This window comes from Jeotgalicoccus halotolerans (assembly GCF_003387165.1).
GTDB classification, from domain to species: domain Bacteria; phylum Bacillota; class Bacilli; order Staphylococcales; family Salinicoccaceae; genus Jeotgalicoccus; species Jeotgalicoccus halotolerans.
This window is the reverse complement of sequence record NZ_QUMW01000016.1, coordinates 57672-102970: the sequence shown is the minus strand read 5'-3', so window position 1 is coordinate 102970 and position 45299 is coordinate 57672. Positions and strand designations below refer to the sequence as shown.

Genomic DNA, 45299 nt, shown 5'->3' with positions numbered 1-45299 from the left:
GTTCATTCGTTGAATACCTTATGTTTGATTTCAAGAGAAAACTCCCCCTAAAGTAGTTTACTTTTTTAAGTGTCTACTTTAGGGGGAGCATATCAGGTTTACCCGCCTTTGGGGTTTTTTGATGTTACATATTTTATTTTCTTCTATAATGGTGGTAAAATGTAATGATGTATAAACAGGTAATTTTTCATGAGGGAGAGAAAATCCATGGGTGTTTTGGATAAATTATTCGACGGCAACAAAAGAGAGTTAAAAACGTTGCGTAAACAGGCACAAAAGGTGCTTGAACTGGCACCGGAAACAGAAAAATTAAGCGATGATGATATTAAAAATAAAACAGCGGAATTTCAAGAAAAGCTAAAGTCTGCTGAGGGTGATAGAAAACAGGAAGAAAAAATACTGGACGACATACTGCCGGAAGCATTTGCGATAGTAAGAGAAGCGGCCAAACGAACGCTTGGCATGGAACCGTTCGAAGTTCAGGTGATGGGCGGTATCGCGCTTCATAAAGGCGATATTGCAGAGATGAAAACGGGTGAAGGTAAAACTTTAACGGCGACGATGCCGGTGTATTTAAATGCGCTGACAGGACGCGGCGTGCATGTTATTACGGTCAACGAGTATTTATCTGAAATACAAATGGCTGAACTTGAAGTGCTGTATAACTACCTTGGACTGACAGTCGGCTTAAACCTGAATGCTAAAAACAGCACTGAAAAGCGCGAAGCATTTGCGGCAGATATTACGTATACAACAAATAACGAGCTCGGCTTCGATTATTTACGGGATAACATGGTGACTTATAAGCAGGACCGTGTACTCCGCGGTTTAAATTTTACCGTCATTGATGAGGTTGACTCGATTTTAATTGATGAAGCGCGGACGCCTTTAATTATTTCAGGTAAAGCAAAAGAACGGGAAACGTATTATTTACAAGCTCATCAGTTTACGAGAATGCTGAAAGAAGAAGAAGACTACACTTATGATATTAAAACGAGAAATATACAGCTGAACGAATCCGGCATGGAAAAGGCGGAGAAATGGTTTAAGATCGAGAATCTGTATGATGTTCAGCACGTCAGTCTGCTGCATCATATCAATCAGGCGCTAAAAGCGAACTATTCAATGGAACGCGATGTGGACTATGTCGTTGAAGATGAAGGTATTCTGATCGTCGATCAGTTTACGGGACGCACGATGAAAGGCCGCCGTTTCTCTGATGGTCTGCACCAGGCAATTGAAGCAAAAGAGGGTGTGGATATTCAAAATGAATCGCGCACGATGGCATCGATTACCTTCCAGAACTTTTTCCGTCTGTTCCACAAACTGTCAGGTATGACAGGGACGGCGAAGACCGAAGAAGAAGAGTTCATGAACATTTATAATATGCGAGTGACACAGATTCCGACAAACCAGCCGGTGGCTAGAATCGACAACACGGATAAAATTTACGCGGCTGAAGAAATTAAACTGCGTGCGGTCGTGGATGATGTTATCGAACGTCACCGCAAAGGACAGCCGATTCTAATCGGTACTGTTGCTGTTGAAACGAGTGAGCTGATTTCAAATCTGCTGAAAAAACACGGTATTCGTCATAACGTTCTGAATGCGAAAAACCACGGACGTGAAGCGGAAATTATTAAAGAAGCCGGTAAAAAAGGCGCGGTAACGATTGCGACAAACATGGCTGGACGCGGGACGGATATTAAACTTGGCGACGGCGTAAAAGAACTTGGAGGCCTGGCGGTAATCGGGACGGAGCGTCACGAATCACGACGCATCGATGACCAGCTCCGCGGACGTTCCGGACGTCAGGGTGATGTAGGGGAAAGTACATTCTACCTGTCGCTTGAAGATGATTTAATGCGTCGCTTCGGTTCTGAAAGAATTCAAAGCATGATGGAGCGCATGGGCATGAGCGAAGAGGAACTGACGAGCAAAATGATTTCCCGCGGTGTGGAATCTTCACAAAAACGGGTGGAAGGCAATAACTTCGATGCGCGTAAGCGACTGCTTGAATACGATGAAGTACTCCGTAAACAGCGTGAAATTATTTACGGCGAACGCGATGAAATTATCGACCATGATGATGTTTCCGGACTGTTAAACGATATGATTGAACGGTCTGTGCAGCGTACTGCAGAGTTTTACGACCTCGACAATGAAGAAGATATCGATTATGAACAATACGTTAAAACGCTCACGGAGATGTATCTTCCTGAAGATGCAATCAGCATTGATGATATCCGCGGCAAAGGTCCGGATGAAATTTTCAGCCTTGTTATGGACAGAGTGAAAACTCACCTTGACGAGAAAGAAGAAACGCTCGGTACAGAGAAAATGCGGTTATTTGAACGCATGATGATGCTTCGCACGATGGACCAGAAATGGGTAGAACATATCGACAGCATGGATCAGCTGAGAACAGGAATTCACCTCCGTTCATACGGTCAGATAAACCCGCTCCGGGAATATCAGAACGAGGGTATTCAGATGTTTGAAAACATGCTTGTTAATATTGAAGATGACACTGCGAAATATGTGCTGAAAACAACTGTCCGTACGGATGAGGAAATGAAGCGCGAGCAGGTCGTTGATAAAAAACAAATGCATACAGGCGACGGAAAACCGAAAGCGAAAAAGCAGCCGGTCAAACGCCAGGTTAAAGTCGGCAGAAATGATCCGTGTCCATGTGGCTCGGGCAAAAAATACAAAAACTGTCACGGACAATAAGTTAGGGGATACAATATGGAATTAAGTGAAGTAAAAAACTTTTTACAGGAAAAAAGAGAGAAATTAAATGACTTTAGGGGGTCTCTTTGACTTAGAAGAAAAAGAGACTCAAATACAGGAAAATGAAGAGCTTATGCTGGATCCGGATTTTTGGAACGACAGTGACAAGGCAGCAGAAATTATCGCAGATAATAACTATCTGAAAAAAATTGTCGACGGCTTTAATTCTCTCAGCAGCTCCCTGGACGATATTGAAACGTCCCATGAACTGCTGCGCGAAGAATACGATGAAGAACTGGTGGAACTGCTGGAAGAATCAGTTAAAGAGACATCAGCAGCAATTGAAGAATATGAATTAAATCTGCTTTTAAGCGGTGAACACGATTCTCTGGATGCGCTGCTCGAGCTGCATCCGGGTGCTGGCGGCACTGAATCTCAGGATTGGGCTGAAATGCTTTTAAGAATGTATCAGCGCTACAGTGAATCCGAAGGCTTTAAAGTCGAAACTTTGGATTATCAAGGGGGAGACGAAGCGGGTGTGAAGAGCGTGTCTTTATCGATTAAAGGACCTAATGCATACGGATTGCTGAAAGCTGAAAAAGGTGTGCACCGTCTGGTAAGAATATCGCCGTTCGATTCATCGGGACGCCGTCATACGTCGTTTGTGTCGTGCGAAGTCACACCGCAGTTTAAAAATACGGATATTAATATAGAAATTAATACTGATGAAATTAAAATTGATACCTACCGCTCAAGCGGTGCCGGCGGACAGCACGTTAATACGACAGACTCGGCTGTACGTATTACGCACCTGCCGACCGGTGTGGTAGTAACCTGTCAAAATGAACGTTCGCAAATTAAAAACCGCGAGCAGGCAATGCAGATGCTGAAAGCAAAACTGTATCAGCGGAAGCTGGAAGAGCAGCGTGCGGAAATTGATAATATTAAAGGCGAACAGAAAGAAATCGGCTGGGGAAGCCAAATCAGAAGTTATGTCTTTCACCCGTACTCCATGGTTAAAGATCACAGAACAAATTACGAAGTCGGTAATACCGATAAAGTAATGGACGGCGACCTTTCTCCATTTATTCACGCTTATCTGCGCTGGAGTATGTAAAATAATTGGAGGTCTGTAATAAATGAAAAGAATACTGCTGACTGCAGGCTTTAGTATTGTTCTTTTACTCGGCGCATGCGGCGGAAGTGAAGAAGAAACAGACGACGAACAGGCAGCTGTGAATGACGGCAAAGCAATTTACCGCAGCGCATCGTGCTTCAGCTGTCACGGCGCGGATTTGGAAGGAGCATCCGGACCGAATCTTCAGGAAGTCGGTGCGAGACTGAGTGAAGATGAAATCCGTACTGTGATTGTTGAAGGTACAGATGTCATGCCGGGCGGCCTCGTCGAAGATCCAAAAGAACTGGATGCGCTGGCAGCTTGGCTGGCAGAACAAAAATAATTTAAGATAGGCACACGGATATGATAGATATGTCCGTGTTTTTTTATTTTCGAAGGATGTGAAAGTAAAAGTATATATTACAGCACAGAAATAAACGGGTAAATTAAGTTACTATTAATGATTTCAAGGTTCATCGGTTAAAAGCAGTTAGAAAAATATTGGTATTGTAAAATTCAGACCTTCAGATTTCTAAGAAATTTCTTTTATATTACAAGTATATTACAAAGCACAATTTCAATTTTTCTTATGCTATAGTTTAAATCGTGTCGTAATAGATAGATGTGAGCGGAAACATCAGACAAAAAACTAATATAAAACTTAACTAATTATCTAGTAGGAGGAAATTCACTTTATGAAAAAAACAGTAGTATCTGTAGCAACTTTGACAGCAATCACAGGTGTAGCGGCAACAGCGGTTTCAGCAGACGAGTACACTATATCCAGTGGAGATACTTTATGGGGAATAGCTAATGAAGTTGGTACATCAGTTGCAGATTTAAAAGCTGATAACGAACTTTCAAGTGATATTATTTTCCCGGGAGATGTACTGACAGTTAATCCAGAGGAAGCTGAAAAAGCACCTGCTCCTGCTAGTAATGAATCAACATACATAGTTAAACCAGGAGATACGCTTTGGCAAATTGGAGCGGAATTCTCAATAGATTACAATGAAATCATGAAATGGAACAGCTTATCTTCAGATCTTATTTTTGTTGGTCAGGAACTTTCAATTGACGGATCAGCAGCTGCTGAACCAGCAGCAGAAGAAGCACCAGCTGTAGAAGAAGTTCAAGAAGCTGCACCTGCAGTTGAGGTAGAAGAAGAGCCAGCTGTAGAAGAAGTTCAAGAAGCTGCACCTGCAGTTGAGGTAGAAGAAGAGCCAGCTGTAGAAGAAGTTCAAGAAGCTGCACCTGCAGTTGAGGTAGAAGAAGAGCCAGCTGTAGAAGAAGTTCAAGAAGCTGCACCTGCAGTTGAGGTAGAAGAAGAGCCAGCTGTAGAAGAAGTTCAAGAAGCTGCACCTGCAGTTGAGGTAGAAGAAGAGCCGGCTGTAGAAGAAGTTCAAGAAGCTGCACCTGCAGTTGAGGTAGAAGAACCAACTGAGGAAGAATTAGCAGCCGAAGAGGCAGAAGCAGAAGCTCAGGCAGTAAAAGAAGCTGAAGAGGCTGAAGCTCAAGCGGCAGCAGAAGCTCAGGCAGTAAAAGAAGCTGAAGAGGCAGAAGCACAAGCAGCAGCAGAAGCTCAGGCAGCAAAAGAGGCTGAAGAGGCTGAAGCTCAAGCGGCAGCAGAAGCTCAGGCAGCAAAAGAAGCTGAAGAGGCAGAAGCACAAGCAGCAGCAGAAGCTCAGGCAGCAAAAGAAGCTGAAGAGGCTGAAGCTCAAGCGGCAGCAGAAGCTCAGGCAGTAAAAGAAGCTGAAGAGGCAGAAGCACAAGCAGCAGCAGAAGCTCAAGCGGCAAAAGAAGCTGAAGAGACACAAGCAGCAGCAGAAGCTCAGGCAGCAAAAGAAGCTGAAGAGGCACAAGCAGCAGCAGAAGCTCAGGCAGCAAAAGAAGCTGAAGAGGCACAAGCAGCAGCAGAAGCTCAAGCAGCAAAAGAAGCTGAAGAGGCTGAAGCTCAAAGAATTGCGGAAGTACAAGCAGCTGAAGAAGAAGCGGCTGAACGAGCTGCAGAACAGGCAGCAGCTGAAGAAGCTGAAGCTCAGGAACAACCTGCAGCAGCAACTCCAGTTTCAAGCGCAAGCAATGGCAAGAACTACTACCAGTGGGGTTCATGTGCATGGTACGTATTTGAAAAACGTTCTTCCATGGGCTTATCAGTTGGAAACGGCTGGGGAGATGCTACGAATTGGGCGTCTAATGCTCAAGCAGCAGGTTATTCTGTAAGCAACTCGCCTTCAGTAGGCGCTATTATGCAAGCTCCAGCTCATACTAATGGTTCATACGGCCAAGGACATGTTGCAGTTGTTGAACGTGTAAATGGTGACGGATCAATTCTAGTATCAGAAATGCAGTTCGGCGGAGGACTTGGTGATTTAAACACGAGAACTATCAGTGCTTCTCAAGCTTCAAGCCATAACTTCATTAACTAATATACATTAATAAAGTCAGCGGGAAACAGATCTATTTTACATAGATTTGCTTCCCGCTATTTTTATACTTCTGAATAAAGTTTTAAAAATAGGTTATCTAATAATATATAGAAGGAAAATCAAAATATCGGACACCGTGAAACCGACAGTGTCCGACAAACTCAATAATTATAAGAAATAGCAAGAGTGAACTATTAAGAAGGGAGCATCTATCTTCAATGAAAATTATTTCACAGGACAACAGCACATCTGTTGCACTGACTTCTCTGATTATTCTCTGGATTCTTAACTTGCTCACATTCAAGCAGATTAAAAAGCTGGATGATAAAGTAACTGCAATGAGGGAGCAGTGGCAGAAGGACAAGCGGGCTGATAATCACAAAATATAGGGTACAGTACATCTTCATACTTCACATTTTCTTAACCTCTCCAGACGGTACTTTATCAGTACTGTATGTTAAAATGATTAAAATGATATGAGAGGGAAAGTGGATTGGATGACGGGAAAAAAAATTATTATTGCGGTTGTTTTTATCGCGTTCTTTCTGCTCATCGGTATTAGTATTGGTGCTGTAATTAATGTATCCGACGATCAGATGAGAGAAAGGAGCCTGCAGACGCTGCAGGATTCTGAAGGGCGCGACAATCATCATGCGGTCGGTTTGAATTTGCTGGACACGGAGTCAGAAGCTGTAATCAATACTGAGGAACCGCTCAGAGATATTATTCAGGATAATGAAGTGACTGTTGTAAACTTTTTCGCTTCCTGGTGCGAACCGTGCAAAAGGGAAACGCCTGAGCTGAATGAGTATGCCCAAGATACAGCAGACAGCGATGTTCAAGTCGTTGGCATCAATATCGATGACAGTGTTAAAAACCGCGATGAATTTTTAAAAACTTACGATGTTCAGTACCCTGTCTTCGAACTGGCTGATGAGGCGGATATGACAAAAGAATTTAAAATCAGCTTAATGCCGACTACATTCTTTATCGATTCGAACGGTGAAGTAGTACGTGCGTATATTGGAGAAATAGGACCGGAATTGATTACGAATTACATTAACTATGTAAAGGAGCGTCAATAAATGGGAATACATCAATATTTTAAAAGTTTAAACGATTTAGAGAAGCTTGTCAGATGTCCCGGCAAGTTTAAATACCAAGAGCACAACGTTGCTGCGCATTCATTTAAAGTGACAAAGATTGCCCAATATCTCGGAACGGTTGAAGAGCATAAGGGCAATGAGGTTGATTGGCGTTCTTTATATGAGAAAGCGCTGAATCACGATTATCCGGAAATTTTTACAGGAGATATTAAAACGCCTGTCAAGTATGCATCACTTGAGCTGAACACGCTCTTTCTGGAAGTTGAAGAAACGATGACTGAGAAGTTTATAGAAACCGAATTTCCCCCGGAATATCAGCAGATATACAAAGAACGGCTGAAAGAGGGCAAGGACAGTACGCTGGAAGGCCAGATTCTTTCTGTTGCAGATAAAATTGATTTGCTTTACGAATCTTTTGGTGAAATTCAAAAGCGCAATCCCGAACCTCTGTTTTTCGAAATCTATGAAGAGTCGCTAGCGACGATTAAACGTTTTGATCATTTACTGTGCGTCCAGGATTTTCTGGAAAATATTTTAACAGAAATGCTTTCGGAACGTTTTATTCCGAAAGATGAGCTGTTTGAAATAACGAATGCCATTCTGAACCGGGAGTAGTATCATGGATTTGTACTGGTACATGATGGCAATGGTAGTCCCGGCAACGACTGTTGTAGTGTTTACGCGTCTTACGCGTAATAAATATGTTGCAGTGATGCTGACTTTTATTTTATTCGGTGCATCGATTTACAGAGGTTTTTACCCCAGCGAGTGGGTAATTTACATAGATTCTGCATCGATTTTTGCAGGGTATATAATAGTAGAGATTTTTGAGCTGGATAATTTTAATAAAGAAGATGAAGAGTAGAGATGACCGAACAAATGTTTGTTATTTCTGCTCTATTTTTGTTAAAATGGTATAGATTAATAAGTGGAGGCGAAACAATGGCAGATTTTGAGTTAGTTTCTAAATTTGAGCCGGCTGGTGACCAGCCTCAAGCAATTGAAGAATTAGTAGAACAAATCAATTCCGGACAAAGACACCAGACACTGCTTGGTGCGACAGGTACCGGTAAAACATATACGATGAGCCAGGTTATTCAGAGAATCGGCAAGCCGACTTTGATTATTGCACATAACAAAACACTGGCAGGACAATTATACAGTGAATTTAAAGAATTTTTTCCGAATAACAGAGTGGAATATTTCGTCAGTTACTATGACTATTTCCAGCCTGAAGCATACGTGCCGAGCACGGATACGTTTATCGAAAAAGATGCATCGATTAACGACGAAATCGATAAACTGCGACACTCCGCAACAAGTTCCCTCTTTGAAGGAGATGACGTTATTGTTATTTCTTCAGTCAGCTGTATTTACGGGCTCGGTAATCCTGAAGAATACCGCGATCTCGTTGTCAGTATCCGGACGGGAATGGAACTTGACCGCAACCAGTTTTTACGTAAACTTGTAGACATTCAGTATGCCCGCAACGATATCGACTTTAAACGCGGAACGTTCAGAGTGCGCGGAGATATAGTAGAAGTATTTCCGGCATCACGTGATGAACAGTGTATACGAGTTGAGTTTTTTGGTGATGAGATTGACAGAATCCGTGAAATAGACTATTTAACAGGCGAAGTCTATGCAGAACGCGAGCACTTTGCTATTTTCCCGGCATCCCACTTCGTTACGCGCGATGAAAAAATGAAAGTCGCGATTGAACGCATAGAAAAAGAGCTGGAAGAACAGCTGAAAAAATTCCGTGCCGAAGATAAGCTGCTTGAAGCGCAGCGTTTAGAGCAGCGAACTAATTACGATCTCGAAATGATGCGTGAGATGGGCTTTTGTTCCGGTATCGAGAACTATTCAGTTCATTTAACGCTTCGGGAACTCGGTTCAACACCATATACCCTTATCGACTACTTTAAGGATTTTCTTATTATGATTGATGAATCCCATGTTACAGTACCGCAAATCAGGGGAATGTATAACGGAGACAAAGCACGTAAACAGGTGCTTGTTGACCACGGTTTCAGATTGCCGAGCGCGCTCGACAACAGACCGCTGATGTTTTCAGAGTTCGAGGAGAAAGCAGAACAGCTGCTTTATGTCTCGGCCACACCGGGACCTTATGAAATCGAACATACGAAAAAGATGGTCGAACAGATTATCCGTCCGACAGGTCTGCTTGATCCGACGATTGATGTCAGACCATCCGAACATCAGATCGATGACTTGATGGAAGAAATTCAAGGGAGAATAGAGAAAAATGAACGCGTGCTGATTACTACGCTGACGAAGAAAATGTCAGAAGACTTAACGACATATTTAAAAGAAGCGGGTATTAAAGTGCAATATCTGCATTCTGAAATTAAGACGCTGGAACGTATTGAGATACTCCGTGAACTCCGTATCGGTACTTATGATGTGCTGGTCGGGATTAACCTGCTCCGTGAAGGTCTGGATATTCCGGAAGTATCGCTCGTTACGATTCTCGATGCAGATAAGGAAGGTTTCCTCCGTTCCGAACGCTCGCTGATTCAGACAATCGGACGTGCGGCGAGAAACAGCAACGGGCACGTTATTATGTACGCAGATAAAATTACGGATTCGATGCGGTATGCACTCGATGAAACGGCGAGACGCCGCGAAACACAAATTGAGTTTAATGAAAAACACAACATTACACCGACGACAATTAATAAAGAAATCCGCGACGTCATCAGTGCTCATATAGATATTAAAGAAGATGATAAGACGAAGAAAAAATCTGCTACGAAGAAACTGACAAAATCAGAACGCGAAAAATTGCTTGAGAAACTGGAAAAAGAAATGAAAGAAGCTGCAAAAGACTTAGACTTTGAAACAGCTTCTGAATTAAGAGATGCAATATTTGAGATTCAGGCAGAAGGGTGAGTTACATGAAAAATCCATTCATCAGCATTAGAGGTGCGAGAGAGAATAACTTAAAAGGAATAGATTTAGATATTCCAAGAGACCAGCTCGTCGTGATGACGGGCTTATCCGGTTCGGGTAAATCGTCCCTTGCTTTCGATACTGTATATGCCGAAGGCCAACGGCGTTATGTCGAGTCGCTCAGTTCATACGCGCGTCAGTTTTTAGGACAGATGTCGAAACCGGATGTCGATACGATTGAAGGACTGTCGCCGGCAATATCGATCGACCAGAAGACGACGAGCAACAACCCGCGGTCGACAGTATCAACGATTACGGAAATATACGACTATCTGCGCCTTTTGTATGCACGTGCAGGAACGCCGTACTGTCCAATTCACGGCATCGAAATTTCATCCCAGACTATTGAAGAAATGACAGATATTATTATGCAGCTGCCAGACCGGAGCCGTATTCAGGTGTTCGCACCGGTAATGCGCGGCAAAAAAGGCCAGCACAAAAAATTAATTACTGATTTAAGCAAGGAAGGCTATGCACGTGTCATTGTCGATGGTGAAATGTATGACATTGAAGAAGTGCCGGAACTGAGTAAAAATAAAAAACACGATATCGACGTTGTTATAGACCGGCTCGCAGTCAGGGAAGGAATTGAATCCCGTTTATCTGATTCGCTGCAGGTTGCCCTTCAGAAATCCGGCGGTAATGTAACGATCAACGTTATAGACGGAGAAGACCTGCATTTCTCGGAAAACTTTTCATGTCCGGAGTGCGGCTTTACGATTTCTGAACTTGAACCGCGGCTGTTTTCTTTTAATGCACCATACGGTGCTTGTGTAGAGTGTGACGGCCTTGGCATGAAGATGTCGGTCGATGAATCACTCGTTGTGCCGGAAGTTAATCTTTCACTAAATGATGGTGCAATTACTACATGGCAGCCGATCAGTTCGACATATTATACGCAGCTGTTAACTCAGGCAGCTGAGTATTACGGCATCGACATGACTGTACCGTTCAAGGATTTAAGTAAAAAAGAAAAAGATATTATTCTTAACGGCGGCAGCGATGAAATTAAATTTAAATTTGCTCAGGACAACGGAGTAGTCCGCGAACGGAAAATGGCATTTGAAGGTGTCCTGAAAAATATCGAAAGACGCTATAAAGAAAGTCCTTCTGAATATACGAGAAATGTTATGAGCCAGTATATGAGGGAAATCGAATGCAAACGCTGCGGCGGCTACCGTCTGAACGATGAAGCACTTGCGGTTAAAGTAAACGGTGCGCACATCGGACAAGTTGTAGAACGTTCAGTTAAGGATGGCATCGACTTTTTCGATCATATCTCTTTATCCGCTCAAAACGAAGAGATTGCTGAGCCGATTTTAAAAGAAATAGACAGCAGACTGTCATTTTTAAGAAACGTCGGTCTCGATTATTTAACATTAAACAGAAAAAGCGGTACGCTGTCGGGCGGAGAAGCGCAGCGGATCCGTCTGGCAACACAGATTGGTTCGCGCCTCAGCGGTGTGCTCTATATTCTGGATGAGCCATCCATCGGACTGCACCAGCGCGACAATGAGCGTTTAATCAATACGCTGAAAGATATGAGAGAACTCGGCAACACTCTGATAGTTGTTGAACACGATGAAGATACAATGCTTGCGAGCGATTACTTAATCGATATCGGTCCGGGTGCTGGGGAGCACGGCGGGAAAGTCGTGTCTTACGGTACTCCTGAAGAAGTAATGGCGGACGATAATTCCTTAACTGGACAGTATTTAAGCGGCAAGCGTGAAATTGCCCTGCCGGAAAACTACCGTAAACCGGATAAGAAAAAAGTGTTCAAGATTAAAGGCGCACGTGAGAACAATCTGAAAAATATCGATGTCAATATTCCTCTCGGTGTGCTGAATCTCGTTACAGGTGTTTCAGGTTCGGGCAAGAGTACACTGATTAATGAAATTCTGTATAAGAGTCTTCATCATCAGCTGTATAAAACGAAAGAAGTGCCGGGTGAGCATGACAAAGTCGAAGGTATTGAGCATATCGATAAAATTATCGATATCGACCAGTCGCCAATCGGCCGGACGCCGCGCAGTAACCCTGCAACGTATACAGGCGTCTTTGATGATATAAGAGATGTTTTCGCTCAGACTAATGAAGCGAAAGTCCGAGGCTACCAGAAAGGGCGTTTCAGCTTCAACGTTAAAGGCGGCCGCTGTGAGGCGTGCAGAGGCGACGGTATACTGCGTATAGAAATGCATTTTCTGCCGGATGTTTTTGTGCCGTGTGAAGTATGTCACGGAAAACGTTACAACAGAGAGACTCTGGAAGTTAAATATAAAGACAAAAGCATAGCAGATGTGTTAAAAATGACAGTAGAAGAAGGATACTATTTCTTTGAAAATCTGCCTAAAATTAAACGTAAAATCAAAACACTCGTCGATGTGGGACTTGGGTATGTGCGTCTTGGCCAGCCGGCAACAACCTTGTCAGGCGGTGAAGCGCAGCGTGTTAAACTTGCGAGCGAGCTGCACAGACGTTCTAACGGTAAAACGCTTTATATACTTGATGAACCGACAACCGGCCTGCACTCGGAAGATATTAAAAACTTAATCGGCGTCATTCAGCGTCTCGTTGACCAGGGGGATACCGTGGTCATTATCGAACATAACCTCGATGTCATCAAGGTTGCTGATCATATAATTGATCTCGGGCCGGAAGGCGGCGAGGGTGGCGGAAACATCGTTGTCAGTGGTACAGTAGAAGATGTAATTGCCAATGAAAACAGCCACACGGGACATCATCTTAAGAAGTGGTTAAACAGAAACCATTAGGAGGTAATATCAGTGGAAAGCAAAGAACGCATTTTAAAAATGCTTGAAGAAGGCAAGATAACTTCGGAAGAGGCAATTGAACTGATGTCGGCTTTAAACGCGAAGTCAGCACCGGAAAATAAAGAAACGGATCAGCAGGCGGATCGTGAATCATCCCGTAATCCGGAATCAGGCGGCCTGTTCGGCGACTATGTCGGCCAGTTTGTAGATGAGTTTAATAAGTACGTTAACAAAGACAAGGTAAACGATACGTATACGAATGTTAAAAGTAAACTCGGCAGCGGGCGCCAGACAAAACAGCTGTTTGACGGTTTGGAGAAAGCATTTGATTCGGTCGGTTCATCTTTTGATTCGGTATTTTCACAAGGCCCTAAAAACCGGCTTATCGAAACAGTTGAAACGCCGTTTAACAGTATTTCATTAGATATTGCCAACGGCAATGTAGAGCTGATTCCAGCTGAGCGTACAAATGTTGTAAAATTCGAAGTGACACCGTTTTACCGGAAACTCGATACGAAAAAAAATTACTTTCAGGATATAATATGTGAAGTCAAAAATGACGAACTTGTTATCGTGTCAGATGTTAAGTCTGCGCGTGTCAACGTCGTGATTGAAGTAACTGAAGAAACACTGAGACGTATTATTTTATCGACATCAAACGGGAATGTTAAAATCGCTGATAAATCATTCACTGATTTAACTGTCGATCTCCTGAATGGTGATATTGAACTTGCCCAGGTCCAGGCTAAAAATGCTTTCCTCCGCACGTCAAGAGGGAATATTAAAGTATCCGAAGGACAGTACAAAGGCATCGAGATCGTCTCTATGCTCGGTACTATTTTAACGGATAATCTGGATGCGAAAACTATCGATATTTCTTCAAACGGTTCGGTTAATATCGCACTTAAGAAAGAAACTGAAGAAGCCACTATTAATTCAAATATGGGCAGCATTAATATCAGTGTGCCTAGCGGCAGGGAGCTTGAGGGCCGTCTGTCTACAGTACTCGGACAGATTAATTATCCGCCTGAACTCGATGCACGCTATATGAAACAGCAGGACATCGGTTTTAAAGAACTAATGCTGGTGAATAATACAGACGAAGCTGGAATGTTCCTGGAAGTGGGAACGAAAGTCGGCAGTGTAACCCTGCACCGCAGTTAAAAAATAATAACAAGTAAAGGGCTGGCAAATGCCAGCCCGTTTTTTGCTATAATACAGGTAACGGTAAATGATAGAAAAGAAGCAGGCCGGATGGAGGTGCAGCGATGCTGCTGGTAAAAGATTTAGTCGAAGAATACAACTTAAAAATATGGGGCGGCAACACAGGACTTGATAATGAAATTTTAAGTTTTGACTTGTCGCGGCCCGGACTGGAAATTGCGGGATATTTTTCCCATTACTCGTCTGACAGAGTACAGATACTCGGCATGACGGAAATCTCATTTTTTGAACGTGTGCTTTCAGAGTCAGAGCGTGAAGATCGCGCGAAGCGGCTGTGCAGAAAAGAAACACCGTGTATTATCGTCACCCGCAGCCAGCAGCCGCCGCTTGAATTAATCGAAGCGTGCAACCAGACAAACACAGTGCTCTTGATTACGGAAGATAATACGACAAACTTTACGAGCCGGATTACAACGTATCTTGAGAAAGAGCTGGCGCCGGAAACGAATATGCACGGTGTTCTGGTCGACGTCTACGGAATAGGTGTGCTGATTACGGGCGAAAGCGGAATCGGTAAAAGTGAGACGGCGCTTGAACTCGTTAAAAACGGCCACCGGCTGGTTGCGGATGATAACGTTGAAATTAAAGAAGTGACAAAAAATGTGCTGATGGGATCCGCACCTGAACTGATTCAGCATCTTCTTGAAATACGCGGACTCGGCATTATCAATGTGATGACTCTGTTCGGAGCCGGATGCATTCTCACAGAAAAACGTATTATGCTGAATGTACACTTGGAAAACTGGACGGATAATAATACATATGACCGTCTCGGGCTCGAAGATAAAAAAATCAGCATTTTAAATTCCGAAGTGACAAAAAAGGTCATTCCGATCCGCCCGGGCCGAAGTCTTGCAGGCATTATCGAAGTCGCTGCCATGAACCACCGTCTGAATCAGATGGGGCATAATGCAGCAGTGGAATTTAACGACCGGCTGAACGAAAAAATCAAAAATAACGGAGGCAGCTTATGATGATTTTGAACTCCGCCATCGATCCAGTGGCGATATCTCTCGGACCGCTGTCCATTCACTGGTACGGTATTATTATATTAACCGGAATGATACTTGGATATTATCTGGCAAACAGGGAAACGATAAAAAAAGGTTTGCCAGAAGATTTATTTATGGATTTAATGATGTATATCATTATCTTTTCACTCATCGGTGCGCGTCTTTACTATGTCTTCTTTAATCTGGATTATTACTTTTTTAACCCCTTCGATATTATAAAAGTATGGGAGGGCGGTATGGCTATTCACGGCGGTCTGATCGGCGGCTTCCTTGCCGGTCTGATTTATACGAGGGTAAAAGGCTACAGCTTTTTCCAGGTAGCCGATATTGCGGCGCCGAGTATACTGCTTGGCCAGGCTATCGGCCGCTGGGGCAACTTTATTAATCAGGAAGCTCACGGCGGACCTGTTTCAAGAGAATTCCTTGAGAATTTAATGATTCCGGAATTTATAATTAACCATATGAATATCGGCGGCACTTATTATCATCCGACCTTTTTATATGAATCTGTATGGAGTATTATCGGCGTAATTATATTATTATTAATACGTCCAAAATTACCGCTCGGCCACACAGTACTCATTTATTTGATATACTATTCAGTCGGCAGGTTCTTTATCGAAGGCATGCGTACCGACAGTTTAATGATTGGGGATATCCTGAGAACAGCCCAAGTGATTTCGGTAATAACGATTATCGGTGGATTGGTGATAATGATTTACCGGCAGCAAAAATACGATTTGCCGAAATACGGCAGCATCTACGGCAACTATGCAGCTAAAGATAAACCAAAACATATAAAGAAATCAACTGCAGTCAATAAGAAGAAAAAAAGGAAGAAGTAGCATGAGGAAATTAACCCGGCATACGGGCTTTAAAATTAATCCGCTGTGGCATCTGTACCGCACCGTTTCCTTAGTTAAAGTGGCTAAAAACTTTATCGTTATAGAAGCGGGACGCTTTATGCCGTCGACTAAACTGAAACATAAGCTGTACCAGAGCGGCCTGAAGATGGAGCTCGGCAGACACGTGTCATTTGCATATAAAGCAATGCCTGATTTAATGTTTCCGGAGCTAATTACAATCGGGGAGAACTCAATAATCGGCTATAATGCGACGATACTGACACACGAATATTTAACGGATGAATACAGAATCGGCAAAGTCGAAATCGGTAAAAATACGATGATCGGCGCAAATTCAACAGTATTGCCGGGTGTTAAAATCGGCAGCGGTGTAAATGTCGGCGCAGGCACGGTGGTCTCAAAAGATATTCCCGACAATGCACTCGTCTACGGCAATCCGATGAAAATAAGGGAGAGATCAGAATGACGGATAAAAAAGTAATCTCTCTCGATCAAAACGGAGAGCATTACTACAGGCAGGGTATTAAGAAAAGACAGCAGAATAATAAAAAAGAAGCACTCCGGCTGTTAAAAAAAGCACACGATAAAAACCCGAATAATATGGATTATTTATCGGAATATGTTTATGTTATGGCTGAGAACGGGTTCGGCAACGAAGCTGAACATTTAATTATCGAAGCGTTCGTGAAAGATGATTTCGATACGGAGTATTTTTATATATTAAGTCAGATTAATATTATTAAGCACGACGCGAATAAAGCATTTTTATACGGCGTGCAGTATTCGACTTACCGGCCGGAAACAGGTTACGGTGATACGCTTGAAGAAATGTTCGATGTTGAAGTCGACGATGAGGAAGAACTTGAAAAAGAGGCTGAGCGGTTTATTGGCCAGCAGATTTTCCAGCATTTATTTATGAATGCCAAAGTAGGAGAGTCGCTTACTTATCTTGATTCGCTGCCGGTGGAAATTCAAGGAGAGCGCGAATTCAGAAACTTAAAAGCGATGGCCTATTTGTTTTTAAATAAGTTTGAAGAAGCTGAGACGCTGCTTGAACAGCTGTTGGAAGATGATCAGACAGATATGCATGCACTCAGCCATATGACGCTGCTTCACTATCATACCGAGCGGTTTGATAAATACGATGCCTATTTAAAAAAACTGGAGGTCGTCGAACCGCTCGATGATGATGCGCGTTTTAAAGTCGGGCTCGTCCTGAATTTCCTGCAGAAATATGAGCACTCATATAAACTATTGTTCCCGCTTTACAAGAAGCAGAAAATAATTAATTTCCAGCTGCTCCATGCGCTCAGTTTTTCGAGTTATTATCTCGGTAAGCATGAAGAATCTGAAATGTACTGGACGCGTATGCAGAATTTCCATCCGGTAGACGAGCAGTTCAGCCCGTGGAAGAAGCAGGAAGCGGCTGAAGAAATACTCGAACTGGAAAAAATGTATCTGCACGATGAAGATCAGCACAAACGTCTGCTCGCCTTGTATTTAATCAGTAAAGTCGAACCCCGGGAAGCGATAATCGGTTTATCGATATGGGATCATATTGAAGAACTTGATGATTATGAAAAGCTCTATGTGACCTTTTTATTCCAGGGACTGAAGCTGGTCCGCCTCGGCCGGATGCATATTGGGCTCGAATTACTTTACGACCAGTCTTTCAGAGATGAAGAAACACTCCTGATGTGGATTAATGTTTTTCACGACCTGTATGAAAAGCATAAGGAATTTGACGACATTGAAAGTCATACGGCAGCAGCGCTGTATTTGTACCCGGCAGGCCGGAAGCTGACTAAAAAAGGGCTGGCTGAAATGTTTAATACGACAGTTTACAGGCTGAATAAAGCGATAGACAGAATAAAGCAGATATAATGATTTACGGGTCAAAAGACTATATAATTGTATGTAGCAATTTCTTAAAGGAGAACGATTATGGAAGAGAAAACGATTTATGATGTAGTAATAATCGGCGCGGGACCTGCCGGTATGACAGCAGCAGTCTATGCGTCGCGTGCAGAACTGAAAACAGTCATGCTTGAACGCGGTGTGCCCGGCGGACAGATGGCAAACACGGAAGAAGTTGAAAACTTCCCCGGCTTCAGCATGATTACAGGGCCGGAATTGTCTTCTAAAATGTTTGAACACTCGCAGAAGTTCGGTGCAGAATACAAGTACGGCGATATTAAAAGTGTTGAGCTCGACGGAGACATTAAAATACTGAAAACTTCGTCTGAAGACATTCACACAAAAAGCGTTATTGTTGCAACAGGCGCAGAGTATAAAACTATAGGCGTACCGGGCGAAGATCTGCTTCGCGGACGCGGTGTCAGCTACTGTGCAGTATGTGACGGCGCCTTCTTTAAAGAGCGTGAACTTGTCGTTATCGGCGGCGGAGACTCGGCTGTTGAGGAAGGGGTATTCCTGACGAAATATGCGAGTAAAGTGACAATTGTTCACCGCCGCGATGAGCTGCGTGCTCAGAAGATTTTACAGGACCGCGCCTTTAAAAATGAAAAAATCGACTTTATCTGGGATACAGAACTGCAGTCAATTAATGGCGACAGCCGCGTGGAATCAGTAACGCTGAAAAATAAAAACACAGGTGAAACGTATGACTTCAATGCAGACGGTGTATTTATCTATATCGGAATGCTGCCGCTGACAGCACCGTTTAAAGATTTAGGCATTTTAAATGAAGAAGGCTACATCGTCACAAACGAAGAAATGGAAACAGAAATTCCAGGCATCTTTGCAGCGGGCGATGTCAGAGAGAAATCATTACGCCAGATTGTCACAGCGACAGGCGACGGCAGTCTTGCAGCGCAAAATGCCCAGGGCTACCTTGAAAAACTCGAAGACAGTGAGTAATTAATAGAAGAAATTCCCCCGGAAGGGGGTTTTTTCGTAACGTTATCCGTTATAATATAAATGAACGGCAAGAGTGAAATTAAGTAAATTTGAGGGTGTGCTTTATGAAAAATTTAATCATAATTACAGGGATGAGCGGTTCAGGAAAATCTGTTGCACTGGAAGCGATTGAAGACACAGGTTATTTCTGCATCGACAATCTGCCCCCGATCTTTATCCCAAAAGTCGTAGAATTAATGGAGTCCACCGACGGCAAGATGAACAAAGTCGCACTCGGCATCGATCTGCGAGGGAAAGAATTTTTTGATGATTTAATCCAAAAACTGGAAACGGTTCTTAATAATGAAAGTATTATGCTGCGCATCGTCTTTCTCGACACGGATAATGAGAGACTCGTCAGCCGCTATAAGGAGACGCGCCGTTCCCACCCGTTAAACGAAGGCGTGTCGCTGCTTGAAGCAATAAAAAAAGAACGTGAACTGCTGGATGATTTAAAAGGACGGGCATCCGTCATTATCGATACGACGGAACTTTCTCCGAAAGAGCTGAGAGACCGTATTTTCACTTTATACAGCGGGGGCCGCGAGCAGTTTTTTGCCGTTAACGTGCTGAGCTTCGGATTTAAGCATGGCATTCCCATCGATGCGGACTTGATGTTCGATGTCCGTTTTCTGCCGAATCCATTCTATATTCCCGAGTATCGCCCGTTAACCGGACTCGACAAAGAAGTTTATGATTATGTAATGAAATGGCAGGATTCCGATACGTTTTACGAAAAACTGTATGATATGATTAAATATTTAATTCCTCAATATATAAAAGAAGGTAAATCCCAACTGACGATTGCTATCGGGTGTACAGGCGGACAGCATCGTTCTGTTGCTCTGTCCGAACGTCTTGCAAAAGATCTGCTGGAGAAGTTCGCATTTTCGATTAACACGACCCACCGCGATGCGATGATTGAAGGTAAAGTCCATGAACAAGATTAAAATCGCCATAATCGGCGGAGGTACAGGTCTCGCTGTTTTATCGCGCGGCTTAAAAAAATATCCTGTGGATATTTCTGCTATCGTATCGGTGGCAGATGATGGTGGGTCAACCGGAATTATCCGCGATCAGATCGATATGCCTGCGCCTGGAGATATCCGAAACGTTATGTCAGCTTTAAGCGAAGTCGAAACGAAACTCGAGCATCTGTTCACTTACCGTTTTAAAAAAGATGAAATATCGGGTCATTCCCTCGGTAATTTAATGCTCGCTGCCATGTATGATATCAGCGGGGATTTCGCAACTGCCGTCAGCGAGCTGTCTAAAATACTGAACGTTAAAGGAACCGTGATTCCATCGACGAATGTCAGTCCGAAACTCGCTGCAAGAATGGCTGATGATTCAATTATTATCGGCGAGAGCTATATTCCGAAAGTGAAAAAAGAGATTAAAGAAATGTATTTAATACCGACGAATATCGATGCGACACCGGCTGCTGTTGAAGCAATACTGGAAGCGGATATTATCGTGCTCGGTCCGGGCTCGCTGTATACGAGCATTATTCCGAACCTGCTGCCAAAAGGGATAAGAGAAGCTGTTTCAGCATCGGACGGCATTAAAGTATATGTTTCAAATCTGCTCGAGCAGCCGGGTGAAACGATGGGCATGTCCGCATTTGATCATCTCTCGGCAATTGAAAAACATTTGAAATCGCGGGAGATTGACTACGTTATTTTAAATGAACGGGACGTCTATGAAGAAATGGCGGAAACGTATAAAAACAGAGGCGTCCAGATTATTAAAAGCGAGCGGGATAAACTGGAAGAGCACGGTGTAAAAATCATTACAGATGATGACCTGATTATCGTTGATGAAGAGCGGGTTGTCCGTCATAATAATGAAAAGCTCGCTGAAATTATATACGACATTGTAATTGATGAATCGGATACATTGAAGTATTAGGGAAGATTTTGAAAGGAAAGTGGTAGCATGTCATTTGCTTCCGAAATGAAAAATGAATTAACGAGAATCGAAGTGGATGAGTGCTGTATGAAGAGCGAACTGTCGGCGCTGATTAAAATGAACGGCGCAGTCAGTTATTTTGACGGACAATGGGTTATCAATGTTCAGACTGAAAATGCTGCGATTGCGCGCCGTATCTTTTCGTTAATTAAAAATGTATATAAGATAGAAATTGATCTGCTTGTCAGAAAAAAGATGAAGCTTAAAAAGAACAACGTTTACATCTGCCGCATTAAGAAAGAATCTAAAGAGGTATTGGAAGATTTGAAGATTTTTTCAGGCGGTGTGCTGACAAATACGATTACGGATGAAATTACAGAAAAGGAATGCTGCAGACGCAGTTATTTAAGAGGTGCTTTCCTTGCCGGCGGTTCGGTAAATAATCCGGAAACATCAGCCTATCATCTTGAGATTGCTTCGCTGTATGAAGAACATGCAGAAGCAGTGACGAAGCTTATGAACCGCTATGAATTAAATGCTAAATATATCGACCGGAAACGCGGCTATATTATTTATTTGAAAGAAGCTGAAAAAATTGCGGAGTTTCTGAGTTTAATCGGGGGCTACCAGGCGCTGTTAAAATTTGAGGATATACGTATCGTCAGAGACATGAGGAACTCGGTGAACCGGCTCGTAAACTGCGAAACCGCGAACTTAAATAAAACGATAAACGCAGCAATGCGCCAGGTGGAAAATATTAAATTTATCGATGAGGAAATCGGCATCGATGAACTGCCGGAGCGCTTAAGAGAAGTGGCGCGCATTCGTGTCGAACATCAGGATATGACATTAAAAGAAATCGGTGAAGCCGTATCTACCGACACAATTTCCAAATCAGGCATCAACCACCGGCTGAGAAAGCTCGACGAAATTGCAGATAAACTGCGGAGTGGAGAAGAACTGGTGTTTTAAGCAAAAAGAGGCATCCGAAAGTATTCGGATGCCTCGTTTGTCTTTGAAAGCGGCTGTGAAGCCGGCATTTACAGTATATAATCTTTTTATCCGCTGTATATATTCTCCATCGCCTGTTCGAGAGTAGGATATAAATATTTAAAGTCATTGTTCATCAGTACACGTGGATGAACTTTCTGGCCTTCCGTGACAAGAAGGGCACGTTCGCCAAGGACTTTATCAATCAAATAAGCCGGCGTTTTAAAAAAGTTCGCTTTGCCGAGCACGGCACTTAATACTTTGGAGAACTCGCGCTGTCTGACCTGCACAGGGGCGGTTATATTAACCGGACCTCTGATGTCCTGATTGAAACCGATAAAGAGGAGCGCATTAACGACATCATCGATATGAACCCAGGAATACCATTGCCTGCTGCTTCCGATATCACCGCCGATATTTGCTTTATACAGCTTTTCCATGGCAGGAAGGGCACCGTTGTCTTTATCAAGCACCAGACCGAAGCGGGAAAACACAACACGGATGCCGAGGGATTCGATATTCGCTGCGGCTGCTTCCCATCGATTGACAACATCCGATAAAAAGTTCGTCGACGACAGCTGATCAAATTCATCGTACTCCACAATTTCACTTGTAGGATAGTAGCCGACAGCGCTCGCATTTATAAAGGCGAGCGGCTTAATACCCGACTTTTGAAGCCAAAGGAAAAGTATGCCGGTTATGTTCAGCCTGCTCGATAAGATTAAGTCTTTATAGTCTTCCGTCCATTTTTCATTCAGAGAGGCTCCTGCGAGATTATAGATTAGATCAATACTGCCGGGAAGCTCGTCAGTCCAGTCCAAATTGTTAAAATTACTGTCATCGTATTTAATATAATGTATATAAGGGTGTTCGCTCGTTTGTTCCCTGCGCGTTAAAATGTAAACGTGATGGCGGTCTTTCCGAAATGCCTGTGTCAGTTTTGTACCGATGAAACCAGTGCCGCCTGTGATGAGAATGTTCAAATGCTTCGACCTCCCAATACATGTGTTTCTTTCATTTTAATTGAAAAGGGAGTTTAAGTCACGTATGTGACTTAAACTCCCTGTAAGAGACTATTTTATTTTTCAGGTTCCATAACGTGGTCGATTAAACCGTATTCTTTAGCTTGTTCTGCTGTCATGAAATTATCGCGGTCAGTATCTTTTTCGATTTTTTCAAGCGGCTGTCCAGTGCGCTCTGCTAAGATCTTATTTAATTTCTCGCGAGTTTTTAAAATGTGTTTCGCAGCAATCTCAATTTCAGTAGCCTGGCCCTGAGCTCCGCCGAGCGGCTGGTGAATCATAATTTCTGCGTTCGGAAGCGCGTGGCGTTTTCCTTTAGCACCTGCTGTTAACAGGAATGAGCCCATCGATGCTGCTAGTCCCAGACTGATTGTCTGTACATCCGGCTTAATGTGCTGGATTGTGTCATAAATTGCCATGCCGGCAGTAACGCTTCCGCCCGGTGAGTTAATATAAAGGTAAATATCTTTTTCCGAGTCTTGTGCCTGCAGGAATAACAGCTGGCTGACTACCGAGTTTGCAACGTTATCATCGATTGCACTTCCGATCATAATGATTCTATCTTTTAAAAGTCTTGAATAAATATCGTAAGCACGTTCGCCACGATTTGTCTGTTCAATAACCGTAGGTATTAAATTCATAATATTGCCTCCTGTTTTGGTGAACTAATTTATTTTATATTATATTTATAACACATTAGTCAAATAAGGTCAAAAGAAAGAGCTTCATCTGATAACCACTTAATCATATTATTTAATTATGCAATTCGTCAATAATTAGTCTTTATTCCTGACGGTTTCCTTGCTATAATGAAATGTGCTTAATTTTTATTATTCTACCCCCGTGGTGTAATGGATAACACGTAAGATTCCGGTTCTTAAGATGGGAGTTCAATTCTTCTCGGGGGTGCTAAAAAAAGAGGTGGGACAGTTGTCGGTCGAAGAACTTGAAACAGTCGACAAACCTGATGACAGTTTAGACGAAGACTTTGTCCGCAAAGTCTTCTATGTCTGTTTAAACAGCGGGAAAATTTTACTCGAAAGCGGTGCGGAGACGTATCGGATCGAAGATACGATGATCCGCATGGCAGGCAATTACGGTATCGGCAACGTTCAGGTCTTTGTCACAACAACAGTAATTATTCTGTCGATGAATGATTACGCTTTGTCCCAGACAATCAGAATCGATGAAAGAGCAAATAATCTGCAGAAAGTCGTAAATATTAATGACTTATCTAGGCGTATTACTAAAGGATTGCCCATAAGAGATGCGATTGACAGTATAGAAAGTATCCATGAAACGAAAATGTTTCCTTTTTGGCTGATCGTTTTCACCGGCGGAATGGTCGCTATTATGTTCCTGCTTCTGTTTGGCGGCGTCGCGGGCGATATACCGGTCGCAGCTGCTGGCGGTATGGCGGGTGTACTGATTACAGAAAGTATTCAGCGCTATACTAAAATTAAATTTTTCAACGAATTTTTCGCAGCGTTTTTTATCGCTGTGATTTCTGTATTGTATGTAGACTACGGTCCGGGAACAGAACTCGAGACGATTATTATCGCCGCAGTCATGCCGCTCGTTCCTGGAGTGCTCATTACCAATGCGATACGGGAAATGATACGGGGACACTTGATGGCAGGCACGATGAAAGGTGCAGAGGCATCGCTTACAGCAATTGCGATCGGCGCCGGAGTCGGCCTCGTATTCATGGCAGTCTAGGAGGGGAACAATGTTATATGCAGTTCAATTTATACTTAGTTTCTTTGCCTCTGCAGGATTCGGGATATTGTTCAATGCTCCAAGCAGGACAATATTTGCTGGCGGTTTAAGCGGAGCTTTCGGCTGGCTCGTATACTTTACCGCAACCCAGTATGAAATACAGCCGGTCATCGCATCTTTTTTAGGAGCGATTATGCTGACTGCTCTGTCGATTGCGAGTTCCCGTAAATTAAGGGCGCCGGTAATTATATTTATTACATGCGGAATTATTCCCCTTGTGCCCGGCGGTATAGCTTACAATGCCATGCGCAGCGTGGTGCTGCAGAATTACGATATGGCACTTGCCTACGGTTTTCAAGTAGCTCTTGTGTCGCTGGCAATTGCTATGGGGATAATTTCAACCGAGATGATAGATTCATTAATCCAGACGCTGAAACGTAAAATTAAAAATATGCGGAAGAAAGAGGCTTAACCAATGCTTAATCTTACTTATTACACACGAGATAATTGTCATTTGTGTAATGAAGGAAAACTGCAGCTCAGACTGGCATTGTCTGAACTGAGAGATAACGTAGTGAAACTGACCGAAGTGAATATCGATAACGACGACAAACTGCAGGAAGAATACATGGTGCGCATACCCGTTTTAAGCGACGGTGGCAAAGTGATTCAAGAAGGCGTTTTAGATTTTGTAACTATATATGATTACGTAAAAGATAATTATAAATAATGATAACCGGGAAGCGGCGGACTTAAAATGTCTGCCGCTTTTTTAATGCAGCTGTGCTTAAAATATTTTTAATGTTTTAATAAGCGAGCGACATATGTATAATTAAAGTGAATATAAATTTGGAGGCGCATCCATGAAGAAGACTCTGGAAGATGTTGAATTAAAAGGCAAAAAGGTATTGATACGGGCAGATTTTAATGTACCGATGAAAAATGGACAGATTACGGATGATACCCGTATTAAAGCTGCTGTAAAAACAATTTCTTACGTTTTAGCTAAGGGCGGAAAAGTAATTTTATTTTCGCACCTTGGACGAATTAAAACTAAAGAGGACAAACGTGAATATTCTCTTGCTCCGGTTGCTGACTACTTAAGCGATCTGATGGGCAAAGAAGTGCTGTTCAGCGATAAAACACGAGGCAAGGATTTGGAAGAAGGAATTGCCGGAATGAAAAACGGAGAGATTCTCCTCGTTCAAAATACACGCTATGAAGATCAGCACGGCTCAAAAGAAAGTAAAAACGATCCGGTGCTCGGCAAGTATTGGGCATCGCTCGGCGATATCTTCGTCAATGATGCATTTGGCACAGCCCACCGCGAGCATGCGTCAAACGTCGGAATCAGTGAGCATATGCCCACTGTATCCGGATTTTTAATGCAAAAGGAAATCGAATTTCTCGGCGGTGCAGTCGATCAGCCAAAATCACCGTTCGTGGCCATCCTCGGCGGAGCGAAGGTATCCGACAAAATTAACGTAATTGATAACCTGCTGAATAAGGCTGATAAAATTCTTATCGGCGGTGGGATGGCAAATACATTCCTGAAAGCACAGGGACATTCAATCGGAAAATCATTAATTGAAGAAGACAATATTAAAATTGCTGAAGAGCTATTGAAAAAAGCGGACGGGAAATTAGTGCTGCCTGTCGATGTTGTTGCAGCCTCAGAATTTTCAAATGAAGCGGAGCACCGCACTGTACCGGTCGAAGAAATTCCGGATGATATGATGGCTCTTGATATCGGCGGGGAAACGGTTAAATTATACGAGAAAACACTCAAAGATGCGAAAACAGTTGTCTGGAATGGACCGATGGGCGTTTTTGAAATGTCCAATTTTGCAGCGGGGACAGTCGGTGTCTGCCAGGCGATTGCGAATCTTGAAGATGCGGTTACTATTATCGGCGGCGGCGATTCGGCCAGTGCTGCGCAGGTCCTTGGATTTGCTGATAAATTCAGCCATATTTCAACCGGTGGCGGCGCATCGTTAGAGTATTTAGAAGGTAAGGAATTGCCGGGACTGAAGGCAATTGATAATGCTGAGGAGGAGTAAGTCATATGCGCACACCATTAATTGCGGGTAATTGGAAAATGAACATGACAGTTCAGCAAGCAGGAGCTTTTGCCGATGAACTGTTAAAAAATAATCTTAAAGAAGGTGTTGAAGCGGCTATTTGTGCGCCCTTTATCGACCTGCCGGTACTTGCCGGGAAATTTAAAGAGACGGATATCAAAGTCGGTGCACAAAATGTGTACTTTGAAAAGAGCGGTGCTTTTACAGGGGAAATCTCCGCGCCTATGCTTCGTGAACTTGGAATGCACTACGTTATCACAGGACATTCTGAACGCCGCGAGCTGTTCGGAGAGACTGACAACGACGTAAACAAAAAGTCCCGTGCTGTACTTGAAGCAGGCATGACGCCGATTATCTGTGTCGGTGAGACTGAAGAAGAGCGCGAGAGCGGACAGTATACAGCAAAAGTTGCAGGACAGGTGACAGCAGCGCTTGAAGGGATTTCACCTGAATCAGCAGGCGGGCTCGTTATCGCTTATGAACCGATTTGGGCGATCGGCACTGGAAAAAGTGCAACGAGCGACGATGCTGATGCGATGTGCCGTTCGATCAGAAGCGAAGTTGAAAAGCTTTATGATAAGAACACAGCAGACCGCGTGCGTATTTTATACGGCGGTTCTGTTAAACCTGCAACGATCGAAGAGCTGATGTCAAAAAGTGATGTGGACGGCGCCTTAGTCGGCGGTGCTTCACTGAAGCCTGAAGACTATACAGCACTGATTGCTGGAGCGGCCCAATGACTAAACCTGCTGCCTTAATTATTCTTGACGGTTTTGCAGAACGCGATGAGACTTTCGGCAACGCGATTGCACATGCAGATATGCCGAATTTTAACAGATATAAAGATGAATTCCCGCACGCAAGTTTAAGAGCGTGCGGTCTTGATGTGGGCTTGCCCGAAGGACAGATGGGCAACTCCGAAGTCGGGCATTTAAATATCGGTGCAGGGCGCGTTGTATATCAGAGTTTAACGCGTATTAATAAAGCGATTAATGATAGTGATTTTCATGAAAATGAAGTGCTTTTAAGTGCACTGAAACATGCCAAAAGTCATAACAGCAAACTGCATATTATGGGACTTTTAAGCGATGGCGGCGTGCACTCGCATTACGGACACTTGTTTGAAGTGTTGAAAATGGCAAAAATCAACGGCCTTGCCGATGTATTCGTCCACGGATTTTTAGACGGGCGCGACGTGAGTAAAGCCTCGGCCTTGACTTACATAGAAGAAACAGAGCGACAGTTCAATGAAATCGGAATCGGCCAGTTCTCAACGATCAGCGGGCGCTACTATGCGATGGACCGCGACCAGCGCTGGGAACGGGAACAGCTGGCCTATGATGCACTCGTGCACGGCAGAGGCAAGATTTTTCCGACTGCGTCCCACGGAGTAGAGGAAAGTTATTCTGCCGAGGTGTTTGATGAATTCGTCGAGCCGTTTATCGTTAATGAAGGGAACGCTATCGGTGAAGACGATGCCGTTATATTTATTAACTTCAGACCGGACCGCGCAGCCCAGCTCTCGGAAGCATTCACTGCGCCGGAATTTAAGGGCTTTGACCGCGGCGGAACAATTGATAATCTGAAGTTCGTTACATTTACAAAATACAGCGAAGCAGTACAGGCAGATGTTGTTTTCGATAAAGTGGACCTGGTTAATACACTTGGCGAAGTTGTATCAGCTTCAGGAAAAACGCAGCTGCGCATTGCGGAAACAGAAAAATATCCGCATGTGACATACTTTATGAACGGTGGACGCCACGAAGAATTCAAAGGTGAATCGCGTATTTTAGTCAATTCACCGAAAGTGGGGACATACGACCTGCAGCCGGAAATGAGTGCTTATGAAGTGACGGATCAGCTGCTCCGCGCTCTCGACGAACCGCTGGATATGGTAATTTTAAACTTTGCGAACCCGGACATGGTCGGCCACAGCGGCATGCTTGAACCGACGGTCAAAGCGCTGGAAGCGGTCGACAAATGTCTCGGTAAAGTAGTCGATAAAATTATTAGCTTGGGAGGGACCGCGGTAATTACTGCAGACCACGGGAACGCAGATGAGGTCGTGACACCTGCAGGAGAACCGATGACCGCGCATACGGTCAATCCGGTGCCCGTCATTGTGACAGACAAATCGGTCTTGCTGCGTGAAAACGGGCGTTTATCAGACTTAGCACCCACTATGCTTGATTTAATGAATCTTAATCAGCCTGAAGATATGACAGGTAAGAGCCTTTTAATTAAAAATACGTTATAATAAATTCGAACTTAACTAATAAAGGAGTAGGATGACATGCCATTAATTACAGATGTATATGCACGTGAAGTTTTAGACTCTCGAGGAAACCCGACGATTGAAGTTGAAGTGCTGACAGAAAGCGGCGCTTTCGGTCGGGCACTCGTTCCTTCAGGCGCTTCTACAGGAGAACACGAAGCGGTAGAACTTCGTGATGGTGATTCATCACGCTTCTTAGGCAAAGGTGTAGAACAGGCAGTAGAAAATGTTAATGCTGTAATTGCACCCGAATTAATCGATGGAGAATTCACTGTCCTTGAGCAGGTCTCAATCGATAAAATGCTTATTCAGTTAGACGGAACGAAAAACAAAGAAAAATTAGGCGCTAATGCTATTTTAGGTGTATCGATTGCCGTAGCGAAAGCAGCCGCGGATCTTCTCGGCCAGCCTTTATATAAATACTTAGGCGGATTTAACGCTGTGCAGCTGCCAGTGCCGATGATGAATATTATTAACGGCGGTGAGCATGCAGACAACAGTATCGACATTCAGGAATTTATGATTATGCCTGTAGGCGCACCTACTTTTAAAGAGGCCCTCCGCATGGGGACAGAAATTTTCCACCAGCTTGCGAAAGTTTTATCAGCAAAAGGCTACAGCACCGCAGTCGGTGACGAAGGCGGATTTGCTCCAAACCTGAAATCAAACGAGGAAGCACTGGAAGTAATCGGCGAAGCGGTAGCAGCTGCCGGCTACGAACTCGGTTCAGATATCGTTCTTGCCATGGATGCAGCTTCAAGCGAATTCTTCAATAAAGATACGGGTAACTACGAGCTGAAAGGCGAAGGTAAAACTTATTCGTCGGAAGAACTTGTTAACTGGTACGGCGACATGGTTGAGAAGTATCCAATTATCTCAATAGAAGACGGTCTGGATGAAAACGACTGGTCAGGCACGAAACTTCTTACAGACAAAATCGGCGATAAAGTTCAGTTAGTCGGTGATGACCTGTTCGTAACGAACACTGAAAAATTAGTCCAGGGGATTGAACAAGGCGTTGCAAACTCAATCTTAGTTAAAGTAAATCAAATTGGTACGCTGACAGAAACTTTCGAAGCGATTGAAGTTGCCCAGCGCGCAGGCTACACAGCAGTCATCTCACACCGTTCAGGTGAAACAGAAGACACGACAATTGCCGATATTGCTGTTGCGACAAATGCCGGACAGATTAAAACAGGCGCACCGTCACGCACGGACCGCGTTGCTAAATACAATCAGCTGCTCCGCATCGAAGATGAATTATATGAGACAGGCACTTACAAAGGCCTCGCATCATTTTATAATTTGAATAAATAATTTGATGAAAACCCCTCTTGAGAGGGGTTTTTGTTATTTTGAGAGGGGTTAATTGACGATGTGGATGAGCAAGGTGTGCCAAAAAACGCTGACCTTGCACATAAATGATGCGCGGATGAGCAAGGTGCGTGAAAAAACGCTGACCTTGCACATAATTACTGCGTGGATGAGCAAGGTGAGCGAGAAAAACGCTGACCTTGCACATCCACTAAGGAAAGTGTATAGAGGATTAATAAAAAGAGGAATTTATCACAGAAACGCAATTTTTGTATGTTGAGTATTTATCAAAATAAGAGTCGACGGTCGCGTTTATATCTGCGAACTGTGGAACTGCTGACAGCACCTCCGCTGAAAGCAGAAATTCTTGCAGGAGATATTTCCCACGCTTCATTGATAGTTTTTAATTCATCAATTAGTATCGATACTATTTCGAAAGTAGTAAACTCTTTAGTGCATGAATGACAACAGTACTTGTATGAATTAACACGCACGAGCTCCGCAACCGAATCGCACTGGTAACAAAATACGCCAGTGCGGAGCTCGTCAAATTCAACATTCGCCGGGAGATCGTACATTGATTTCAGGAGCCGGCGGCTGTTGAGGTAGTCAGCGATATTGCCATGGTCATAACGATTGGGCTGACAAATTTTAGCAAGCCGCCGGTGCGTATTAGTGGGCACAAGCAGATTTTCCAAATTAGGCATGTTATAGATTGTCTGTGAAGGGTTCACAAACACGAGGTGTGAAGTAATATCGTAATTAAAACCGCCATTACGAATCAGAAAATCAAGCGAAGTGCGCTGGCGGTTCACCTGCATACTCAAGTCCTTATATTCGCGGCCGCTTTCAAAGAACCATGACTTCGTTCCGTAAATCAAATCGAAACCAAAATTTTTAACCTCGAAAGTATAAACACGGTCGCCAGCAATCAGCACGTTATCGATCTGCACTTCACTCATGCCGCTGGCTACTTTTAATGTTTCGGTACCGGAATCAATTTTAAAACGATAATCTTTCAAGTGATAAATTTCCTTGCCCCGCACGGCAGTATCGAGCAGTTTATCGAATCCGAGCTCGCCCTGCCAGCCGCGGGTCAATTTCTCCTTTTCTTTTTCTTCGGTTTCATCGAGCGGAGTACGTCTAGTCAGAATTTGCAATTGTTTAAGTTTTAAAGGGATTGTACGCATATCTATAACATAAAGATAAAGTAAATTATCTCCAAACAGCAAAAATTTAAAAAATGCAGCAGAACATTTACAGATTTCAACAAATAGAACGATGCCTCCAATGTAACAACTACATTACAAAACCTTCGTTTACATTGCACATACAGTAAATTTTTGGTACTATTTATACTGTTAATATAAATCGGAGGGGTATCTTCATGCAGACACTACTCATCGTTCTGTTAATCATCGTGTGTATATCGCTTATCGCTGTAGTGTTACTACAATCCGGAAAAAGTGCCGGTCTGTCAGGAGCAATCGGCGGCGGTGCCGAGCAGATGTTCGGCAAGCAGAAAGCGCGCGGTATGGACTTAATTTTACATAGAGCAACTGTAATTTTAGCAATCTTGTTCTTTATGATTATGCTGTTACTGACATACTTAGGTTAATACGTTAAAAGGTGAGCCGAATCCGATTAATCCCGGATTTTGGCTCTTTTTTTATGTTTGGAACGATGATTCTTTAGTATCCCGGACATTTAGCGTACAATAAAAGTAACACTATTTTGAGGTGACTTCATGAATATTAAACTACCTGAAAAATTTTACTTTAAAGAAGCGAGCGGAGACAGGGCGGTTCTGCTGCTCCATGGTTTTACGGGGAACACATCCGATGTAAGACAGCTCGGCCGTTATCTGCAGAAAAAAGGTCTCACTTCCTACTCGATAAACTATGAAGGCCATGCGGAACATCCGGAGAAAATTACTCAGTCTTCTCCCTTTGTATGGTATAAGCAGGCAGTCGAAGCTTACGATTTTTTAAGGAGTGAAGGCTGCAGCAATATTTTCGTTGCCGGTGTGTCGATTGGCGGAGTGATTGCGCTGCGCCTTGCAGCTGAGCGCGATGTAACAGGTGTCGGGACAATCTGCAGCCCAATGTACATGAAGGACGCGGAAACACTGTACGGGCAGTTTATCGCGTATGCAGAAAAATATTTGAAGATGTTTGAAAATAAAACGCCGGAGCAGATAGAAAAAGAAACAAAAAATCTGGAGATGACCGGAACTTTTGATGATATCAGCACGTTTATAAATCTGGTAAAAGGGAATTTAGAAGATGTTAATGTCCCGCTTTTTGTCGCTCAGGCAACTCACGATAAAGTGATTGATCCGGAGAGTGCCAAGGTAATATACAATGGCGCCGGGACTGATGAAAAAGAAATTAAATGGTACGATAAAGGCGGCCATGTACTGACTATAGATGAGAGCAAGGAAGAATTATTTGAAGATATATACAATTTTATTGAGCAGCACGAACAGCAGTATTAATAACAGATATGGAGGATTACAATGAGAGACTTTAAAGAAGAAATATTAGCCATTGTAAGTAAAGATGACTACAAACCGATGACAATAGATGATTTTAAAGAATCTTTTGGAGCGGATGATTCGGATGAATTCAAAGATATGGTGAAAACTTTAGTCTCTCTTGAAGAATCCGGTAAATTATACCGCACGAAAAAAGATAAATATATGAAGGTGCCTGACTCCAACAGAGTAAAAGGTACATTATCGATGCACAAACGCGGTTTTGGATTTCTGCGTCCCGAAGAAGAAGATATCGAAGATATTTTTATTCCGCCGAACGCTGTAAACGGTGCGCTTGACGGTGACACTGTGCTGGCAGAAGTCGAGACCAGTACGCGAGGCGACAAGACAGAAGGTCACGTAATTAGTATTATCGAGCGCGGCGTAACAAAATTAGTCGGGGAGTACAGTGCAAATGTTAATTACGGCTTCGTTGTACCTGACTCGAAAACATTCAAAACGGATATATTTATTCTGAGAGATAACAACTTAGGGGCTATTGACGGACACAAAGTGCTCGTTGAAATAACCAAATTCCCGGACAATCCCGACCAGGGCAATCCCGAAGGCCACGTAATTCAGATCTTAGGACATAAAAATGACCCCGGTGTCGACATTCTGTCGATTATTTACCAGCATGGCATCGACATCGATTTCCCTGATGAAGTGCTTGAGCAGGCGGAATCAGTGCCTGATGAAATCGATCAGGCTGATACGAAGGAGAGAGTCGATCTTCGCGACGAGTTTACAATTACGATTGACGGCGCCGATGCGAAAGATCTGGACGATGCTGTCAGCGTGAAAAAACTGGATAACGGCAATTTTGAACTGACGGTCAGCATTGCCGACGTCAGCCACTATGTAACAGAGAACTCTGCAATCGATAAAGAAGCATATCACAGAGGCACAAGTGTTTATCTGGTTGACCGGGTGATTCCAATGATACCGCACCGTTTATCGAACGGTATCTGTTCGCTGAATCCAAATGTCGACCGGCTGACACTGAGCTGCCGCATGGAATTTACACCGGGCGGTAAAGCCGTGGGCCACGAAATTTTCGAAAGTGTTATTAACTCGGACTACCGCATGACTTACGGCAACGTAAACTTAATGCTGGAAGATAAAGATGAGAGCGTCATTAATGAGTTCAAAGAAGTTTATCAGCCTCTGCTCGATGCTGAGGAACTTGCAGCGAGATTGCGTGCGAAACGCGAAAAACGCGGGGCAATTGATTTTGATTTTGCCGAAGCGGCTGTTGTTGTCGGTGAAGACGGCACACCGGAAGATATCGTTCTTAGAAACCGCGGAACGGGCGAAAAAATGATTGAGGAATTCATGCTGGCGGCCAACGAAGCAGTCGCAGAGCACTTCCACTGGATGGACGTGCCGTTTATGTACCGTATTCACGAAGAACCGAAAGAAGAGAAGCTGAGTAAATTCTTCGACTTCCTGACAGGTTTTGGTGTCGTTGTTAAAGGTAAAGGCAATCAGATTCACCCGCATGCTTTACAGGAAATTATTGAAGAAGTTAAAGACCGTCCTGAAGAAATGGTGATTTCCACGCTGATGCTGCGTTCGATGCAGCAGGCGAAATATTCACCTGAATCGCTCGGCCACTTTGGACTGGCGACGGAGTTCTACACTCACTTTACGTCACCGATCCGCCGTTACCCTGACTTAATCGTTCACCGTCTGATACGCGAGTATCTCTTTAAAGGAAAAACCGATGCGAAGACTATCCGCCGCAACAAGAGCGAGCTGCCTGAGATTGCGAAGCATACTTCAGAAAGAGAGCGGCGCGCCCAGGATGCAGAGCGCGACACGGATGATCTGAAGAAAGCGGAATTCATGATGAAGCATGTCGGAGAAACATTCGAAGGTGTAGTATCAGGCGTTATGAATTTCGGTATGTTTGTTGAACTGCCGAACACTATTGAAGGCCTGGTGCACGTCAGCAATATGACTGATGATCATTACAACTTCAACGAACGCGCTATGGCTATGCTCGGCGAACGTACCGGCACCATGTTCCGTATCGGCGACAAGGTTGAAATCGAAGTAATCGGTGTTAATCTCGAAGAGCGCCTGATTGATTTTAAAGTGGTCGGCATGCCTGATAAAAAACGTCCGGAAAGAAGACAAACACCGGTGGAAATTAAAGGCAGGTCAGAAAATAAAAAAGAAAAGACACGCTCACGTGAAAAGAAAGGAAGCTTCTCAAAGGGCGGCAAGAAAAAACCTTTCTATAAATCAGTGGCGAAAAAAGGCAAAGGAAAGAAGTAGAGGCTTATGAGTAAAAGCAACCAGAAAACGAGACCGCTGGCACAAAACCGCAAAGCGGGTCATGATTATTCTATCGATGACACGATTGAAGCGGGGCTTGTGCTTAGGGGTACTGAAATTAAATCGATCCGCCGCGGGTCGGCGAACTTAAAAGACTCGTATGCGCGGGTCTATAAGAATGAAATGTACGTTTATAATATGCACATTGCGCCGTATGAAGAGGGGAACCGTTTTAACCACGAGCCTCTCCGTACGCGCAAGCTGCTCCTGCACCGTAAAGAAATTAATAAGCTTAGAGGGCATATGCAGGAGCCGGGGAATGCAATTATTCCGCTTAAACTGTATATTAAAAATGGCATGTGCAAAGTGCTTTTAGGTATTGCGACAGGTAAGAAGAAATACGATAAACGCCAGGATCTGAAGAAAAAACAGATGAAACGCGAGATTGACCGTGCAATGAAGGAGCAGTTCCGTTAATTTGTCAACGGGTTTTTATCGTGTTATAATAATAAGTGCTCGGCAAATCAGCCGTAATATTAAATAATCCGGGGGCGTTCCGGATTCGACAGGGGCTATTCGGGCATTTTAAGCGTGTCGGAGGTTTCGGCTTCGTCATCAACGATACTCAGTTTATAATAACTGGCAAACAAAACAATTTCGCAGTAGCTGCCTAAGAGCGCTCTGCATCATCCCATGAGCTCGCCTATGGCCCGTGACGATGATTCAACTATAATAGGATACGCCCTTTAGTCTGCGGTCGGAAGACTAAATGGAAGAGATTAATCGGACTAGCATGGAATGAGGTTCGTTCATTGCCATCATTCATGTGAAACTTAATAATGAACTACACACGTAGAAAGAAATGCTGCGAGGTCTCTGGACGCGGGTTCAACTCCCGCCGTCTCCATATTGAATACCCAATCCTGGTGAAGGATTGGGTATTTTTTTGTATAAATGTTTAGCATTTATTTGAGGGGGAATACATTAACTGTACAAAAATACTATTTAATTAATTAAGGAGTGTTTTTAAATGGCGGAAAAAGACAGCAAATTAGAACAATTAAAAGGTAATGCAAAAGAAACAATCGGCAACGCTACCGGAGACAAAGATAAAGAAAAAGAAGGCAAGAACGAGAAGAATGCCGGTAAAGCAAAAGAGTATGTAGATAAAGCATCGGACAAAGCTCATGACTCTATCGACAAAGCGTCAGACAAAGTATCAGAAAAATTTAAAAAATAAATAAGAGCGAAAATGAGGCTGTATTTATTGCGGCTTCATTTTTGTGAATAAATGTTATGTTTGGATATAAGTTCAATTCATTAGTAAGATTGAATTGTAATTAAAAAATTAGGAGGCAGTTATAATGGCAGTTAAATATGAAATCAGTGCAGTAAACACAGGGGGCCGCAAAGGTCACGTGGCAACAGAAGACAAAGCGATTGATTCACCGGTAATTCCGCCGGATCAGGATGGCGAGGGTGTTAACCCTGAACAGTTATTCGCTGCGGGATATGCTTCCTGCTTTAACGGTGCCTTTGATTTAATGATTAAAAAAGGCGGTGTGCGTGATGCAGAGCCGGAAGTTACTTTAACAGTACGCCTTGAAGAAGATGGCGAAGGTGTTAAACTTGGTGTAGATATTAAAGCTAAAGTTAAAAACATGTCTCAGGAAGACGCTGAAAAATATTTAGAGCAGGCACACGATTTCTGCCCTTACTCTAAAGCAACACGCGGTAACATCGACGTGGATTTATCAGTAGAAGTAGTGTAATAATTTATAGAAGATAAAACCAGAGCCCCGTGCGGGCTCTTTTTTTATTGGTGTAAAGATGATGCTGGATTTTTTATAGTGATTTTAGGAATCTTATGTCGTTCATTGACCGGGTAGTGAGTTTAGTCAGTCAAAGAGTTTGGTTCATTGACCGGGTAGTGAGTTTAGTCAGTCAAAGAGTGATGAATTTATCCACGGGGGCACGCGCCACCCAGCAAAACCTAAAATTATTCAGCCACTATATCAAAAATCGCAGTCTTACCTTCTGAATTCATCAAGGGTTCAAATACAGCAACCATATTTTCAGGTGCGGATACTAGGCCGTAGGACATTTGGCCGGTTATACTTTCACCTGGAGCAAGGTCGGCAGGAAAGATGCTGTCGAGTTCGTAGCTGTGTGCGAGTTCACCGTCCGCTTCAAGCGTAATATCGCGTCTTGCCGGGAATGTCTGGTCTGTGCCGTTTTCATATGTAATGTCCAGAACGAGTACGCCGCTGACATCGATAATATTCGTATCGTTGCGCTCGTCTGTCATAACGGCATCATTAATTGTTACAGTAATGCCGCCGATTTCAACGGGTTCACCCAGCTGATAATTATCGTTCTCTGATTTTGCTGATTCGACTGCTTCTTCATCAACTTCATCGATTTCAATTTCATTTTCCTCTTCGCTGTCAAAAAGACCTTTATCCTCTTCAAGAGCTGCAGTCTCTGAAGATTCAGCTGTGCCTGTATTTTCTTTATCAGTATTATCATTGCATGCCGCAAACAGCATGGCTGAGAATGCCATCAAAGCCAGCAGTTTATTTTTTTTCATTTACTTTAACCCCCGGGATACTATAATGGTTTTATGATACCATTAGATTGAAATAGCTATCAATCGCATTCAGAATGCACAAAGGGGAAAATTCATGAATACAACGAAGATTGTCGTCACTTTATCAGGTCATAATGATGACGAAATTAAAGAAGAAATTCAAAAAGCGAAAGAGAATATAGACGCTTTTGATATCGTGGAAATACGCGGAGATGTTTTCGATGCGTTAAACCGCGAGGATCACGGCAAAAAAGTCAGATATATCATAGATTCTTTTAAACCGCTGAAAAAAGAAATTATTTATACATACCGCACAGCGAAAGAGGGCGGCAGCGGTTCAAAAACAACAGTTGAGTACGAAGCGCTCTTAAACGCTGTCTGCCAGACAATGGATATTGACTATATTGATATCGAAGTTCAGTCCGGCGATAAAATTATCGAATCTGTCTCCAAAACGGCACGTGACAATAATGTGAAATGCCTGATGAGTCATCACGATTTTAAGCGTACACCGTCTAGTGAGGAAATTTTATCGATTATTAATAAAATGCACACGCTCGGCGGAGATTTATACAAAGTTGCTTACTTCCCTCATGAAATGAAGGATGTGGACAAAGTCACTGGAGCTGTGAAAAGTGCTAAACAAAAGTACGGAGACAGAATAATTGGAATCTCTATGGGAGAACTCGGAAAAGACACGCGTACGGCAGAGGGAGAAGCGGCTTCGGCATTCACCTACGGCTTTGTATCAAGGGATGCGGCTCCGGGACAGATTCATGTAACACACTTGCGTGAAATATTTACCAGATAAAAATATTAAGCAATCTTTACAGCAGGTTAACGAAAGAATAATACCCAGCTGATAAAATGGGAACCAGAGGATATGAAAACTTAACTCTTCTCCCCAGCCCCTTTGTCCGAAACCTTCCCCTGAGGTTTCGGACTTTTTTCGTTTTTGCATATGTCTAATTTACTTTATCTGGGGTATTATAAGTGTAAGAATAATTTCTTATTCGGGAGGATAAAAATGATTACATTTTACGAATACCCTAAATGCACGACCTGCCGCAAGGGCAAAAAGTTTTTAGCAGATAATAATCTGGAGTTTACTGAAATTGATATGGTTAAGCAAGTACCGGCTAAAGATACGCTGAAAGGTATCCTCGACAAATCGTCGCATTCAATTGATGACTTTTTTAACAAGCGGGGCACTAAATTTAAAGAGCTCGGATTAAAAGAACGTCTTCAAGATCTGAGTGAAGAAGAGAAGCTGGAACTGCTCGCAAGTGACGGCATGCTGATTAAGCGGCCGATGGTTGTACTTGATGATGATGTGTTATTAGGTTTTAAAGAAGAAACTTATAAAAATGCATTATTGAATTAATTCACTTGCCTAAAGTACGGCAATTGTGCAACAATAAGTATGATAAGTTAAAAGGGAGGTTTTAGCGTGTCATTACCACAAGATTTAAAGTACAGCGAAGATCATGAGTGGATTAAAGTTGAAGGAAATACTGTAACAATCGGTATTACTGACTTTGCACAGTCTGAACTTGGAGATATCGTATTTGTCGAACTTCCAGAAGAAGGCGACGATATCTCTACAGGTGATTCTTTCGGCAGCGTGGAATCAGTGAAAACTGTTTCTGAATTATATGCACCGGTTTCCGGTTCTATAGTTGCTGTTAACGAAGAGCTTGAGGACAGTCCGGAGCTTGTTAACGAAAATCCATACGAAGGTGCTTGGATGCTGAAAGTTGAACTTTCAGATGAAAGCGAATTAGATAACCTTCTTGATGCTGCTGGTTACCAGGCAGTAATCGAGAAATAATAACTTAGCTCTGGACTTTTGTCCGGAGTTTTTTTAAAACCTATATTTATTGCTTAAAGTGAATTTATATTAAAAATTTAACTAAGGGTGATACGGATGAATCTTTCTGATAAAGTACTCATTGTTGAGGGGAAAACGGATAAGCGCAGATTGGAAGAAGTGCTGGTGGAACCTGTACAGATAATTTGCACCTTCGGGACGATGGGTATTTCAAAACTGGATGAGATTATTGATCAGCTTGGCGATTCTCAAATATTCATTTTATCCGACGCGGATAAGGAAGGAAGAAAAATTCGTAAATGGTTTAAAAAACATCTTAGTGAAAGTACGCATATTTATATAGATCCCAAATTCGGGGAAGTAGGACGCTGTCCGCATGACTACCTTGCAAACCTCTTGCTCAGACACGGTTTTTATGTAGATACGAGCTTAATAATGAAAGGTAAGTTTTATCGTGAAGGAAACAATCTCAACGGAAAATATATTAAAGAATATACAGGATAGAGAGCATTATATTATTTTTGGCTATGCAACGATGTGCAAAACATGCGATATCTCAGAAACGATGCTCAGCGTCGCGGCTGCTGCAAGAGAAATCAGCTATGAACGCATCAACTTAAATTTTTATAAAACACTGATAGATAAATATCAGATTCGTTCTGCGCCGGCACTGCTGCTGTTTAAAAACGGCAAACTCGTCAGGGAAGTCTACGCATTTCAATCTGTTACTTACTTAAACGAGGTTCTGGAAAAATTTCTGATTGACTAAGAAAGAATAGTCTGATAATATGAATTTCAATCAAATATTAACTCTTATCAAGAGTGGTGGAGGGATGTGCCCTTAGAAGCCACGGCAACCGTCATCGTGACAAGGTGCCAAATCACTGGATTAATATCCTCAGATGAGAGGCGTAATGAACGTTTAAAAGCCTACTCATTTTTGGAGTAGGTTTTTTTAATTGTTCTCCTGGAAAGGGAAGGGATTTATATATAATGATAGATATTAGTAATGTGACTAAAATATTTAAAACTAAAAATCAAAATATAACGGCAGTAGATCATGTCGGTCTGAATGTGAAGAAAGGTGAAATTTTTGGAGTTATCGGCTACTCGGGCGCCGGCAAATCCACGCTGATTCGTCTTTTGAACGGACTGGAGCAGCCGACGGAAGGGACTGTTACAGTAACCGGTGATGAAATCAGCGGCATGACGATGAAAGAACTGCGGCAAAAACGTCAAAAAGTATCGATGATATTTCAGCATTTTAACCTGCTCTGGTCACGGACTGTCGCTGAAAATATCAGCTTTTCGCTGGAAATCGCAGGTGTACCTAAAAAAGAACGGCAGCTGCGTGTTTCGGAACTGATAAGGCTGGTTGGTCTGGAAGGCCGCGAAAACAACTACCCGAGTGAGCTGTCCGGCGGCCAGAAACAGCGCGTCGGCATTGCGAGAGCGCTGTCGAATGAACCACAGGTTCTGCTGTGCGATGAAGCAACCAGTGCTCTGGATCCTGAAACGACAGATGAAGTGCTTGACCTGCTCGTCGATATTACGAAAAAGATGAACTTGACCATCGTGCTGATTACGCACGAAATGCATGTTATCAGAAAAATATGCGACCGGGCAGCTGTCATGGAAAACGGTAAAGTAGTGGAAGTGGGGGCGGTTATCGAACTGTTCCAGAATCCCCAGTCAAATGTAACGAAACGTTTCGTTAAGGATGATATTTCGGATGACGACCACGCAGTAGCCATGGAAGAAATAAAAGAAGCTTTCCCGACTTCAACTATCGTTAAGCTGACATTTGTCGGCACCCGCACAAAATCGCCGATTGTCTCTCAAGTTATCCGGAATTACGGTCTTGATGTAAATATCCTGTCAGGAAATATTAAGCAGACGAATCAGGAATCATACGGTCATCTTTATATCGCCCTAGATATTAATCAGGAAACACTGGAACAAATTACTGCAGAGTTTAAAAAACACGATGTCACGCTGGAGGTTGAAAGTAAATGAATGAATTTCTGACAGCATTTAAAGAAATGTTCGCCTTCGAAAACGTGAAATGGGATGCAGTTTTAGAAGCGACTTACGAAACAATTTATATGACCGTGATAGCAACTGCACTGGCCTTCCTGATCGGGCTGATACTCGGTATTATTTTATTCTTATCGAATAAAAGTCATAACGGTGTGTCAAAACCGGTTTACGGCGCAACATCATTTATTGTTAACCTCTTCAGAGCAATACCGTTTATCATTTTAATTATTTTAATTATGCCCTTCACAAAAGCAATTATGGGAACGGTAATGGGTTCAAATGGTGCGCTTCCTGCACTGATTATCGGTGCAGCGCCCTTCTTTGCCCGTCTCGTTGAAATCGGTCTGAAGGAAATCGACAAGGGTGTTATTGAAGCGGCTGAATCGATGGGAGCGAACGCGTGGACTATCATTTGGAAAGTGTTGATTCCGGAATCGCTGCCTGCTCTCATTTCCGGTATCACAGTGACATCAATTATGCTTGTCGGCTCTACTGCAATCGCCGGAGTTATCGGTGCGGGAGGTCTTGGTAACCTCGCCTATATGGTCGGCTTCACAAGAAACCAGCCGGATGTCACACTCGTTGCAACTGTAGTAATCCTGATCATCGTTTTTATCATCCAGATTATTGGAGATACTCTGTCTAAAGCAGTCGATAAACGCTGATCTAACAATAAAAACTATAATGAAAAGAGGCTATTACATGAAGAAGATTTTTGGTATTGTCACTCTGTTTGCACTCGTATTAGTTTTAGCAGCCTGCGGTAACGGTTCTGACTCAGAAGAAAGTGCTGAAGGAGAGCCGACTGAAATCTCAGTTGCGGCATCACCTGCACCGCACGCTGAAATTTTAGAAAGAGCAGCTGATATTTTAGCTGAAGAAGATATCACAGTTAACGTGGAAATCGTTAACGACTACACTACGCCTAACAGATTGCTTGCTGATGAAGAAGTGGATGCTAATTTCTTCCAGCATACACCTTACTTGGATGGTGAAACTGAATCGCACGGTTATGATTTAACAAGCATCGGCAACGTACATATAGAGCCAATGGCAGTATATTCAAACGATTATGATTCACTGGAAGATATTCCTGACGGGTCGACAATTTTAGTGTCGAATAACCCTGCTGAAGAAGGACGTTTCCTGTCATTCTTCGTAAATGCAGGTCTGGTTGAAATCGAAGAAGGCATCGAAATCCAGGATGCGACATTTGATGATATAACAGAAAACCCGCACAATTTTGAGTTCGATAACAATACAGCACCTGAGCTGCTGGTAAGCATGTACGAAAATAACGAGGCGCCTGCAGTAATTATCAACGCGAACTTCGCGATCGACGGGGGCTTAAGCCCGGTTGACGATTCAATTGCTGTAGAGGAAGGAGACTCGCCATACGCTAACCTTATCGCTGTAAGAACAGGCGATGAAGAACGTCCGGAACTGCAAAGATTAATCGAAGTATTGCAATCGGAAGAAATGGTTCAGTTCATTGAAGAAGAATACGACGGCACTATTATTCCAGCTGAATAGCAGAGATTTTTTAAAAGCACTCCTCTGTGAGTGCTTTTTTGATTTCGACGAAAAGAACTGTCTATCTAAAATGACTTTAAAAAACAAACCTGAAATGACCAGTCTCAATCAGCCATTTCAGGCTTGTTTTATATCGTCAGCACAATCATCAATATAAATAAGATGATTAGATATATCAGTGAATATTTTAAATTAATATTTGCCCAGCGCTCTTTATTATCAGTCTGCAATCCTTTCACAGACAGGAAAATCCATCCTAAAGTCAGAATCAGCGAGACGGTAAAGAATATCCAGCCGAATGTTCCAAGCAGGATAAACGGCACAGGCACGAGGGCGATAACATAATACAGGTTTTGTCTGATCGTCGCATCGACTCCGATAACGACCGGAAGCATCGGCACGCCGGCTCTTGTATAGTCAGCGAGGCGTTTAACAGCGATAGCCAGCGTATGCGGAATTTGCCATATAATTAATATGTAGAATAAGGCAATCGGGACAACATGAGCAGCGGGGGCAATTACAGCCCAGCCGATCAGCGGTGTAAATGCACCGGAGATACTGCCTATTATCGTATTAATTGTGTACCGGCGTTTCGACCAGAATGTATACAGGACGACGTAGAAGAACCAGCCTAAAAATGAATATACTGCTGCTTCTATTGTTGTTATCAGCATGAGAGCCAGTCCGATTACTGTCGTTGCGACCGCAGCAATCAGTACACCTTTTAAAGGAAAAGAGCCGGTAACGGTCGGACGCTGCTGAGTACGGTCCATTTTTTTATCAAGATCGTATTCAAACCAGTTATTGAACATCAGTGCACCGGAAATAACGAGGGTGCTGCCGGCCATCGTTAAAATAAAAAGCACCCAGTGATCGGTAAAGTTTTCGCCGTTAAAGTACAAAGCGAGCCAGTAAGCTGTAAATACGGGCAGTACATTGGCAGCGAGGACCTTACCTTTTAATAAGTATTTTATATCGATCAGCAAATTTATAAATTTTGACGAACTGTGTGTTGAAGTATTATGTGTATTCAAAAAAATTCCCTCACAAGTGTTATAATCAATACAGTATATTATATCAGTACAGACTTATTCGCGAAATGCGGGAATAGATAAATTATGTGAACGAAAAGATGTTTCTGCAGTCATAGTACAGGGTATAAATAAAATTAACCGGAGGAGGAGAGCTTTAATGGAAAATAATGAACGGTCCTACAGTAATACAGTCCATAACGGTTTTGACAAAACACTGGTTATTATCACCTATGTGTTAATGTTTTTTACCGCCGTTATCGGTCCGTTAATTGTCTGGGTAATTAAAAAAGATGATGATCCTGCAACGGAAGTTGCTTTGCGAAATTTAGTGAACTTCGGTATTTCCTATACAATTTATTTAATTATTGCAGGCTTAACGGCGATAATACTCATCGGTTATATACTGACACCGATTATTACCGTCGCATTTTATATATTTATTATTATCGGGATTGTTAAATCATCGGACGGCGAAATTTACAAAGCGCCGTTTACGATTGATTTTATAAAGTAAAACCCCTTTGCCAGGCAGCAGAAGCTGTCTGGTTTTTTACTGTCTGATAAATTGCACAGAATCATGAGTAATGGTAAAATTAAAGTGTATTTTAACTATAAGATGGACGGGAGGAACTAATATGAATGACTTTAATAATTCACCGAATACCGGTTTTGACAGCACACTGGTTTTAGTTTCTTATATCGTGTCACTTTTTACAGCAGTAGTTGGACCGCTTATAATCTGGGCTCTGAAAAAAGATGATGATCCGCTTACATCTGATGCACTCCGTCACGTTGCAAATTTCGGATTATCATATACAATTTACATGTTTGCTGCATGGCTGACATCAATCATTCTGATTGGACTTGTACTCGGTCCGATAGTAACGATTGCATTTTACGTATTTGCGATTATCGGAATCGTTAAAGCTGTTAATGGAGAGGTCTATAAACCGCCGTTTACAATCGATATTTTCAAATAGACA

The 45299-nt window shown here is 42.9% G+C and carries 47 protein-coding genes, 1 tRNA gene, 1 other RNA gene and 1 riboswitch; of the genes, 44 read left to right on the top strand and 5 right to left on the bottom strand.

Annotated features, from left to right (window positions below):
• Positions 1-207: 207 nt before the first annotated feature.
• The 19 genes from secA to whiA all read left to right on the top strand — a co-directional run bounded on the left by secA (position 208) and on the right by whiA (position 22040).
• The gene (gene secA / locus DFR63_RS11220; protein ID WP_115886037.1) at positions 208-2733 is read left to right on the top strand and encodes a preprotein translocase subunit SecA; all 2526 of its coding nucleotides are present in this window, start codon (positions 208-210) and stop codon (positions 2731-2733) included.
• 15 nt (positions 2734-2748) lie between these two features.
• Positions 2749-3850, top strand: a protein-coding gene (gene prfB / locus DFR63_RS11215; protein WP_211313801.1) for a peptide chain release factor 2 whose coding sequence is annotated in 2 segments (ribosomal slippage) — positions 2749-2811 and positions 2813-3850 — 1101 coding nt in all. Because the reading frame shifts where the segments join, the coding sequence is not laid out codon by codon here.
• 22 nt (positions 3851-3872) lie between these two features.
• Positions 3873-4193, top strand: coding sequence for a c-type cytochrome (locus DFR63_RS11210; protein WP_115886035.1), 321 nt, complete (start codon positions 3873-3875; stop codon positions 4191-4193).
• A 352-nt stretch (positions 4194-4545) separates the two neighbouring features.
• Positions 4546-6279, top strand: a complete 1734-nt coding sequence (locus DFR63_RS11205) for a CHAP domain-containing protein (RefSeq protein ID WP_115886034.1) — start codon at positions 4546-4548, stop codon at positions 6277-6279.
• Positions 6280-6497: 218 nt separating this feature from the next.
• Positions 6498-6668, top strand: coding sequence for a hypothetical protein (locus DFR63_RS11850; RefSeq protein ID WP_162842348.1), 171 nt, complete (start codon positions 6498-6500; stop codon positions 6666-6668).
• A 108-nt stretch (positions 6669-6776) separates the two neighbouring features.
• Positions 6777-7364 (top strand): TlpA disulfide reductase family protein, encoded by a 588-nt coding sequence (locus DFR63_RS11200; protein ID WP_115886033.1) that lies wholly within the window; start codon positions 6777-6779, stop codon positions 7362-7364.
• The gene (locus DFR63_RS11195) at positions 7365-8000 is read left to right on the top strand and encodes a YfbR-like 5'-deoxynucleotidase (RefSeq protein WP_115886032.1); all 636 of its coding nucleotides are present in this window, start codon (positions 7365-7367) and stop codon (positions 7998-8000) included.
• Positions 8001-8004: 4 nt separating this feature from the next.
• Entirely contained in the window at positions 8005-8250 is a 246-nt protein-coding gene (locus tag DFR63_RS11190; protein ID WP_115886031.1) for a CsbA family protein, read from the top strand.
• Between the two features lie 77 nt (positions 8251-8327).
• Positions 8328-10301: an excinuclease ABC subunit UvrB gene (gene uvrB, locus DFR63_RS11185; RefSeq protein WP_115886030.1), complete on the top strand. Its 1974-nt coding sequence runs from the start codon at positions 8328-8330 to the stop codon at positions 10299-10301.
• A 5-nt stretch (positions 10302-10306) separates the two neighbouring features.
• On the top strand, positions 10307-13135 hold the full coding sequence (gene uvrA, locus DFR63_RS11180) for an excinuclease ABC subunit UvrA (RefSeq protein WP_115886029.1): 2829 nt from the start codon (positions 10307-10309) through the stop codon (positions 13133-13135).
• Between the two features lie 12 nt (positions 13136-13147).
• Positions 13148-14299 (top strand): DUF4097 family beta strand repeat-containing protein, encoded by a 1152-nt coding sequence (locus DFR63_RS11175; protein ID WP_115886028.1) that lies wholly within the window; start codon positions 13148-13150, stop codon positions 14297-14299.
• 104 nt (positions 14300-14403) lie between these two features.
• Positions 14404-15333, top strand: a complete 930-nt coding sequence (gene hprK / locus DFR63_RS11170; protein ID WP_115886027.1) for an HPr(Ser) kinase/phosphatase — start codon at positions 14404-14406, stop codon at positions 15331-15333.
• Positions 15330-16217, top strand: coding sequence for a prolipoprotein diacylglyceryl transferase (lgt, locus tag DFR63_RS11165; RefSeq protein ID WP_115886026.1), 888 nt, complete (start codon positions 15330-15332; stop codon positions 16215-16217). Before hprK ends, lgt begins: the two co-directional genes overlap by 4 nt.
• Before the next feature lies 1 nt (position 16218).
• Complete coding sequence (locus DFR63_RS11160; protein WP_115886025.1) at positions 16219-16704, top strand: acyltransferase; 486 nt, start codon at positions 16219-16221, stop codon at positions 16702-16704.
• Positions 16701-18122 (top strand): tetratricopeptide repeat protein, encoded by a 1422-nt coding sequence (locus DFR63_RS11155; RefSeq protein ID WP_115886024.1) that lies wholly within the window; start codon positions 16701-16703, stop codon positions 18120-18122. Before DFR63_RS11160 ends, DFR63_RS11155 begins: the two co-directional genes overlap by 4 nt.
• A 60-nt stretch (positions 18123-18182) precedes the next feature.
• Positions 18183-19118 carry a thioredoxin-disulfide reductase gene (gene trxB / locus DFR63_RS11150; protein ID WP_115886023.1) on the top strand — a complete coding sequence of 312 codons (936 nt, stop codon included), beginning with the start codon at positions 18183-18185 and terminating at the stop codon, positions 19116-19118.
• Between the two features lie 104 nt (positions 19119-19222).
• Entirely contained in the window at positions 19223-20107 is an 885-nt protein-coding gene (gene rapZ / locus DFR63_RS11145; protein ID WP_115886022.1) for an RNase adapter RapZ, read from the top strand.
• A complete protein-coding gene (locus DFR63_RS11140) occupies positions 20094-21068 on the top strand; it encodes a gluconeogenesis factor YvcK family protein (protein ID WP_115886021.1) in 975 nt (324 codons plus the stop codon). Before rapZ ends, DFR63_RS11140 begins: the two co-directional genes overlap by 14 nt.
• 27 nt (positions 21069-21095) lie before the next feature.
• The gene (gene whiA, locus DFR63_RS11135; RefSeq protein ID WP_115886020.1) at positions 21096-22040 is read left to right on the top strand and encodes a DNA-binding protein WhiA; all 945 of its coding nucleotides are present in this window, start codon (positions 21096-21098) and stop codon (positions 22038-22040) included.
• Between the two features lie 86 nt (positions 22041-22126).
• On the opposite strand, the gene DFR63_RS11130 is transcribed toward whiA, so the two are convergent.
• Together DFR63_RS11130 and clpP are read right to left on the bottom strand one after the other, a co-directional pair.
• A complete protein-coding gene (locus tag DFR63_RS11130) occupies positions 22127-23041 on the bottom strand; it encodes a TIGR01777 family oxidoreductase (RefSeq protein WP_115886019.1) in 915 nt (304 codons plus the stop codon).
• Positions 23042-23136: 95 nt separating this feature from the next.
• Positions 23137-23721: an ATP-dependent Clp endopeptidase proteolytic subunit ClpP gene (clpP, locus tag DFR63_RS11125; protein WP_115886018.1), complete on the bottom strand. Its 585-nt coding sequence runs from the start codon at positions 23719-23721 to the stop codon at positions 23137-23139.
• 196 nt (positions 23722-23917) lie between these two features.
• On the opposite strand from clpP, the gene DFR63_RS11120 reads away from it, so the two are divergent.
• The 8 genes from DFR63_RS11120 (at position 23918) to eno (ending at position 30472) form a co-directional block, all read left to right on the top strand.
• Positions 23918-23989, top strand: a tRNA-Arg gene (locus tag DFR63_RS11120).
• 12 nt (positions 23990-24001) lie between these two features.
• Positions 24002-24799, top strand: a complete 798-nt coding sequence (locus DFR63_RS11115) for a threonine/serine exporter family protein (protein ID WP_245954181.1) — start codon at positions 24002-24004, stop codon at positions 24797-24799.
• Between the two features lie 10 nt (positions 24800-24809).
• Positions 24810-25271, top strand: a complete 462-nt coding sequence (locus DFR63_RS11110) for a threonine/serine exporter family protein (RefSeq protein ID WP_115886016.1) — start codon at positions 24810-24812, stop codon at positions 25269-25271.
• 3 nt (positions 25272-25274) lie between these two features.
• The gene (locus DFR63_RS11105) at positions 25275-25529 is read left to right on the top strand and encodes a glutaredoxin family protein (RefSeq protein ID WP_115886015.1); all 255 of its coding nucleotides are present in this window, start codon (positions 25275-25277) and stop codon (positions 25527-25529) included.
• Positions 25530-25662: 133 nt separating this feature from the next.
• A complete protein-coding gene (locus tag DFR63_RS11100; RefSeq protein ID WP_115886014.1) occupies positions 25663-26859 on the top strand; it encodes a phosphoglycerate kinase in 1197 nt (398 codons plus the stop codon).
• Between the two features lie 5 nt (positions 26860-26864).
• Entirely contained in the window at positions 26865-27620 is a 756-nt protein-coding gene (gene tpiA / locus DFR63_RS11095; protein WP_115886013.1) for a triose-phosphate isomerase, read from the top strand.
• A complete protein-coding gene (gpmI, locus tag DFR63_RS11090; protein ID WP_115886012.1) occupies positions 27617-29137 on the top strand; it encodes a 2,3-bisphosphoglycerate-independent phosphoglycerate mutase in 1521 nt (506 codons plus the stop codon). Before tpiA ends, gpmI begins: the two co-directional genes overlap by 4 nt.
• A 36-nt stretch (positions 29138-29173) precedes the next feature.
• Complete coding sequence (eno, locus tag DFR63_RS11085; RefSeq protein ID WP_115886011.1) at positions 29174-30472, top strand: phosphopyruvate hydratase; 1299 nt, start codon at positions 29174-29176, stop codon at positions 30470-30472.
• A 284-nt stretch (positions 30473-30756) separates the two neighbouring features.
• On the opposite strand, the gene DFR63_RS11075 is transcribed toward eno, so the two are convergent.
• On the bottom strand, positions 30757-31659 hold the full coding sequence (locus DFR63_RS11075; protein WP_115886009.1) for a nuclease-related domain-containing protein: 903 nt from the start codon (positions 31657-31659) through the stop codon (positions 30757-30759).
• A 197-nt stretch (positions 31660-31856) separates the two neighbouring features.
• Here DFR63_RS11075 and secG point away from each other — a divergent pair, with 197 nt between their 5' ends.
• The 7 genes from secG to DFR63_RS11040 all read left to right on the top strand — a co-directional run bounded on the left by secG (position 31857) and on the right by DFR63_RS11040 (position 37060).
• Complete coding sequence (secG, locus tag DFR63_RS11070; RefSeq protein WP_115886008.1) at positions 31857-32087, top strand: preprotein translocase subunit SecG; 231 nt, start codon at positions 31857-31859, stop codon at positions 32085-32087.
• Positions 32088-32216: 129 nt separating this feature from the next.
• Positions 32217-32966 (top strand): alpha/beta hydrolase, encoded by a 750-nt coding sequence (locus tag DFR63_RS11065; protein WP_115886007.1) that lies wholly within the window; start codon positions 32217-32219, stop codon positions 32964-32966.
• 21 nt (positions 32967-32987) lie between these two features.
• Positions 32988-35288, top strand: a complete 2301-nt coding sequence (gene rnr / locus DFR63_RS11060) for a ribonuclease R (RefSeq protein ID WP_115886006.1) — start codon at positions 32988-32990, stop codon at positions 35286-35288.
• A 6-nt stretch (positions 35289-35294) separates the two neighbouring features.
• Entirely contained in the window at positions 35295-35765 is a 471-nt protein-coding gene (smpB, locus tag DFR63_RS11055) for an SsrA-binding protein SmpB (protein ID WP_115886005.1), read from the top strand.
• Positions 35766-35835: 70 nt separating this feature from the next.
• Positions 35836-36198: a transfer-messenger RNA gene (gene ssrA / locus DFR63_RS11050) on the top strand.
• 120 nt (positions 36199-36318) lie between these two features.
• Entirely contained in the window at positions 36319-36528 is a 210-nt protein-coding gene (locus DFR63_RS11045) for a CsbD family protein (RefSeq protein ID WP_115886004.1), read from the top strand.
• Positions 36529-36652: 124 nt separating this feature from the next.
• A complete protein-coding gene (locus DFR63_RS11040) occupies positions 36653-37060 on the top strand; it encodes an organic hydroperoxide resistance protein (protein ID WP_115886003.1) in 408 nt (135 codons plus the stop codon).
• A gap of 227 nt (positions 37061-37287) precedes the next feature.
• Here DFR63_RS11040 and DFR63_RS11035 read toward each other — a convergent pair whose 3' ends face one another.
• A complete protein-coding gene (locus DFR63_RS11035; protein WP_115886002.1) occupies positions 37288-37878 on the bottom strand; it encodes a DUF4352 domain-containing protein in 591 nt (196 codons plus the stop codon).
• Between the two features lie 94 nt (positions 37879-37972).
• Between DFR63_RS11035 and aroD the strand changes: the two genes are divergently transcribed.
• The 8 genes from aroD to DFR63_RS10995 all read left to right on the top strand — a co-directional run bounded on the left by aroD (position 37973) and on the right by DFR63_RS10995 (position 43282).
• Positions 37973-38689, top strand: coding sequence for a type I 3-dehydroquinate dehydratase (aroD, locus tag DFR63_RS11030; protein WP_115886001.1), 717 nt, complete (start codon positions 37973-37975; stop codon positions 38687-38689).
• A gap of 216 nt (positions 38690-38905) precedes the next feature.
• A complete protein-coding gene (locus DFR63_RS11025; protein WP_115886000.1) occupies positions 38906-39262 on the top strand; it encodes a Spx/MgsR family RNA polymerase-binding regulatory protein in 357 nt (118 codons plus the stop codon).
• Positions 39263-39328: 66 nt separating this feature from the next.
• Positions 39329-39709, top strand: a complete 381-nt coding sequence (gcvH, locus tag DFR63_RS11020; RefSeq protein ID WP_115885999.1) for a glycine cleavage system protein GcvH — start codon at positions 39329-39331, stop codon at positions 39707-39709.
• 96 nt (positions 39710-39805) lie between these two features.
• Positions 39806-40213 carry a toprim domain-containing protein gene (locus DFR63_RS11015; RefSeq protein WP_115885998.1) on the top strand — a complete coding sequence of 136 codons (408 nt, stop codon included), beginning with the start codon at positions 39806-39808 and terminating at the stop codon, positions 40211-40213.
• On the top strand, positions 40164-40478 hold the full coding sequence (locus tag DFR63_RS11010; RefSeq protein WP_162842347.1) for a thioredoxin family protein: 315 nt from the start codon (positions 40164-40166) through the stop codon (positions 40476-40478). Before DFR63_RS11015 ends, DFR63_RS11010 begins: the two co-directional genes overlap by 50 nt.
• 41 nt (positions 40479-40519) lie before the next feature.
• Positions 40520-40618, top strand: a riboswitch (SAM riboswitch).
• An 84-nt stretch (positions 40619-40702) separates the two neighbouring features.
• Positions 40703-41725, top strand: a complete 1023-nt coding sequence (locus DFR63_RS11005; protein ID WP_115885996.1) for a methionine ABC transporter ATP-binding protein — start codon at positions 40703-40705, stop codon at positions 41723-41725.
• Positions 41722-42414, top strand: coding sequence for a methionine ABC transporter permease (locus tag DFR63_RS11000; RefSeq protein ID WP_115885995.1), 693 nt, complete (start codon positions 41722-41724; stop codon positions 42412-42414). Before DFR63_RS11005 ends, DFR63_RS11000 begins: the two co-directional genes overlap by 4 nt.
• A gap of 37 nt (positions 42415-42451) precedes the next feature.
• On the top strand, positions 42452-43282 hold the full coding sequence (locus tag DFR63_RS10995; RefSeq protein WP_115885994.1) for a MetQ/NlpA family ABC transporter substrate-binding protein: 831 nt from the start codon (positions 42452-42454) through the stop codon (positions 43280-43282).
• Between the two features lie 128 nt (positions 43283-43410).
• On the opposite strand, the gene cyoE is transcribed toward DFR63_RS10995, so the two are convergent.
• Positions 43411-44316 carry a heme o synthase gene (cyoE, locus tag DFR63_RS10990; protein ID WP_115885993.1) on the bottom strand — a complete coding sequence of 302 codons (906 nt, stop codon included), beginning with the start codon at positions 44314-44316 and terminating at the stop codon, positions 43411-43413.
• Positions 44317-44473: 157 nt separating this feature from the next.
• On the opposite strand from cyoE, the gene DFR63_RS10985 reads away from it, so the two are divergent.
• Together DFR63_RS10985 and DFR63_RS10980 are read left to right on the top strand one after the other, a co-directional pair.
• Positions 44474-44830, top strand: a complete 357-nt coding sequence (locus DFR63_RS10985) for a DUF4870 domain-containing protein (RefSeq protein WP_115885992.1) — start codon at positions 44474-44476, stop codon at positions 44828-44830.
• Between the two features lie 121 nt (positions 44831-44951).
• Positions 44952-45296: a DUF4870 domain-containing protein gene (locus DFR63_RS10980; protein ID WP_115885991.1), complete on the top strand. Its 345-nt coding sequence runs from the start codon at positions 44952-44954 to the stop codon at positions 45294-45296.
• Positions 45297-45299: the final 3 nt, after the last annotated feature.

What these genes read in the sequence shown, in the direction of transcription:
- secA (WP_115886037.1), top strand. Translation starts at nt 208, where the DNA reads ATGGGTGTTTTGGATAAATTATTCGACGGCAACAAAAGAGAGTTAAAA.
- DFR63_RS11210 (WP_115886035.1), top strand. Translation starts at nt 3,873, where the DNA reads ATGAAAAGAATACTGCTGACTGCAGGCTTTAGTATTGTTCTTTTACTC.
- DFR63_RS11205 (WP_115886034.1), top strand. Translation starts at nt 4,546, where the DNA reads ATGAAAAAAACAGTAGTATCTGTAGCAACTTTGACAGCAATCACAGGT.
- DFR63_RS11850 (WP_162842348.1), top strand. Translation starts at nt 6,498, where the DNA reads ATGAAAATTATTTCACAGGACAACAGCACATCTGTTGCACTGACTTCT.
- DFR63_RS11200 (WP_115886033.1), top strand. Translation starts at nt 6,777, where the DNA reads ATGACGGGAAAAAAAATTATTATTGCGGTTGTTTTTATCGCGTTCTTT.
- DFR63_RS11195 (WP_115886032.1), top strand. Translation starts at nt 7,365, where the DNA reads ATGGGAATACATCAATATTTTAAAAGTTTAAACGATTTAGAGAAGCTT.
- DFR63_RS11190 (WP_115886031.1), top strand. Translation starts at nt 8,005, where the DNA reads ATGGATTTGTACTGGTACATGATGGCAATGGTAGTCCCGGCAACGACT.
- uvrB (WP_115886030.1), top strand. Translation starts at nt 8,328, where the DNA reads ATGGCAGATTTTGAGTTAGTTTCTAAATTTGAGCCGGCTGGTGACCAG.
- uvrA (WP_115886029.1), top strand. Translation starts at nt 10,307, where the DNA reads ATGAAAAATCCATTCATCAGCATTAGAGGTGCGAGAGAGAATAACTTA.
- hprK (WP_115886027.1), top strand. Translation starts at nt 14,404, where the DNA reads ATGCTGCTGGTAAAAGATTTAGTCGAAGAATACAACTTAAAAATATGG.
- lgt (WP_115886026.1), top strand. Translation starts at nt 15,330, where the DNA reads ATGATGATTTTGAACTCCGCCATCGATCCAGTGGCGATATCTCTCGGA.
- DFR63_RS11160 (WP_115886025.1), top strand. Translation starts at nt 16,219, where the DNA reads ATGAGGAAATTAACCCGGCATACGGGCTTTAAAATTAATCCGCTGTGG.
- DFR63_RS11155 (WP_115886024.1), top strand. Translation starts at nt 16,701, where the DNA reads ATGACGGATAAAAAAGTAATCTCTCTCGATCAAAACGGAGAGCATTAC.
- trxB (WP_115886023.1), top strand. Translation starts at nt 18,183, where the DNA reads ATGGAAGAGAAAACGATTTATGATGTAGTAATAATCGGCGCGGGACCT.
- rapZ (WP_115886022.1), top strand. Translation starts at nt 19,223, where the DNA reads ATGAAAAATTTAATCATAATTACAGGGATGAGCGGTTCAGGAAAATCT.
- DFR63_RS11140 (WP_115886021.1), top strand. Translation starts at nt 20,094, where the DNA reads ATGAACAAGATTAAAATCGCCATAATCGGCGGAGGTACAGGTCTCGCT.
- whiA (WP_115886020.1), top strand. Translation starts at nt 21,096, where the DNA reads ATGTCATTTGCTTCCGAAATGAAAAATGAATTAACGAGAATCGAAGTG.
- clpP (WP_115886018.1), bottom strand. Translation starts at nt 23,721, where the DNA reads ATGAATTTAATACCTACGGTTATTGAACAGACAAATCGTGGCGAACGT.
- DFR63_RS11110 (WP_115886016.1), top strand. Translation starts at nt 24,810, where the DNA reads ATGTTATATGCAGTTCAATTTATACTTAGTTTCTTTGCCTCTGCAGGA.
- DFR63_RS11105 (WP_115886015.1), top strand. Translation starts at nt 25,275, where the DNA reads ATGCTTAATCTTACTTATTACACACGAGATAATTGTCATTTGTGTAAT.
- DFR63_RS11100 (WP_115886014.1), top strand. Translation starts at nt 25,663, where the DNA reads ATGAAGAAGACTCTGGAAGATGTTGAATTAAAAGGCAAAAAGGTATTG.
- tpiA (WP_115886013.1), top strand. Translation starts at nt 26,865, where the DNA reads ATGCGCACACCATTAATTGCGGGTAATTGGAAAATGAACATGACAGTT.
- gpmI (WP_115886012.1), top strand. Translation starts at nt 27,617, where the DNA reads ATGACTAAACCTGCTGCCTTAATTATTCTTGACGGTTTTGCAGAACGC.
- eno (WP_115886011.1), top strand. Translation starts at nt 29,174, where the DNA reads ATGCCATTAATTACAGATGTATATGCACGTGAAGTTTTAGACTCTCGA.
- DFR63_RS11075 (WP_115886009.1), bottom strand. Translation starts at nt 31,659, where the DNA reads ATGCGTACAATCCCTTTAAAACTTAAACAATTGCAAATTCTGACTAGA.
- secG (WP_115886008.1), top strand. Translation starts at nt 31,857, where the DNA reads ATGCAGACACTACTCATCGTTCTGTTAATCATCGTGTGTATATCGCTT.
- DFR63_RS11065 (WP_115886007.1), top strand. Translation starts at nt 32,217, where the DNA reads ATGAATATTAAACTACCTGAAAAATTTTACTTTAAAGAAGCGAGCGGA.
- rnr (WP_115886006.1), top strand. Translation starts at nt 32,988, where the DNA reads ATGAGAGACTTTAAAGAAGAAATATTAGCCATTGTAAGTAAAGATGAC.
- smpB (WP_115886005.1), top strand. Translation starts at nt 35,295, where the DNA reads ATGAGTAAAAGCAACCAGAAAACGAGACCGCTGGCACAAAACCGCAAA.
- DFR63_RS11045 (WP_115886004.1), top strand. Translation starts at nt 36,319, where the DNA reads ATGGCGGAAAAAGACAGCAAATTAGAACAATTAAAAGGTAATGCAAAA.
- DFR63_RS11040 (WP_115886003.1), top strand. Translation starts at nt 36,653, where the DNA reads ATGGCAGTTAAATATGAAATCAGTGCAGTAAACACAGGGGGCCGCAAA.
- DFR63_RS11035 (WP_115886002.1), bottom strand. Translation starts at nt 37,878, where the DNA reads ATGAAAAAAAATAAACTGCTGGCTTTGATGGCATTCTCAGCCATGCTG.
- aroD (WP_115886001.1), top strand. Translation starts at nt 37,973, where the DNA reads ATGAATACAACGAAGATTGTCGTCACTTTATCAGGTCATAATGATGAC.
- DFR63_RS11025 (WP_115886000.1), top strand. Translation starts at nt 38,906, where the DNA reads ATGATTACATTTTACGAATACCCTAAATGCACGACCTGCCGCAAGGGC.
- DFR63_RS11015 (WP_115885998.1), top strand. Translation starts at nt 39,806, where the DNA reads ATGAATCTTTCTGATAAAGTACTCATTGTTGAGGGGAAAACGGATAAG.
- DFR63_RS11005 (WP_115885996.1), top strand. Translation starts at nt 40,703, where the DNA reads ATGATAGATATTAGTAATGTGACTAAAATATTTAAAACTAAAAATCAA.
- DFR63_RS11000 (WP_115885995.1), top strand. Translation starts at nt 41,722, where the DNA reads ATGAATGAATTTCTGACAGCATTTAAAGAAATGTTCGCCTTCGAAAAC.
- DFR63_RS10995 (WP_115885994.1), top strand. Translation starts at nt 42,452, where the DNA reads ATGAAGAAGATTTTTGGTATTGTCACTCTGTTTGCACTCGTATTAGTT.
- DFR63_RS10985 (WP_115885992.1), top strand. Translation starts at nt 44,474, where the DNA reads ATGGAAAATAATGAACGGTCCTACAGTAATACAGTCCATAACGGTTTT.
- DFR63_RS10980 (WP_115885991.1), top strand. Translation starts at nt 44,952, where the DNA reads ATGAATGACTTTAATAATTCACCGAATACCGGTTTTGACAGCACACTG.